Origin of the sequence: Streptomyces sp. SID5469, assembly GCF_009862865.1 — a bacterium.
GTDB classification, from domain to species: domain Bacteria; phylum Actinomycetota; class Actinomycetes; order Streptomycetales; family Streptomycetaceae; genus Streptomyces; species Streptomyces avermitilis.
Genome location: NZ_WWIN01000001.1, coordinates 459,913 through 517,583 on the forward strand (window position 1 = coordinate 459,913; position 57,671 = coordinate 517,583).

General features: G+C 72.0%; 31 protein-coding genes and 2 pseudogenes (2 of these 33 only partly in view). 20 read left to right on the forward strand and 13 right to left on the reverse strand.

Annotated features, from left to right (window positions below; all coding sequences use genetic code 11):
* The 13 genes in view from GTY58_RS02115 to GTY58_RS02175 are tightly spaced (at most 40 nt apart) and all read left to right on the forward strand, a layout consistent with a single transcriptional unit that may run on beyond the window.
* Positions 1-339 carry the 3' end of an ATP-binding protein gene (locus GTY58_RS02115; protein ID WP_237528699.1) on the forward strand. It extends 384 nt beyond the left edge of the window, so the window shows 339 of its 723 coding nt (coding positions 385-723); its start codon lies beyond the left edge, outside the window; its stop codon occupies positions 337-339.
* Positions 336-662 (forward strand): hypothetical protein, encoded by a 327-nt coding sequence (locus GTY58_RS02120; protein ID WP_037651895.1) that lies wholly within the window; start codon positions 336-338, stop codon positions 660-662. Before GTY58_RS02115 ends, GTY58_RS02120 begins: the two co-directional genes overlap by 4 nt.
* Entirely contained in the window at positions 659-1,339 is a 681-nt protein-coding gene (locus tag GTY58_RS02125; protein WP_010981824.1) for a hypothetical protein, read from the forward strand. Before GTY58_RS02120 ends, GTY58_RS02125 begins: the two co-directional genes overlap by 4 nt.
* The gene (locus GTY58_RS02130) at positions 1,339-1,656 is read left to right on the forward strand and encodes a hypothetical protein (RefSeq protein WP_010981825.1); all 318 of its coding nucleotides are present in this window, start codon (positions 1,339-1,341) and stop codon (positions 1,654-1,656) included. The genes GTY58_RS02125 and GTY58_RS02130 overlap by 1 nt, the downstream gene beginning before the upstream one ends.
* Positions 1,646-2,752 carry a hypothetical protein gene (locus GTY58_RS02135; RefSeq protein ID WP_010981826.1) on the forward strand — a complete coding sequence of 369 codons (1,107 nt, stop codon included), beginning with the start codon at positions 1,646-1,648 and terminating at the stop codon, positions 2,750-2,752. Before GTY58_RS02130 ends, GTY58_RS02135 begins: the two co-directional genes overlap by 11 nt.
* Before the next feature lie 40 nt (positions 2,753-2,792).
* Complete coding sequence (locus GTY58_RS02140) at positions 2,793-3,383, forward strand: phage baseplate assembly protein V (protein WP_010981827.1); 591 nt, start codon at positions 2,793-2,795, stop codon at positions 3,381-3,383.
* Between the two features lie 10 nt (positions 3,384-3,393).
* Positions 3,394-3,741 carry a hypothetical protein gene (locus GTY58_RS02145; protein WP_010981828.1) on the forward strand — a complete coding sequence of 116 codons (348 nt, stop codon included), beginning with the start codon at positions 3,394-3,396 and terminating at the stop codon, positions 3,739-3,741.
* On the forward strand, positions 3,738-4,127 hold the full coding sequence (locus GTY58_RS02150; RefSeq protein ID WP_010981829.1) for a GPW/gp25 family protein: 390 nt from the start codon (positions 3,738-3,740) through the stop codon (positions 4,125-4,127). Before GTY58_RS02145 ends, GTY58_RS02150 begins: the two co-directional genes overlap by 4 nt.
* Positions 4,124-6,943: a putative baseplate assembly protein gene (locus GTY58_RS02155; RefSeq protein WP_010981830.1), complete on the forward strand. Its 2,820-nt coding sequence runs from the start codon at positions 4,124-4,126 to the stop codon at positions 6,941-6,943. Before GTY58_RS02150 ends, GTY58_RS02155 begins: the two co-directional genes overlap by 4 nt.
* 6 nt (positions 6,944-6,949) lie before the next feature.
* Positions 6,950-9,553 (forward strand): putative baseplate assembly protein, encoded by a 2,604-nt coding sequence (locus tag GTY58_RS02160; protein ID WP_010981831.1) that lies wholly within the window; start codon positions 6,950-6,952, stop codon positions 9,551-9,553.
* Positions 9,550-11,649, forward strand: coding sequence for a hypothetical protein (locus GTY58_RS02165; RefSeq protein WP_010981832.1), 2,100 nt, complete (start codon positions 9,550-9,552; stop codon positions 11,647-11,649). Before GTY58_RS02160 ends, GTY58_RS02165 begins: the two co-directional genes overlap by 4 nt.
* A 9-nt stretch (positions 11,650-11,658) precedes the next feature.
* A complete protein-coding gene (locus GTY58_RS41480; RefSeq protein WP_010981833.1) occupies positions 11,659-12,951 on the forward strand; it encodes a DUF6519 domain-containing protein in 1,293 nt (430 codons plus the stop codon).
* 33 nt (positions 12,952-12,984) lie between these two features.
* Positions 12,985-14,877, forward strand: a complete 1,893-nt coding sequence (locus GTY58_RS02175; RefSeq protein ID WP_010981834.1) for a DUF4157 domain-containing protein — start codon at positions 12,985-12,987, stop codon at positions 14,875-14,877.
* Between the two features lie 34 nt (positions 14,878-14,911).
* Here the strand turns inward: GTY58_RS02175 and GTY58_RS02180 are convergent, their stop codons facing one another.
* Positions 14,912-15,133, reverse strand: coding sequence for a hypothetical protein (locus tag GTY58_RS02180; protein ID WP_010981835.1), 222 nt, complete (start codon positions 15,131-15,133; stop codon positions 14,912-14,914).
* 62 nt (positions 15,134-15,195) lie between these two features.
* Positions 15,196-15,912 carry a BTAD domain-containing putative transcriptional regulator gene (locus GTY58_RS02185; protein ID WP_010981836.1) on the reverse strand — a complete coding sequence of 239 codons (717 nt, stop codon included), beginning with the start codon at positions 15,910-15,912 and terminating at the stop codon, positions 15,196-15,198.
* Between the two features lie 200 nt (positions 15,913-16,112).
* On the opposite strand from GTY58_RS02185, the gene GTY58_RS02190 reads away from it, so the two are divergent.
* Both GTY58_RS02190 and GTY58_RS02195 read left to right on the forward strand, forming a co-directional pair.
* Positions 16,113-18,947 carry a LuxR family transcriptional regulator gene (locus GTY58_RS02190; RefSeq protein WP_010981837.1) on the forward strand — a complete coding sequence of 945 codons (2,835 nt, stop codon included), beginning with the start codon at positions 16,113-16,115 and terminating at the stop codon, positions 18,945-18,947.
* Between the two features lie 769 nt (positions 18,948-19,716).
* A complete protein-coding gene (locus GTY58_RS02195; protein WP_154696711.1) occupies positions 19,717-19,854 on the forward strand; it encodes a hypothetical protein in 138 nt (45 codons plus the stop codon).
* Positions 19,855-19,970: 116 nt separating this feature from the next.
* Here GTY58_RS02195 and pntB read toward each other — a convergent pair whose 3' ends face one another.
* Both pntB and GTY58_RS02205 read right to left on the reverse strand, forming a co-directional pair.
* Complete coding sequence (gene pntB / locus GTY58_RS02200; RefSeq protein WP_010981839.1) at positions 19,971-21,437, reverse strand: Re/Si-specific NAD(P)(+) transhydrogenase subunit beta; 1,467 nt, start codon at positions 21,435-21,437, stop codon at positions 19,971-19,973.
* Positions 21,438-21,443: 6 nt separating this feature from the next.
* Positions 21,444-23,000: a Re/Si-specific NAD(P)(+) transhydrogenase subunit alpha gene (locus GTY58_RS02205; protein ID WP_010981840.1), complete on the reverse strand. Its 1,557-nt coding sequence runs from the start codon at positions 22,998-23,000 to the stop codon at positions 21,444-21,446.
* A gap of 1,425 nt (positions 23,001-24,425) precedes the next feature.
* Here GTY58_RS02205 and GTY58_RS40175 point away from each other — a divergent pair.
* The 4 genes and pseudogenes from GTY58_RS40175 to GTY58_RS40185 all read left to right on the forward strand — a co-directional run.
* Positions 24,426-24,995 carry a GNAT family N-acetyltransferase gene (locus GTY58_RS40175; RefSeq protein WP_052295921.1) on the forward strand — a complete coding sequence of 190 codons (570 nt, stop codon included), beginning with the start codon at positions 24,426-24,428 and terminating at the stop codon, positions 24,993-24,995.
* A gap of 33 nt (positions 24,996-25,028) precedes the next feature.
* Positions 25,029-25,466, forward strand: coding sequence for an NUDIX hydrolase (locus GTY58_RS40180; protein ID WP_010981842.1), 438 nt, complete (start codon positions 25,029-25,031; stop codon positions 25,464-25,466).
* Positions 25,463-25,705: pseudogene (locus GTY58_RS02220) on the forward strand (dipeptidase); the annotation flags it as partial. The gene GTY58_RS40180 and the pseudogene GTY58_RS02220, both read left to right, overlap by 4 nt.
* Before the next feature lie 406 nt (positions 25,706-26,111).
* Positions 26,112-26,426 (forward strand): annotated as a pseudogene (locus tag GTY58_RS40185) (NUDIX domain-containing protein); the annotation flags it as partial.
* A 309-nt stretch (positions 26,427-26,735) separates the two neighbouring features.
* Here GTY58_RS40185 and GTY58_RS02235 read toward each other — a convergent pair.
* From GTY58_RS02235 to GTY58_RS02245, 3 genes are all read right to left on the reverse strand, one after another.
* Entirely contained in the window at positions 26,736-27,503 is a 768-nt protein-coding gene (locus GTY58_RS02235) for an alpha/beta fold hydrolase (RefSeq protein ID WP_010981844.1), read from the reverse strand.
* 96 nt (positions 27,504-27,599) lie between these two features.
* On the reverse strand, positions 27,600-29,210 hold the full coding sequence (locus GTY58_RS02240) for a GMC oxidoreductase (protein WP_037651890.1): 1,611 nt from the start codon (positions 29,208-29,210) through the stop codon (positions 27,600-27,602).
* A gap of 498 nt (positions 29,211-29,708) precedes the next feature.
* The gene (locus tag GTY58_RS02245) at positions 29,709-30,287 is read right to left on the reverse strand and encodes a LuxR C-terminal-related transcriptional regulator (RefSeq protein WP_037651888.1); all 579 of its coding nucleotides are present in this window, start codon (positions 30,285-30,287) and stop codon (positions 29,709-29,711) included.
* Between the two features lie 477 nt (positions 30,288-30,764).
* On the opposite strand from GTY58_RS02245, the gene GTY58_RS02250 reads away from it, so the two are divergent.
* Positions 30,765-34,280, forward strand: a complete 3,516-nt coding sequence (locus GTY58_RS02250) for a BTAD domain-containing putative transcriptional regulator (RefSeq protein ID WP_078958569.1) — start codon at positions 30,765-30,767, stop codon at positions 34,278-34,280.
* A 55-nt stretch (positions 34,281-34,335) separates the two neighbouring features.
* Here GTY58_RS02250 and GTY58_RS02255 read toward each other — a convergent pair whose 3' ends face one another.
* From GTY58_RS02255 to GTY58_RS02280, 6 genes are all read right to left on the reverse strand, one after another.
* A complete protein-coding gene (locus GTY58_RS02255) occupies positions 34,336-34,530 on the reverse strand; it encodes a ferredoxin (RefSeq protein ID WP_010981848.1) in 195 nt (64 codons plus the stop codon).
* A 44-nt stretch (positions 34,531-34,574) separates the two neighbouring features.
* Positions 34,575-35,789, reverse strand: a complete 1,215-nt coding sequence (locus GTY58_RS02260) for a cytochrome P450 (protein WP_042494178.1) — start codon at positions 35,787-35,789, stop codon at positions 34,575-34,577.
* Between the two features lie 581 nt (positions 35,790-36,370).
* A complete protein-coding gene (locus GTY58_RS02265) occupies positions 36,371-37,570 on the reverse strand; it encodes a cytochrome P450 (RefSeq protein ID WP_010981850.1) in 1,200 nt (399 codons plus the stop codon).
* A gap of 46 nt (positions 37,571-37,616) precedes the next feature.
* On the reverse strand, positions 37,617-38,873 hold the full coding sequence (ccrA, locus tag GTY58_RS02270; RefSeq protein ID WP_010981851.1) for a crotonyl-CoA carboxylase/reductase: 1,257 nt from the start codon (positions 38,871-38,873) through the stop codon (positions 37,617-37,619).
* A gap of 60 nt (positions 38,874-38,933) precedes the next feature.
* Entirely contained in the window at positions 38,934-48,992 is a 10,059-nt protein-coding gene (locus GTY58_RS02275) for a type I polyketide synthase (protein WP_010981852.1), read from the reverse strand.
* Positions 48,993-49,038: 46 nt separating this feature from the next.
* A protein-coding gene (locus tag GTY58_RS02280) for a type I polyketide synthase (protein ID WP_042492670.1) crosses the window boundary here: on the reverse strand, positions 49,039-57,671 show its 3' portion. 9,850 nt of this gene lie beyond the right edge of the window; only the last 8,633 of its 18,483 coding nucleotides appear in the window; its start codon lies beyond the right edge, outside the window — the gene reads right to left on this strand; its stop codon occupies positions 49,039-49,041.

Here is a 57,671-nt window from a genome sequence, read left to right on the forward strand (position 1 = left end):
GCCGTGCTGGCCACCAATCTGCGGGCGGCGTTGGATCCCGCGTTCCTGCGAAGGCTGCGGTTCGTCGTGGAGTTCCCGGTGCCCGGCGCGGAGGAACGGCGGCTGCTGTGGGCGGCGGCCTTCCCGGACTCGGTGCCGCTCGCCGACGACCTCGACCTCGGCCGGCTGGCCGACCTGCCGACGACCGGCGCGGCCATCCAGGCGATCGCGCTCGGCGCCGCCTTCCTCGCCGCGGCCTGCGGACGGCCCGTCGACACCGCGATGCTCCTGACGGCGGCTCACGCGGAGTTCCGGAAACTGGACCTGCCCCTGCCGGTGCTCGCCGGGGAGGCGCCATGACGGTACGGCGGATCGCGGTGCGCATCGACCGGGTGGTACTCGACGCGGGCGTGGCCGAGGGCCGTTCGGCGGCCGAGATCGCCGAGGTGCTGGGCGCGGCGCTGCGGCAGGGGCTCGTGGTACGGCAGGGTGGCGTGGCACCCAACAGCGCCCGCACCTCCCTCGAACGACTGCGGGTGACGACCGAGCACGGCGGGCTCGATGCCGTCGCCCGGGCGGCGTCGGAGGCGGTCGGGCGAGCGGTGGCGGACGCGGCGGGCTCCTGGCCCGCGGTTACAGGCGCTTCCGCCCACGGCACCGCGCGGGGCGGTGACCCGCGATGACCTCGTCCTTCCTCCCCGGCACCCCGGTCGTCCCCCGTGGCGCGATCGTGCTGCTGGACCCCGCCACCGGAGCCGTCCTGCGGGTGATCGCCCTGCAGTACAACCCCGACACGCTCACCCGCACCCTGCAGCCGCAGGGCGTCGGCGCGGAGGCCGGGGAGCGCAGTGAAGCCCTGCGGCTCAAGGGGCCCGCGCTCGAGACGGTGAAGGTGGATGTCGAGCTGAACGCCACCGACCAACTGGAGGACCCCTCCGGTGCGGACGCGGACTCCGTGGCGCGGCACGGTCTGCTGCCGGTGCTGGCCGCGCTGGACCTGCTGGTCAATCCGACGGCGCGGGCGCTGCTGGACCAGGACGCCGCGGCCCGCTCGGGGGCGTTCGAGATCGCGCCCGTGGAGGCGCCGCTGACGGTCTTCGTGTGGAGCCGGGACCGGGTGGTGCCGGTGCGGATCACGGAGTTCACGGTCACGGAGGAGGCGTTCGACTCCCAGCTGCACCCGATCCGGGCGAAGGTCTCCCTCGGCCTGCGCATCCTCACCGTCGACGACCTGGGCTTCGGCCACCGCGGCGGCGCCCTGTTCCTCGCCCATCAGCGGCGCCGCGAGCAGCTCGCGGCCCTGCACCGCTCGGCCCGCCCGGCCACGGCGGTCCTCGGCACGCCACCGGGAGGCGGCTGATGTTCACCCCCGCGAGCCGCTACCACGGCGTCGAGGTCGCCCGGTACGAGCCGCCGGACGGCGGCGACCCGATTCCGTACGTCCGCCGCAGGCTGCTGCCCGACCCCGCCGGCCTCACACCGGCCGGGTTCCACACCGTGTCCGAGGGCGACCGGCTGGACCGGATCGCCGCGGCCGCGTTCGGGGACCCGGAGCTGTTCTGGCGGATCGCGGACGCCAACCCCGTACTGGATCCGCCCGAGTTGACCGACCGCCCCGGCCGCCGGCTCCTGATCGCCCTGTCCGCCGCGGCCGCCGGGAGCACCCATGGCTTCTGAGATGCTGCTGGCCCTGCGGCTCGGCCCGGTGCTCGCCGAGCCCGTGCCGCGCGAGGTCGCCGACGCCCTGCTGTCGGTCCAGGTCACCGAGGGAGTCGGCCGCTCCGGCGGCTTCCAGCTGGAGTTCGCGACCGCCAAACGGTCCCTGCTGTTCGCCGAGTTGCTGCCGCAGGGCGCCCTGGACCCGCCCGCGCGGGCGCAGATCGTCCTGACCGTGCTCGGGAGGTCGACCGTGCTGATGGACGGTGTCGTCACCCGCCACGAGGTCGCCCCGTCCGCCGAACCGGGCCAGGCGAAGCTGACCCTCACCGGCGAGGACGTCTCCCGGATGATGGACGTGGTCGACTTCAGCGGCGTCAAGTACCCCGGCCTGCCCCCGGAGGAACGGGTCGCGGTGATCGTCGCCAAGTACACGGCGTACGGGCTGGTCCCGGCGATCGTGCCGAGTGTGTTCATGGTGGCGCCCAATCCGCTCCAGGCGGTGCCCAGTCACCAGGGCACCGACCTCGCCTACGTCAGACAGCTGGCCGCGCAGGCCGGTTACCAGTTCTTCGTGGCGCCCGGGCCCCTGCCGGGCGTGAACATCGCCCACTGGGAACCGCCCAACAAGCTGGGCCTGCCGCAGGAGCCGCTGCTGGTGAACTGCGACGCGGCGAGCAACGTCGAGAGCCTCTCGTTCTCCTTCGACGGCTTCTCCGCCACCCAGTACGTCGTGCTGATCCAGAACCCGGAGACCAAGTTCCCCGTCCCGGTGCCCGTCCCCGACGTCAGTCCGCTCTCCCCGCCCATGGGCCGTCGCCGTCCGCTGCCGCTGAAGGTGCAACCGATCCACGGCCTTGCCAAACTGACCCCGCCGCAGGCCGCGGGAGTGGCCCTCGCCCGGGCCGCGGACAGCTTCGAGGTCATCTCCGGGCAGGGCAGCCTCGACGTGCTGCGCTACGGGCAGCCGTTGCGCGCCCGGCGTCCGGTACCGGTACACGGCGCGGGCGCGGCGTACGACGGGACGTACTACGTCAGAAGCGTCACGCACTCCATCAAACGCGGCGCCTACACCCAGCAGTTCACCCTGACCCGCAACGCCTTCGGGCCGCTGTGAGCCGGACGACCGAGGACACCGCGCGAGGAGACCAGACGTCATGACGAACATGGACGACATCGGCTACGTGGAGTCGCCGGGCTTCTTCAGCCCCGCGCAGCGCGAGGACGCCGAGCCGCCGGGCGCGCGGCGCTTCTACGGCAAGTACCGGGGCTCGGTGGTCAACAACGTCGATCCGCTGGGCACGGGCCGACTGCTGGTGAGCGTGCCGGACGTGTTCGGGCTGTTCCCGACCAGCTGGGCGATGCCGTGCGTGCCACTCGGCGGGCTGCAGTCCGGGATGTTCGTGAGGCCGCCCCAACAGGCCGGGGTGTGGGTGGAGTTCGAGGGCGGTAACCCCGACCACCCGATCTGGACGGGCTTCTTCTGGGGCGGCCGCGCCGAGACCCCGGCCACGGCCGGCACGCTCGTCCCCGGCTCCCCGGTCTTCCTCGTGGAGACCTCGGGCAAGAGCAAGATCGCCGTCAGCGACTCGCCCGTCACGCCGATGAAGGGCGGCGGGGTACTGCTGCAGTCGCCGTCCGCGTCGATCACCGTGGACAGCGCGGGCGTGACCATCACGGCGGCCAACATCAGCCTGAACGGCCTGGTCGACATCAACAACGGCGCGCTCGTCGTGAAGACGGCGTGAGGAGTCCGCCATGCCGGGATTCGCCCTCACCACCGCCGCCGCGCTGACCTGCGCCCACCAGGGCCAACTCACCCTGACACCCGGTCAGCAGCAGGTGCTGGCCGGGGGCGCGCCGGTGGTGACGACGGCCGACGTGAACGTGGTCGCTCCTTCCTGTGTCCTGTCCTCGTCGACGCCGCCGACGCCCTGTGTGAAGGTCGACTTCTCCCTGGCCGCCTCGACCCGCGTCTTCGTGCAGGGCCGCCCCCTCGTGGTACAGCCCGCCGGACCGGGCACGGGGCTGGGGCTGTCCGCCGCCCAGGTGTCGCAGGGGCCACCCGTGGTGTCGACCGTCCAGCAGCGGGTGGTGGCCGCGTGAGCGCGCACCCGGACTACGCGAGGACGCATCTGGACTTCCCCTTCCACGTCGACGCGCGTGGCCGGTCGGCCGGCACGAGCGACGAGGGCCATGTCCGTGACCTGATCGAGCAGTTGCTATTCACCGTGCCGGGCGAGCGCGTGAACCGGCCGGACTTCGGTTCCGGGGTGCTGCAGTTGGTGTTCGCGCCGGGCGGCCAGGAGCTGGCCGGTGCGGTGGAGTACTCCCTCCAGGCCTCGCTGCAGCGCTGGTTGACCGATGTGATCCAGGTCGAGCGGGTCGAGGTGGAGGCCGAGGAGGCGGAGCTGCGGATCACCGTCGGCTATGTGCTGCTCGCGACGGGCGAGCCGGGCACGGCCGTGGTGGAACGGGGGACGGGACCATGACCGGCGTACCCGATACGCGCCCTTGTCTGCCGGGTGAGCGGGCGGACCGGACCCGGGAGAGCGGGCTCGGCGCGGTCGTCGCCGTGGATGTCGACGCGCCCGGCCGCACCCTGCGTGTGCTGCTCCTCGGCGCGGCGCCCGATCCAGTGCCCGGTGCCGAGTGCGTCCGGATCGAGGGGCCGGGACGCGCGGTGCGCGCCGTGTCCGTACGGGTGGAGGGCTCGCCGCCGCCGACCCGGCGGGCCACGCTGCTCGTCACCGTGGACCGTCTCGGCGACCGCTCCCCGTACACGCTCCGCCTGGTCGATCCAGACCGGCCCGGCGCCCCGTTCCCCGGCTTCGATCCGCGGCACAGCGGCGCGGAGTTCACCTTCACCGCCGACTGCGCCGAGGAGGCCGACTGTGCTGCTGTGGCCGACTCCCCGGTACCGGCCACGCCCGTGCCCGCCCTGGACTACCTGGTCAAGGACTACGCGAGCTTCCGCCGCCTGATCCTCGACCGGCTCTCCCTCGTCTCGCCCGCCTGGGCCGACCGGGAGGTCCCGGACCTCGGCATCACCCTCGTCGAGCTCCTCGCCTACGTCGGCGACCAGCTCTCCTACCGGCAGGACGCGGTCGCGACCGAGGCGTACCTGCACACCGCGCGCCTGCGCACCTCGGTCCGACGCCATCTGCGGCTGGTCGACCACCGTCTGCACGAGGGCTGCAACGCCCGTACCTGGGTGCATCTGGCGGCCGAGGAGCCCGCGGTGCTGCGCGCCGGGACGTACTGGTTCGCCACCGCGCTGCCCGGCGTCCGCCCGCTCGTCTCCGAGGCCCAACTGCGCGGCGCCACCACATACTTCGAGCGGTATGAGCCCGTGGTCGCCGCCGATCTGGTGCTGCGCCCGGCGCACAACGAGATCCGGCTGTGGACGTGGGACGGCGAGGAGTGCCGCCTGCCCGCCGGGACGACGTCCGCGACCCTGGTCGACCCGGGCACCGGCAAGGAGCGCGAGCTGGAGCTGGCGCCCGGCGACGTCCTGGTCCTGGAGGAGGTACGCGGCCCGGTCACCGGCGTTCCCGGCGACGCCGACCCGCGCCACCGGCAGGCGGTGCGGCTGACGGACGTGGAGGAGATCACGGACCCGGTGCGCGGGCAGCGGCTGCTGCGCGTGGTCTGGGCCGAGGAGGACGCGTTGGCCTTCCCGCTGTGCCTGGCCACCGTGGGCGGCGAGCGGTGCTGTCTGTTCGAGGACGTCAGTGTGGCCCGCGGCAACATCGTGCTGGTCGACCAGGGCAGCAGCGGCACGCCTCCCCTCCGTCTCACCGCGCCCACCACGGCCACGGGCCCGGCGTCCTGCGATGACCTGGGCCGACCTCGGCCGCGGACCGAGGCGCCCCTGCGATGGCTGCCCCGCCTGGACACCGGTCCGCTCACCCGGCGCTCGCCCCACCCCGACCCGGCGCGCACGGCGGCCGCGCAGGTGCGGGCGCTGGAGGGGATCCCCGCGCGGGCGGCGGAGGCCGTCGCGGACATGTACCGGCGGGCGAGCGCTCCGCCAACGGATGCCGACCTCGCCCTGGCCCGCACCCTGTGGGGTGCGCGGGCGGTGGCCGACGCCGGGCTGGAGACGGCGCGCGACGCCGCGCAGCGGAGGGCGGCGCTCACCCTGCTGCGCGCCCGATCGGCCGCCCTGCTGGCCCGACGCACCGCACGCCTGACCCGGCTCGCCGCACGCGCCCGCGCCGGCGTCCCCCTCGACACCGACACCGCCGCCGAAGTGGCCGCGGGCTGGGGCCCCGTCCTGGCCGCCGGGCTCGACCCGGGCGACCCACGCGTCGCGGGGCCGGCATCGGCCGCGCTCGTCCAGGATCCGCGGGCCGCGCTCCCCCAGTTGACGTTGACGTCGGCGGGCGAGCACTGGGAGGTGCGGGCCGACCTGCTCGACAGCGACAGCGACGACCCGCACGTCGTGGTCGAGGCCGAGGACGACGGCACGGCCCGACTGCGGTTCGGCGACGGGCAGTTGGGGCGGGCGGTGACCGGCGGGCAGGAGTTCCTGGCCGCCGTGCGCGTCGGCAACGGGCCTGCGGGCATCGCCGGTTCGGGCACGGTGGTGCATGTGGTGGTGAGCGCGCCGACCGACGCACGCGTCACCGCCGTACGCAATCCGCTGCCCGCCACGGGTGGTACGGCGCCCGAACCTGTCGCCGACGCACGGCTGTTCGGCCCTACGCAGTACCGGCACCGGCTGGAGCGGGCGGTCACCGCCGACGACTACAGCGCGCTGGCGGGCGAGCCGGCCGGGGTGCAGCGGGCGGCCACCGACCTTGCGTGGAACGGGAGTTGGTACGAGGCGGACGTGGCGGTCGACGCGCTGGGCCGTGTCGATCCCCCGGCGGCGCTGCTGGACGCCGTGCGCGACCGTCTCGAACGTGGTCGGCGGATCGGGCACGACCTGCGGGTGGACGCGCCGCGCACGGTCGCCGTGGAGGTACGGCTGCAGCTGTGCCTCGCGCCGGACGCGCGCCGGGCCGCCGTGGAGCGGGCGGTACGCGCCCGGCTCGGCAACGGAGTCGGGGGCCTGTTCCACCCCGACCGGCTGACCTTCGACAGCGACCTGTACCCGGGCCGGCTGGTCGCCGAGGCGATGGCGGTGCCGGGCGTGGTGGCGGCCGCGGTGGAGCGGCTGGGCCGCGCCGAGGCGCCTCTGCCGCTCGTGCCGGACGACGGGGTGCTGGCCTTCGGGCCGCTGGAGATCCCGGCGGGCGGCGCGGATCCCTCGGGCCCCGGCGCCGGGGTGTTGTGGATCGATCTGGCGGGAGGACGGTGAACGCCCATGTGCGCCACGGGTGAGGGCAGTTGCTGCTGCACGACCGGGGCCGGGACCCCGCTGCCGACGGACAACCCGCCCGGCGCCGCGCGGTTGCGCGCCCGGGCCGGCACCCACGCCACGTTCCTCGCGTCGATGACCAGGGCCCTGTCCGGCTCCGCGCACCCCGAACTGGCCGAGCTCAGCACCCGGGACCCCGCCGACCCCGCGCTGGCCCTGCTGGACGCGTGGGCCTGCGTCGGTGACGTCCTGACCTTCTATCAGGAGCGCATCGCCGACGAGGGCTACCTCGGGACCGCCACCGAACGCCGGTCGCTGGTGGAGCTGGGCCGCCTGGTCGGGTACCGGCCGCGGCCGGGCCTGGCGGCGGACGGGTGGCTCGCCTACACCCTGGATCCGGACCCGGCCGACGTGGAGGTCACGGTCCCCGCCGGGTCGCAGGTGCAGAGCGTGCCGGATCCGGGGGCACAGCCCGTGGTGTTCGAGACGGCGGAGGATCTGGTGGCGCGGCCTTCGTGGGGCGCGCTTCGGGTGCGGACTCGGCGGCCGATGCCGATGACACGCGAGTGCGCGCTGGGACTGCGGGTCGTGTACGTGGACGGGGTGAGCGCGGGGGTCGCCCCGAACGACCGGCTGCTGTTCCACTTCGACGACGGCAAGCTGCCCACGTTGCGGATCGTGGAGTCCGTTCACGCCGACGCCCTGGCGGGCACGACAGCCGTCGCTCTGGTGCGGATCTCCGACAAGTTCGAGAAGGCGTGCCGGGAGACCGTCGGGAGGACGGGGAGGGCCGCGTTCGTACGGCTCGACGTGCTGCGGGTCAGGGCGGCGCCGTTCGGTACCGCCGCGCCGCAGAAACTGAAGTCCACCGGCGAGGTGGGAGCCACCGCCGCGGCGGTCCCGGAGTTCGAGGAATGGCCGTTGGACCCCGCCCTCTACACAGTGGGGACGAAACCCGAGGAGGAAAGGCGCCGGCTCTGGCTGGACGGGGACCATCCGCGGATCCTGCGGGGCAGCTGGATCGTCATCGAGTCGGCTGACGGCTGGGGGACGCCGTTCCAGGCCACCGACGTCCGCAGCCGCGGCCTCGCGCACTACGGCATCACGGGCAAGGTCACCGTCCTCGACCTGCCGACGACGTGGTACGACAACCCGGCTGACGGCACCCCGTTGCTGAGCCTGCACAGGGGCCTCACCGTCCACGCCCAGGCCGAGCCCCTCACCCTCGCCGACGGCCCCTTCACCGACGGGCTCACGGGATCCGCCGTCGACCTGGACCGGGTGATCACCGCCCCGCCCCCGTCCCGCACCGTCCTCATCAGCGGCGCCCCCGTCGACGGCGGCGCGCCCGCCGGCGAGGTCGCCCACGTCCTGGCCACCCACACGGTCACCGACCCCAACCGGCCGGGGGCGACCCCGTACACCGTCCTCGAACTGGCCGCCGGGCTGCGCCACACCTACCGCCGCGACACGGTCACCGTGTGGGGCAACGCCGTACGCGCCACCCACGGCGAGACCAGGGAGGAGCCGGCGCTCGGCAGCGGCGACGCGTCCCGGCCGGGCCAGACCTTTACCCTGGCCGCGCATCCGCTCACCCACGTGGCGGCCCCCGCTGCCGACGGAGGACAGGCCGAACTCACCGTCAGGGTCGGCGAGTCGGCGTGGTCCGAGACGGACGAGATCGCCCACGCCGCCCCCGCCGAGCACGCCTACGAACTCCGTGCGGACGACACCGGCACCGCCACCGTCACCTTCGGGGACGGCCGTCGCGGGTCCCGGCTGCCCACCGGCACGGCCAACATCGCCGCCCGCTACCGGGTCGGCCTCGGGCGCGCGGGCAACCTGCGGGCCGGGCAGTTGAGCCAGTTGCGCGCCAAGCCCCTCGGGATCGACGCCGTCGTCAATCCGCTGTCCACCGGCGGCGGCACCGACGCCGACACCGACGCCGCGCTGCGCGGCCGGGCGCCGCTGCCGACGCTGGCCATGGACCGCCTCGTCGGCCTGCGTGACTACGCCGACTTCACGCTGGCCCGGGCCGGTATCGGCCGGGCGGCCGCCGCCCGGCTGACCGTCGGCGGCCGCGAACTCGTGCACGTCACCGTGGCCGGTGTCGACGACGCCGAACTCGACCCGGACACGGCCGTCGTCACCTCCCTGCTGGCCGCGTTCCGCCGCTACGGCGACCCGGGCGTGCCGGCCGCCGTCGCGCCCCGCACCCGTTGGAACCTCGTCCTCCAGGCCCGGATCGGCATCGCCCCCGACCGTTCCGCCGTCCTGCTGGAGCCGCGCGTCCGGGCGGAGTTCGAGCGTGTCTTCGCCTTCGGCGCACGGGAGTTGGGCCGGAGCGCGTACGTGGCGGAGGCCGTGGCCGCGCTTCAGGGGGTGCCGGGGGTGGTCTTCGTGGACGTACGGCGTTTCGGTGCGACTCTCGGGACGACACCCGCCGACGCGGCCGAGGTCACGGGGGTCGCGCAGCGTGTCCTGGCGCGGCCGGCCCGCGTCGAGTTCGGAGCAGCGCCGCCGACGGAGGTCGTCCGTCCCGCGGATCTCGTCGTCGCCGCACCGGGCCTCCCTGGCTTCGTCGTACTGAACCTGGAGGTGGCCCGATGAGCAGCCCGCCCCCCGACCGCCTCTACGACCTGCTGCCCGCGGTCCACCGCGGCCGCGACGAGGAACAGGGCTTCCCGCTGCGGGCGTTGCTGCGGATCGTCGAGGAGCAGGTCCGGGTGATCGAGGAGGACCTGGACACCTGGTACGCCAACTGGTTCGTGGAGACGTGCGAGGACTGGGTGGTGCCGTACATCGGCGCCCTGGTCGGCACCCGCCCCCCGCCGCCGGGCAGTTCACCCGGAGCGGTCCGCGCGCTGTCGCCGCGCCAGGACGTGGCGGACGCGGTGGCGAACCGGCGTCGCAAGGGCGGTGCGGCGGCGCTGGAGGCGGTCGCCCTGGACAGTTCCGGCTGGCCCGCCCGGGCCGTCGAGCTGTACCGGCACCTGGTGCGCGCCCAGCACGCACGGCATGTGCGGCTCGACCGCCCCGCCACCTTCGCCGTGCGCGACCCGCTGGCCTGCGCCCGGCTCGGCGGCCCCTTCGACGACGCGCCGCACCTGGTCGACGTACGGCGGCCGAACAGCACGCAGACCCGTGGGCTGCACGGCATCCCGAGTCTGGCCCTGTTCGTCTGGCGGCTGCGGGCCTTCCCGGTGACCCGGGCGCCGGCGTTCTGCATCGACCAGCGCTACAGCCGCTATCTCGTCAACGTCCTCGGTATCGACACCCGGTTGTTCGCCCCGGCACCGCAAGGCCCGGCGCCCGCACGGGTGTCGGGCCCCGGCGACGTACCGCATCCGCTGGGGCGGGAGGAGTTCGAGGCCGCCGTCACCGAGTACTACGGCCCAGGCAGAAGCCTGGAGATCTGGCGGGACTCCCCCGACAACCCGGTACCGGCGGAACAGATCATCGTCGCCGACCTCACCGACTGGCGCTATCGGCCGCGGCCGGGGCAGGTCGTGGTCGACCCGGTGCTCGGCCGGATCGCCTTCCCGGCGGACGAGGCGCCGGAGGACGGGGTGTGGGTGAGCTGGCACTACGGTTTCGCCGACGCGATGGGCGGTGGCGCGTACCGACGCCCGCAGACCCCGGTCGGCGAACGCAAGCTGTACGCGGTGGGCGGCGAGGACGACTTGGGCTCGATCACGGCCGCGCTGCGGCAGTGGCGGGCGGACAAGGCAGCGGATCCGTCCCTTCATGACGCGCTGATCGAGATCCGCGACTCGGCCGACTACACGGAGGCCCTGCGGATCGACCTGGACGAGGACGACCGGCTCGAGATACGCGCCGCACGTGGTGAACGCCCGGTCGTCCGCCTGCTCAACCAGAAGGCCAACCGCTTCGACGCGCTCACCGTACGGGCCACCGCGAAGAAGCCGCCGCCCGGCACGGTCGCCGACTGCCCGCCGCCGGCCACCCGCCGCCCGCAACTGGTCCTGGACGGTCTGGTGGTGAGCGGCCGCAGCCTTGACGTGGTCGGCCAGATCGGCGAAGTGCTGGTCCGCCACTGCACGTTGGTCCCCGGCTGGGAGTTGGACCACGATTGCCGCCCCCGCTGGGGCGAGGAACCGTCCGTCGAACTGCGCCGCACCACAGCCCGCCTACGCGTGGAGCATTCAATAGTCGGCACGATCGTGGTGGACCAGGACGAGACGAAGGGCAACCCGCTGACCGTCGAGATCCTGGACTCGATCGTCGACGCCACGTCCCACGACCTGCCCGCCGTGACAGCCCCCGAGGACCGTTTCGCCCACGCCGAGTTGACCCTGCGCCGCTGCACGGTCCTGGGCGACGTGCGCGTCCACGCCCTCCCCCTCGGCGAGAACAGCATCGTCACGGGCTGCCTGCACACCCTCCGCCGCGACACGGGCTGTCTGCGCTACTCGTACGCCCCGGTCTCGCACCCTGGCCCGCCCCGCTACCGCTGCGCCACGGACCCCGCCCGTCCGCACTTCACCAGCACCCGCTACGGCCACCCCGGCTACTGCCAACTCCACACCGCCTGCGACCCGTTGATCTCCACGGGCGCCGAGGACGGCGCCGAGCTGGGCGCCTTCCACGACCTGTACCAGCCCCAAAGCCTGAGCAACCTCGTCGGCCATCTCGCCGAGTACGTGCCGCTCGGCGTCGAGGCAGCCGTCATCACCGCCACCTAGGGGGACGCCGTGCACGGTGACTTCTCGAACATCACGTTCTCGCCCGACCGTAGCTATTCGACCGTGTTCGACCTCCAGGGACGGGTGGGGCTGGACGCCAACCGGAACGAACAGACAGCCATCCTGCTGCACTACCTACGGACGGCGATGGCCGACCTGGTCGGGCCCTACGCCGGCCCCGCCACCAGCCTGGGCTTCGAGATCTCCGACATCGGCACCGGCGGATTCTCCATCGGGGCGGGCCGCTACTACGTGGACGGCATCCTCGTCGAGAACCCCGCCAAGGTGACCTACGCCGAGCAGCCGCACGCCTACATCGACCTCGACGACGCCGACCGACTGCCGTCGGGCAGTTACGTCGTCTACCTCAAGGTCTGGGAACGCCACGTCACCGAGGTCGAGGACCCCTCGCTCCACGAACCCGCGCTCGGCCTGCACCAGCCCGACTCGGCGAGCCGCGCCCAGGTGGTGTGGCAGGTCCGGGCACTGCCGCTCAAGAGCCGGCAGAACCCCGTGCACCGGATCGCCGCCGAGCACGCACCGGACCGGGGCACGGGCGTCCTCGACGTCCGCACCTCCCGCGACGACAGCTCGGCCGACGATCCCTGCACGGCGTCGCCTGACGCGTCGTACACCGGCGAGAACCAGCTCTACCGGGTGGAGATCCGGCGCGGCGGTACGGCGGCCGACGGCGCGACGTTCGCGTGGTCCCGGGACAACGGCTCGGTGATCCACCCCGTCCGCCCTCTCGGCGGCACCAAGATGCGGCTGACGTCACCGGCCCGGGACCGGCACACCGCTCTGGAGCCCGGCCACTGGGTCGAGGTGGTCGACGACGCGATCTCGCTCCGCCGCGACCTCGGCCTGCCCGCCGGGGCACCCCCGCTCCACCGGATCGACGACATCGACCCCGACACCCTGACGGTCATCCTCGCCACCACCCCCGACCCACCCGTCTCCCCCGACCGCCACCCCTACCTCCGCCGCTGGGACCACACCCCCCTCGACACCGACTCGGGCGGCGCGATCCCGATCACGGAAGGCCCCTGGATCCCCCTGGAACACGGCATCGAAATCCACTTCCAGCCCTCCGCGGCACGGGAGCCGGCCCACGAGTACCGCTGCGGCGACCACTGGACCTTCGCCGCCCGCCGGACTCTCGGCACGGCCATCTGGCCGTATCCGGGTGGGAGTGGGCCGCATGGGGTGCGGTATCACTTGGCGCCGCTGGCGGTGGTGGCGGGGAGCAAGGTGAGTCCGCTGCGGACGTCGTTCGCGGTGCCGTTGACGTCGGGCGTGTAAGTGCCCCTATGTCCTCTGAAGGAAGGCCCTTCGATGATTCGCGCGCTGATCGACAGAGGCCGGACGGGCCATGATGCGGCTGCTGTTCTCCACAGCCGAGGCCACCCCCTTGATGCCGGGATCAGGCAGACCATGGAGATGGCCTTCGGTCATGACTTCAGCCAGGTGCGTGTGCACTCCGATCCGCAGGCTCACGCCCTGACCCGGCGGATGAACGCCAGGGCTCTCACCCTGGGCGACCACATCGCGCTGGGCCAGGACTGGTACAGCCCCGATTCAGCGGACGAGCTCCGGGCTCTGGCGCACGAACTCGCGCACGTCGTTCAGCAACGATCCGGCTGTGCGGAACCGCCAGCCCCTTCTCCCCATACGGAAACCGAGCATGAGGCTGTCGCGGCCGCCGACACCGTGATGGGCGGCGGAGCCGCCCGGGTACGCGGGCGCACCGGGATCGGTGTCGCCCGGCAGGCCGTCGAGTCCGACCCTTCCGACCTGTCCGACACGCAACTCGAACAGGAGTGGCTCCTGGCCGCGGCATGGCTGGTCGACCACTCCATGCTCGAGAGTGACTACTTCACGGTGGCGAAGTATGTGAAATCCCTCGAGGACGCGATGCGGGGACGCGCGGGAGGCGCACACCGGGCTCAGTCCGAGGGGACGCTGCCGTTGGAGCCGCTGCGGCCCAGCATCCTTCAGGTCCCTCTCCGGTCGCCCGTCGGTGCGGCAGGCTCCAGCGGAGCCGTTCCCGCCGCCCCGCGACCGGTAGTCGCCACGCCCCTCGACATACCGGCTGAGGGGGTCGACATGCCCTGGGTCGGCCGCGGGAAAGGCATCTCGTCCAGCGAGCTCGGTTACCTGCGAGACTCGAAGTACTTCTGGCCCCGGTTCCAGCAGAGCTACGGTTCCGCCATCAGCCTGGCCAACGCACAGCTCATCGCGTCGGGCCAGGCTCCCCGCGTCGATGCCACCTGGATCGAGCATTTCCCGGGCCATGCCGCCTATGTGAACGACACTCTGGAACACCATCACGTCGGCCAGGGGTCTCGTGCCGTTCCGCTGCCGAGCCGTCTGCACGACGCCTACACGGTGTTTCACCCGCAGCGCCGTGTGGTGAGCACACCGCAGGGAGGCCTGCGACCGATACCCCCACCACGCTCTCACGCCGACGCCCAGACCAATCTGAACAGCCATGTGGAGGCCGGTCGTATCAGCGGCCCGGGGATCGACCCGACGAAGCCGCCCACTGTTCCGGCCGTCCCACCGGCCTCAGAAGTAGCCGGACAACGAGCCACACCGCCGGCGGCCGTCCCCCGGATGTTCGGAGGGGGCCGGATACGGGGGCTCGTCGGCGGAACGATACTGGGCGGCCTCCAGCTGCTCGCCGGATATCTGTCCGCCAAGCTCCAAGACCACTTCGACCAGCAGCGCTGGGAACGGGAACGGGAGACCATTCAGGCACAGGTCGAACGAGAGCTCGACGGGATGTCCTTGGAGATCACCGACCGCTACCTGGACGCTCCTGGCAGGGAGGTATTCGCCGTCGTCGCGATCACCTCCACGGCACTCCGCACGGTGCAGGTCTACGCTACGGGCATACAAAGTGAAGTCGTGGACCAGACCGTGTACTTGGGCAGCAAGCTCGCGTCTGTGGAACTCGGCTCCGCGGCCCGGAGTGAGCGGCATGAAGAGGTACGGCAGATAGCGGCCCCGCTCAATCTGGGTTTCCCGACCACGACGTACACCACCACGACCTTGTACTCATTCGCAGTGCCGAGCCCGGACCTCATCGCCTTGCGTTGGCGGGCCTTGGAACGACTTCGCGACCTCGATCTGCAGGCACCCGCGTCACAGACTGCTCAGGCCGCTGCCGCGGTCCAGGAGGAACGAACCCGCCTGTCCGCCTGGCTGCGCCCCTCCGCCGACTAGCGCCCGGGACGGCGGCAGTGAACGGCCGACAGCATCACGTCGCGCCTGACGGCGGATTCGGACGGTCGTGGGCACAGGCGTCCAACCACTCGTGTACGACCCCCAGGACCGCGTCGCGCCCGACCAGCACCATGGTTTCACCTGGGGTATGCACGTCGACTGCCTGGATGACGCGGGCGCGCAGCGTGGGCGAAGCGGGCTCGAACCACACAGTGATCAGCAGCACGGCGGTGGGAGTCTCCGGTGTTTCGCTCATGCCGGTCCGCTCGTCGGAGGATGCGCATGGGCCGACACTGGCACGGTCCTGTCACACGCCCGTCAGTCACGGATCAACGCGCAGGCCGGAAGCATCGAAGTGAAGCCCAGAGAAGGGGCGATACCGAGTTCGATGCGGAGAAGGTCCTTGAACGCCCGGTAATGCCGAATCGCCTCCAGCACATTGTGCTCGGCCAGGTGTACCGCGACCACAGCTCGGTGGGCGCTCTCCCGCAAGGGTTCGATCCTGACGCTCTCCAATGCGGCCTCCAGAGCGAGGGCGTGGTGCCCCTCCGCCAAGAGTCGGTGGGCCAGGGAGTCCAGCGCATGCAAACGGAGCTGACGAAGACGTTCGCGTTCGAAGAGCACCCAGTCCTCGTCCCAGCCGGGGAGGAGGTCGCCAGCGAAGAGCAGGTCCCGGGGCGGTGCGGGTGCCGGGGGTGATGTGCCGACCACGTGCAGGGCCGAGTTCATCAGGGTCCGGGCGTCCACGGTGACCGACTCGGCCAGTGCGAGGGTGTCGCCCTCGCTGCACACCAGCGGCTCCCTCCCCCGGTGCAGCCGCCAGAGCGCCGTACGCAAGCTCCCGTGCGCCCGTTCCTCCGGCACGTCCGGCCACAGTGTCCCCGCGACCACCGTGCGGGTGCCGTGGTGGCGCATGCCGAGGTAGGCGAGGAGGCGTTGGGCCGCGGTGCCGACGTCGAGCGTGGTGGGGCCGTAGGTCAGGGTGAAGCGGCCCAGTAGGCACAGTCTGGGCGCGAACGTGTCGGCAGTGCTCATGGCGCCTCCCCCGACGCATCCCACGAGTCCGATCGATGCAACTGCACAAGAGGGTTCCGGCGCATCGGGGAACTCCCTATGTTCGTAAGGTTTTTCACGAAACGCCAAAGCCGGACAAGGATGCGCAATCGCCCACGTCGATCACCCCGACGGGAGCACTCTGGTGACGCGGCCCACGGCCGCGGGCGTACGGGGGCGTCATGGACGAGACGACGGTCGTGACCGGCGGCGTACCGGGGGCCGGGACGGGGCCGGCCGGGGACACCGAGTTCCCGCCGGTCGGACGAGAGTGTGAACGGGCCCTGCTCGACGGGCTGTTGGATGCCCTGACGGAGCGGGGTGGCGCCCTGCTGCTCAGCGGTGACCCGGGGACCGGGAAGAGCATGCTGCTGGGGTACACGGCCGGCCGCTGCCGTACGACCGTGTTGCGGGCCCGCGGGGTGGAGTCGGAGGCGGTGCTGCCCTATACCGTCCTCGCCGACCTGTTGCTTCCGCTCCGGCCGTACTTCACCGAGCTGCCCCCGGGGCAGAGACGGGCGCTGGAGGGCTGTCTGGCGCTGGCGGACGTGGCGGGGCCCAATCCCTATGCGGTGTGCGCCGGTGCGCTCGGTGTGCTAGCGGCGGCCGGTGAGGTGCGGCCGCTGCTGGTGGTCGTGGACGATCTGCACTGGGTGGATCCCTCGTCACGGCAGGTCCTGCAGTTCGTGGCACGCAGGCTGACCACGGAGCGGGTGGCGCTGGTGATGGCCGTGCAGCCCGGGGCCGAAGAGGACGGCCCGTGGGCGAGCGTGCCGCGGGTGGCGCTGGGGCCGCTGGCCGAGGACGACTGCTGGACGCTGCTGCGACGGCACGGACTGGACCGAACGGATCCGGCGGCGGATCGGCTGGTCCGGCTGTCGCTGGGCAATCCGCTGGTGCTCGTCGAGTACGCGGGCATGCTCGCCCGGATGCGCGCGACGGGAGCCACGCAGTGGGACGAGATGTGGGAGGCGCCCGGGCCGCTGGTGGAGCGGGCCTGGCGGGGACAGCTGCGCGCGCTGCCGCATCGCACCCGGGAGGCACTGGTGTACGTCGCCGCCTGCCGCACACCCGACCTCGCCCTGCTGACCAAGGCGTTGGCGGCGGACGGCACGGACCTGGACGCGCTGGACGCGGCCGAGCGGACCGGACTGGTGCGGATCCGGGACGGCGTGTGCGAGCTCCGGCATCCCGTGCTGCGGCCGGTGGTGCTGGGCCAGTGCACCACGGCCCGCCGGCTCCAGGTGTATCGGCGGCTTGCGGCGCTGTCATCGGACGAGCTGCGGACCTGGTATCTGGCCGCCGCCGCGCCCGGCCCGGACGAGGCGGTCGCCGGCCGGCTGGCCGCCGACGCCGAACAGGCTCGTAGGCGCAATGCGTTGGCGGCCGCGGCATGCGCCTGGCACCGTGCCGCCGAGCTGTCCCCGGACCCCGCTGACGCCGCGCGTCGGCTGCTCGAAGCGGCCCGTGACGCCTTCTGTGGCGGCACCGCACGCGACGCCGCCCGCTGGTGCGAACAGGCCCTCGTGCACAGCCGTGACCCGCGGCTCACCGCCGACATCGGGCTGCTGCGCGGACAGGCCTGCACCTGGCTCGGCGACCCGGCCCGCGCCCACCGGCTCCTCGTCGACGCCGCCCGTGCGGTGGAACCCGTGGACCGGCCCCGGGCCTGCCTCCTGTACGGCGCCGCGGTGGCGCCCGCGATGATGGACGGTCGGCTGCGGCACGCCTCCGACATCGCGGCACGCTGCCAGGAACTCGCCGACGACGGACGGGACACCCAGCGCCGGCACGCCGCCGTGATGCGGGCCAAGGCCCAGGCCCTGGGCGGCGACGTGCCGACAGGACGCGCGGCCCTGCTCGCGCTCCTGGACGAGAGCCACAGCCCTGTGGCCATGGACATCGCCCGCGGCCCCGAGGAACGCCAGATCGCCATGGACATCGCGCAGGGCCTCTCCTGGACGGACGACGGCGAGGCCGCCCGGCCGGTGCTGGACGCAGTGATCGAGTGCACACGGCGCGACAGTTCACCGACGCTCTTGTCGTACGCGCTGCTGGGCCGGTGCGAGGTGGAGATGTGGAGCCATTGGCAGCAGGCACGTGCGGACGCTGCGGAAGCACTGCGCTGGGCCGAGGAGTTCGGGCTTCTGGCGATGTCGGGCTACGCACTGATCCAGCTGGCCCGGCTGGATGGCCTGCGGGGCGACACTGCGGCCTGCGAGGAGCGGATCGCCCGGTACGAGCACTGGTGCGGCGGCCGGCTGCGCGGTCTGGACATGTTCGCGCGGGGCACGCTGGGGGCGGCCGCGCTGACCGCCGGGGATCCGGACACCTGCCGTACGCACCTGGAGGCGGCCTTCCGGATGGCCGACGGGATGGGGCTGGTCAACCCCAGCCTCATGCCGTGGGTGGCGGATCTGGCGGAGGCGTCTCTGCGTACCGGCGCACGGGAGCGAGCCGTCGCGGTCGCGGACTGGCTCGCCGAGCGCGCCGAGGCGACCGCGCTGGCGTGGCCCGCGGCCGCGTACGCCCGCTGCCGGGTGATGCTGGCGCGGACGGCGCAGGAGGCCGCCGACTGGCTCGCCACCGCCGAACTCGCCCACAGCAAACGGGAGATGCCTTTCGAACGGGCACGCACCCGGCTCGTCGCCGGAGAGGTGCTACGACGGTTCCGGCGGCCGTCGGCGGCGCAGGAACCCCTGCTCGCCGCGCAGCGCACGTTCACCGCGTTGGGGGCGGCGCCGTGGGCGGCCCGAGCCCGGGCGGAGGTCGCGGCGGCCGGGCACCGCACCGCCGTCCGCCAGACCGAGCCGTCCTTGACGGAGCTGCTCACGCCCCAGGAGTTCCAGGTGGCACGGGCCATCGGCGAGGGTCTGAGCAACGTCGAGGCCGCGGCCGCCCTGTTCCTGTCCCGCAAGACGATCGAGGCCCATCTCACCCGCGTCTACCGCAAGCTGGGCATCCGCTCGCGCTCGGACCTGGCACGCTGCATGGCACACGCCGGCGCCGTTGGATAACGCCTCATCAACTGCATCCCACACCTCGCGGTCGAACCGGTCCTCAAGCTCGACCGCGGTGAACTCCCGCCCGGAACGGCTGGTGTTCTTCAAGCCACCAAAGCGCCCCGCACCGTGAGGGTCCGACAGCGGCGTCCGGAAATCTCAGCCCGGCTTTGTCGGGGCTGCTTCCCGCCGTCCCCGACACCTCCCGGTTCAGGCTGCCTAGTACTTTCTTCACGCCTGGGCGCCGCGACGCCGCCGACGGCCTGGCGGTGCGCGCCGGACGGGACGCGGCAGTCGGCGCCGCGGTCTTGGCGGGGTGGGACTGGGTGCCTTTTTCAGTCGTGACCGCTGCCTCGGACGCCGGACCTGTGGACACAGTCCGCGCCTCCACCGGGGCGGCGACGTCGGTGAACGCCTCGGGCACCACCGTGTCCTGAACGGTAGGGCGGCGAAAGAGCCGCCCACGGGGCCTCGGACGGCCTGGTCGATGAGTTCCTTGACCCAGTCGGCGGGCGTTGGCTCGCCCGGGATTTCCCGGAACCAGAGCCGTGCCTCCTCCTTGGTGATTCTCTGGGAGCGCTCTCCGAGGTAGGGCCAGACATAGACGAGTGTGCCCGGCTCGCAGTGCCAGGCGTTGGCGAGTGCGCCGATGTCGACGGCGTCGTAGCCCAGGACGTCGAGAAGCCGGACGACCTCGGCCTTGGCGGCCGGGTCATCACCGGCCACGGGGGGCACTGCGGTCCGGTGCGCCAACGCCTCGATCTGCGTCAGCATCCACGACCGCATGAGCCCGCTTCAGCGGGCGGAGCTGCTGCGACTGCTGGCGGAGCACAGCAGTGACGGCACGACGCTGTTCAACCCTGAAGAAGCGCGGGGTACTGGCGCCGGTGATCAGCGCCCGCCGCGCCCCGGCCCGGCGTGAGGGCTCACTTCTAGTCGACCAGGTGGCCGACGCCCGCCCGACCATGCGCAAAGTGTGGGTGGACGTCGGCTACCGCAAGCATCGCGTCGGGCACGCCGCCAGCGGAAAACGACCTATCAGTGGCTGGCCACCGTCGCCTGGCGTGCGGCCGGGGCCGCGTCGTGTCGGCTGTCGGTGCTGAGCGCGTGCAGGATCTCCTCCACGCTCTGTTTGGCGTCGCCGAAGAGCATGCTGCTGTTCTCGCGGAAGAAGAGCGGGTTCTGCACGCCCGCATAGCCGGAGGCCATGGAGCGTTTGAAGACGATGACCTGCTCGGCTTCCCATACCCGCAGCACCGGCATGCCGGCGATCGGGCTGCCCGGGTCCTCGGTCGCGGCGGGGTTGACGGTGTCATTCGCACCGATGACCAGAACGACCGAGGTGTCGGCGAAGTCGTCGTTGATCTCGTCCATTTCCAGGACGATGTCGTAGGGCACCTTCGCCTCGGCCAGCAGCACGTTCATGTGCCCGGGCAGGCGCCCGGCGACAGGATGAACGCCGAAGCGGACCTCGATACCCCGCTCGCACAGTTGCCGCGTCAGCTCCGCGACCGGATGCTGGGCCTGAGCGACAGCCATGCCGTATCCGGGCGTAATGATCACTGAGCGGGCCTGAGCCAGCATCTCGGCCGCCTCCGCGGCCCGCACCTCGCGGTGCTCGCCCTGCTCCTCCTCGCCGCCGGACGGCGCCGCGATGCCGAAACCACCCGCTATGACGGAGAGGAACGACCGGTTCATCGCCTTGCACATGATGTACGACAGGTAGGCACCGGAGGAGCCCACCAGCGCGCCGGTGACGATGAGCAGGTTGTTGTCGAGCAGGAAGCCGGCCGCGGCCGCTGCCCAGCCCGAGTAGCTGTTCAGCATGGAGACGACGACCGGCATGTCGCCACCGCCGATCGAGGCAACCAGGTGCCAGCCCAGGGCCAGCGCCAGCGCGGTCACCGCGATCATCAGGGGTAGGTTCGGGCTGATCGCGAACCAGATGGTCAGCACGACGAACGCCGCGAGCGCGCCGAGGTTCAGCGCGTTCTTGCCCGGCAGCATCAAGGGACGGGACTTGATGCGCGCCGAGAGCTTCAGGAACGCGACGATCGAGCCGGTGAATGTGACCGCGCCGATGAAGATCCCGATGAACACCTCGGCGTGGTGGATGCCCAGCAGGTTGGCGCCGATCCGGGTCTGCGCCGAGCCGTGGGAATCCACCTCCAGGTAGCTGTTCCAGCCCACCAGCACCGCAGCGAGGCCGACGAAGCTGTGCAGGACAGCGATCAGTTCGGGCATCTGCGTCATCTCGACGCGGCGGGCCCGCCACAGGCCCATCGCCGCGCCGAGCGCCATCGCCAGCACGATCAGCGCGACCGCTCCGGCGGTGATGCTCCGCGCCGCCACAACCACGGTAGCGACCAGGGCAAGGGCCATGCCAGCAATGCCGTAGACGACGCCGGCGCGGGAGGTGCGATGCTGGGACAGGCCGGCCAGGCTGAGGATGAACAACAGGGCGGCGACCAGGTCGGCAGCGTGTGAAGCCTTCAGGGAGGTCATCTCGGCTCAGCCTTTCGAGAACATGGACAGCATGCGGCGGGTGACGGCGAAACCTCCGAAAATGTTGACGCTCGTCAGCAGGATCGCCACGAAGGACAGCGTGGTGACGATCCAGCTCTCGTGCCCGATCTGCAGCAAGGCCCCGATCACGACGATCCCGGAGATCGCGTTGGTCACCGACATCAGCGGGGTGTGCAGCGCATGGTGCACCTTGCCGATGACGTAATAGCCGATCACCACCGCCAGCGCGAACACGGTGAAGTTGCCCGCGAGTTGCGTGGGAGCGAAGGCCACCAGCAAAAACATCGCGAGCATCCCGAGCCCGATCAGGCCGAAGCGCCACGCAGGCGTCAGGTTCGACTGCTTCGGTTCGGGCGCTACGGGTGCGGCCGCAGGCTGCGCGGCGGGCGCGGCCGAGACCGCGACGGGCGGCGGCGGCCAGGTGACGTCACCGTCGCGCACCACGGTCACCGCCCGCTGCACAACGTCGTCGAAGTCGACCGTCAGCTGCCCGTCCTTGCCGGGAGTGAGCAGTTTCAGCAGGTTCAGCAGGTTGGTGCCGAACAGCTGCGAGGCCTGGGCCGGGAGCCGGGAGGCCAAGTCGGTGTAGCCGATGATGGTGACGCCGTTGTCGGTCACCACCGTCCGCCCCGGCACGGTGCCCTCGACGTTGCCGCCCATCGCGGCAGCCATGTCGACGATGACGCTGCCCGATTTCATGACGGCCACGTCCTCGGCCGTCAGCAGGCGCGGCGCCGGCCGGCCCGGGATCAGCGCGGTGGTGATCACCATGTCCACGTCCTCGGCCTGCTCGTGGTAGAGCTGGGCGGCGGCGCGGTCGTAGTCGGCGGACGTCGCCTTGGCATAGCCGTCGGTGCTCGACTCCTGAACGGCTTCCACCGGCAGGTACTCGCCGCCCAGCGACTTCACCTGGTCCGCGACCTCCGGCCGCGGGTCGGTGGCGCGCACGATCGCGCCGAGGCTGGAAGCGGCACCGATCGCCGCGAGACCGGCCACACCCGCGCCAGCCACCAGCACCTTCGCCGGCGGCACCTTACCCGCCGCAGTGACCTGGCCGGTGAAAAACCGTCCGAAGGCGTGCGCGGCCTCGATGACCGCGCGGTAACCAGCGATGTTCGCCATCGAGGACAGCACGTCCATCGACTGCGCCCGCGAAATGCGCGGCACCGCGTCCAGCGCCAGGGCGGTCACCCCGGCGTCGGCGAGCGCCTGAAGCAGCTCGGGCTTTTGCGCCGGGGTCAGCAGGGCGACCACGGTCGCGCCCTTTCGCAACCGGCAGATTTCCGCGTCGGAGGGGGCGTTCACCTTCAGCACGACATCCGCGTCCCAGGCCTCGCCAATCCCCGCGCCGGCATCGGCGTACGCCTGGTCACCGAAGCCGGAGGCCTCACCGGCCCCGGACTCGACGACGACCTCGTAGCCGAGGCCCAGCAGCAGTCGTACCGTCGCCGGGGTCGCCGCGACCCGCGTCTCCCCGGAGACAGACTCGGCCACTACGCCGATGCGCCGGGGAGGATGGTGTGAGGGTTTTTGAGCAGACATATCCTGTATCTCTCGTCAGAGGAGGGTGCGAAAGGGAAATCTGCGCTCGGGGAAGTTACGACGTCCTCCCCACGTGATCGCTGGAACCTAACCCGTCAGACGGGTGCGGGCCAACGCGATCGGACGGTGATGTGCTTCACCTTGCAGTACCGGCCGATAATGATCGGTCCGCGCGGGACCAAAACCAGCGGGCCTCGAGCAGTCGGGGCCACTCCGCCCCGCCGCGGCCCCCGATTTGACTGCGCGTCCGTCGGCTCGGGAGTGTCAGGAACGCTCACAGAGCACGTGAGGGGCGGGCGGTTCATCGGGCGCGGCCATGCGCTGGACGCCCGTGTGGACGGTCCAGGCCGGCCTGACGGGCGCAGGGTTGGCACTCGATGGCGACACCGACGTCAACCAGTGCGATTACCGGCAGCCTTGGGAGCGTCAGGTCGCAGGGCTCCGCCCCGGGCAAGGACGTACGCCGACAGTACTTCGCCGTCAAGTTTGGGACCCAACTCTGCGGTCTGCGGACACGACGAGCACGTGGAGACGCTGTGCAGAGTCGGGCACGCACATCACCGCAACATCAGCGACTTTGGTGTGCCCGCCAGGAGGTCCTCGTTGGTCAGCCTTCTTTGTGTAGGACAACGCATCGCCTGTGGTCATCGACACTTCCCCATCATACCTACTGGTCGGTATGCTGCGGCGAGCCGTAACGACAGGAGGCGCGATGTCCGTGACCAACCGCCAGATCCGTCTGGCCGCTCGCCCGGTGGGCGAAGTTCGACCCGAGGAGTGGGAGCACTTTCCGGGCCCGTCGAGGAGCCCGGCTAAAGAAAGCATTCGAGGACGCCGACAGCACCTACGGCTACCGGAGCGTGCATGCCCAGCGGCAAGGGGCTGTTGATGCGCACGGTGCGCCGACGGTGGTCTACGGCTGCGTATCGGCGTGGTGGCGGGTCAGTGCCTGCCAGCGCCGCTCGAAATCCTCGGACTCTTCAGCGATGTAGGCGGGGTGACGGGCTTGTTGTACTGGGCGGTGATGCCCCAGTCTGCGGACGCATGCGCAATGTCCGACTGCGCAGCAACTTCGGTGCGCACTCGCTGCTCGGCCCAGACGTTGTACACGCGCCGGCGCACGAAGAGCAGGCGCAAGCTGCTCGGGCTGACGGGCTTGCCGCCGCGACCGAGCAGTCGCTTCTCTGCGCGGTAGGCCGACAGCTGCTCGTCGCTGGGTCGCTCCCCTTCTGGTCCCGGTACTCCATCCACGCACGGTAGTAGCGGTCGGAAGCAGTGAGGTCGCCTCCCCGTCGCCGGCTGTCGCGCCTCGTCTATGGCACCATCCACGCGGGGGCCGCGCGGCTCCTTCACCGCCTGCGGTGGAGCACCGACAGGCGCCGACTGCGGCTCTTGCGCCTCCGGGAACGGCTCGTCGGGTTGCCCGTGAACGCCGCCTCAGCACCCACTGCCGCGGCCGAGCCGCGCGACGCCGCCGGACGGCCGCCGGTCCGCGCGGCAACCCCCGCTGACGCCGAAGGCATCACCCGGATGCGCTCCGCATACGTCCTGTCCGCACCGTTCACCGAGGACTGGGTCCGGCAGTGCACGGACGAGCTGGCGCCACGGCTCACGCCGGAAGGAGCCGCCCGGGCCTTCGTCGTCGACGCCCCGGACGGCACGATGGCCGCCTGCGCCCTCGGCCTGATCCACCCCGTGCTCCCGGCCCCGGCCTACCCCCGGGGCCGGGCCGCCCGCGTACAGATCGTCGCCACCCAGCCCGAGTTCCGCCGCCGCGGTTACGCCCGGGCGGTCCTATCCGCACTCCTCGACCACCTCGGCGACGTCGAGGACGTCACCCTGTTCGAACTGCACACCAGCCCGGAGGCTGCGCCCCTGTACCGGGAGCTCGGCTTCAGCGGCAGCCCGGCACTGATGTGGATGACCCGCCACCGTGAACGTGCCGGTGCTGTGGCCGGTGCGCAGCCGGACTCGACGTGGATGCCACCGCAGTAGTACGCCGACGCACTGCCCCGGGCGGCCGCGTACGTGTGCCTCTACGTCACCGACGAGGACGACCGGCCGCTGCAGCTGCACTCCGTCTACTCCCCCGGCCACCCCTGGCACATGATCGGCGGCGCGATGGATCTGGGCGAGCGGCCCTGGGACGCGGTGGTGCGCGAGGGCCGGGAAGAGACCGGCATGACCGCCGTGGGCCCGGCCCGGCTGCTGGCCACCGTGTTCGGGCTGCCCCGGGAGGGACGTTCGTACAGCACTCTGCAGCTGATCTTCGACGGCGGTCGTCTGACCGCGGAACAGATCCGGGGCATCACCCTCAATTCGCGCGAGCACGACGAGGCCCGCGTCCTGCCCTTGGCCGAGTGGGAGGCCTTGATGCCGGCCCGCGATTTCGTGCGGCTGCGCGCCGTGGAGGAGGCCCGCCGCACCGGCGTGGCCGCATACGTCGACACCTGGGGGCACGCATGAGCGCCAGCAGCATCGTCTTGATGTCCGACCGGCGGGTCGCCGCGATCCCTGTCCAGGAGCGCGGCGAGGTCCTCCTCGACGCCCGCGTGCGCGGCCTGGTGGTCGACGACCGTAAGCAGGACGCTGCGGGCGCCTGGGCCCTCGTCCGCCGGGGCGTGCTCACGCGGCTCCAGCAGGCGCAATCGCTGCTCCCCGGCGGTGTGCAGTTGCTGTTCATCGAGGGCTACCGGCCCCCGTCTACTGCGCCACGCACCCCGAGTCCGGTGTCGGCGAGCTCGGGCCGCTCCTCGAGGCCGTCGGCAAGACCGTGCTCGCGGTGCCGGACGCGTACGCCACCACCAGCGTCGACGTCACCACCTGGCGAGCAGAAGTGGGCAGCCATCGTCGCGCACCGCGGAGAGGTCGCCCGCGCACGGTCGCTGCCCGGCATCCTCGCCCGCCTGCCCGAAGAGACCCGGCGCGCCATCATCGCGACCGAGTAATAACCCGGATCGCGACCGGGCCCCGCCCCGGACGGCCCCCACCGGCTCACCGCCTGACGGCGGCCAACCACCTCCTCTTCTTTCCCCGGGCCCGACCAGCCCCGTCCCTGATCGGAGAGCCATGACGACCGCATCCGTCCCCGGCGAGCTGCCCGGCACCCGAATGAGCGACGAGGCGTACGGCGCCTTGCGCGCCTCGGCCGCATTGTGGGCCGGGACGTCCGTGCTGATCACCAACCGGCATGGGCAGATCCTGGTCCAGCACGTCGACTACCGCGACACGTGCCTCCTGCCGGGCGGTGCCATCGACAAGGGCGAGTCCCCCGCCGACTCGGCTGCCCGTGAGCTCATGGAGGAAGTCGGGGTCTCCGCCCCCGTCGACCGGTGCCTGGCCGTCGACTGGGTCTCCCCCGACAGCGTCAGCGTCCCTGCCGCCATGCGATTTCCCGGCGAGATCCCGCACGTCTTCGACGGCGGCACCTGGGACGACGCCCAGGTCGGCGAAATCCGGCTGCCCCCGAGCGAGATCACCGCGATCGACTTCGTACGAACCCGCATGACTCCCCGGCCTGCTCTCCCCGCCCGATGCGCGACGCGCCCTGTCCGCCCTACGGGCCCGAATCAACTCCACTGGCACGGCGCTCCTGGAGAACGGCCAACACATCGCCCCCGGGGTCTTGGACCGCCTCGGCGTTCTACGGACCGCCCGCCCGGCCTACCGCTACCCCTGTGCGGCTGCCGGATCGCCACGCTGTGCGAGGCCACGGTGCGAGAGGCAGGCCGGTCCTCATGGCCGGTCGAGCACCTCCAACTGGGTGGCCATGAGGCGGACGATTTCCGTCTGGTGCCGGGCCAGGAAGAAGTGGCCGCCGGGGAAGACCCTCAGCATGAACGGGCCGTCGGTGTGCCCGGACCAGGCGGCGGCCTCCTCCACGGTGACCTTCGGGTCGTCGTCGCCGACGAGGCAGGTCACGGGGCAAGTCAGGGGTGGCCCCGGTTCCCAGGTGTAGGTTTCGGCTGCGCGGTAGTCCGCCCGGATGGCCGGGAGGATCATGCGCAGGACGTCCTCGTCGCCCAGCAGTTGGGGGTCGGTGCCGCTGAGGCCGCGCATCTCGGCGACGAGGCCGTCGTCGTCGCGCAGGTGGACGGTCTCGTCGCGGTGCGTGGACGGGGCGCGGCGGCCGGAGGCGATGAGGGTGGCGGGCGTGATGCCCCGCTCCTGCTCCAGCCGTCGGGCGATCTCGTAGGCGAGGGAGGCGCCCATACTGTGGCCGAACAGGGCGATGGGCCGGTCGGTCCAGGGCAGGAGGGCCTCGTAGACCTTGTCGGCGAGCGCCGGTACGGAGTCCAGGAGAGGTTCGGTGCGGCGGTCCTGGCGGCCGGGGTACTGCACGCACAGCACGTCGACGCTTTCGGGCATGGACCGGGACACGGGGAAGTAGAAGCTGGCGGAGCCGCCCGCGTGGGGCAGGCAGACCAGCCGGACGTGGCTGTCGGGGCGCGGGTGGAACCTGCGAATCCAGAGGCTGTTGTGCTCGGTGAGCGGGGAGTTCACGGAGTCGTTCCTTTACGGTTTCGGTTCGACCGCCCACCGTGGCGGGGCGTTCGCCGGGAGGAGCAGGGGGCGCGGGCGGGCCGCGCCTACCGCTCGTCAGGAATCCGCGATGTCCTGCTTGATGACGCGCTCGATGTTCCGCTCTGCCAGCGCCGCGATGGTCACGAACGGGTTGACGCCGATGCTTCCGGGGATGAGTGAACCGTCGGTCACGTAGAGGTTCTTGTATCCGGTGACGCGGCCGTAGTCGTCAGTGGCCTTGCCGAGGACGCAGCCGCCGAGCGGGTGGTAGCAGAAGTCGTCGGCGAAGGCCTTGATCTGCTTGCCGAAGAGGTCGTACCGGTAGATGGTGGCGTTGGCCTTGTTGATGCGGTCGAAGAGCGACTTCGCGGCTGCGATCGCAGGCGCGTTCTGGTCCCGGGTCCAGCGCAGGTCCGCCCGGTCCTTGGCCGCGTCGTAGACGAAGGTGCCGCGCTCCGGGTTCTTGGTGATGGCCAGGTAGAGGCTGACCCAGGTCTCGACACCCGCCGGCAGGGGGGCGATCTCGGCGAAGACGGGGGTGTCCGGGTTGTCCCAGTCGTCGATACCGAGGGCGGGGATCGACGACTGCTTGGTGCCCGTGGGGTTCCACATGTGGTTGGCGCGGGCGGTCATGATGTTGCCGTTGGGGCCCCAGCCCCCGCCGACCTCAGGGCTGAGGCCCGGGAGAGTGCCGGTCTCGCGGGCACGCAGGAGTAGTTCGGTCGAGCCGAGGCTGCCGGCACCGAGGAAGAGGTGGCGGCACGAAACCTCCTTGGTCCCGAGCAGCTTGCCGCCGGTGTCCCTCTGCTCGACGGTGAGCAGGTACGTGCCGTCGTTCTGCTGACGGATCGTCTTGACCTGGTGCAAGGTCTCGATGGTGACTTTGCCGGTGCCCAGAGCGGCCGCCAGGTAGCTCTTGTCGAGTGAGACCTTGCCGTGGTTGTTGCCGTAGATCACCTCGGCGGCCAGCGCGGACTTGGGCACCGCGCCGTCCGCCTCACGGCGCATGTAGTCCCAGTCGTAGACGTTGGGCACGAAGGTGGTGCTCAGGCCCGCGTTCGAGGCCTGCCGGCGCGAGACACGCGCGAACGAGTACCAGTCGGTCTGCTCGAACCAGCTCTTGTCGATGTTGTTGACCCGGAGGGTGGAGTTCGCGCGGGGGAAGTACTTGGTGTACATCTCCTCGGCGTCGACCTGGGGCAGCACCTCCTCGAAGTACGAGCGCCGGGGCGTGACCGCCATGCCACCGTTGACGAGGGAACCGCCACCGACACCGCGTCCCAGGTACACGGACATCTGGTCGAAGTTGACCCGGTCCAGTACACCCGCGTAGGGCTCGATGTCCCGGTTGGCGAGGTCGAGCCACAGGAATGAGCCGAGCGGGGCCTCGGTGCGGGTCTTGAACCAGCTCGAGCGCTTGTCGGGCTTGAGCATCCCGCTGAATACGTTGCCGTCCGGACCGGGCTGGTTCCACAGCCGGCCCATCTCCAGCATCAGGGTGGGGACCCCTGCCTCGCCGAGGCGCAAGGCGGAGACGGCGGCGCCGTAACCGGTGCCGACCACGACGGCGGGGACGAACGTGCCGCCGGAACCACTGGTTGCGGTGGCAGCGGCCGCCCGGGGGGCGGCGGTGATCGTAGTCTGCCCCGCGAGTGCGGCGGCACCCAAGGCCGCCACGCCTAGCATGCGGCGCCGCGACAGAGGCTGGTGTGCAATCACGCTGTGGCTCCTGAGCTCGGGAGAGATGAAAGATGAATCGGAGGGTCGGCCGGAGTGACACGGTCCGGGGCAGAACGGACCGCATGGAGACCGCGCACAGGCCATCGACGAAATCCGGATCGGGCGGGCTGACCCTGTGGAGGCCGGCCCGGGGGTTCGGTCACCCGGGTACGGAAGCGGGCGTTGCGGTGCGGCCCGCTCCTGGGCGCGGGAAGCGCTCAAGCGTGCGGTCATGCGTCCGCCGGGCCGGGCAGGGGAAGACGCGGCCGGTTCGGACCGTCCTGCGACCCGGAGCTTGTGGTACGCGCTGATGAGGTGCTTCTCCCGTGCGCGCGGACTCGAGCCGTTCCGCCAGGTGCTTGCCGGGCACTGCGTGAGCGGCGAGTCCGGCGATCCTGTGCTCGACCCGGGTGAACGCGGCCACAGCACCCGCGCGAGCGGGCGCCGGGAGGGCCCGATGCCCGCTCACTTCACGAAGTCGTCCACGACCTCGGGCGGCCAGGTGCCGACCTTGAACACGCCCAGGGAGTAGGCGCGGGAGACCAGCGCGGCGCGGTTGGACACTTTCAGCTTCCGCAGCAGGCAGGTCACGTGGTACTCGACACCCTGCCGACTGAGGTAGAGGCTCGCGGCCAAGGGGACGGTGGAGACGCCGGCGGCGATGCCTTCGAGGATGCGCGCGTCCATCGTGGAGAGGATCTTCTTGCGTTTGGGCACCACACGCGTCTGCTCGGCGTCCCCGGCCGTGGGCATCATGACCAGGATCGCGGTCGTGTCGGGCAGGCCACCGCGCACCGCGACCGCGGTGAGGGGAACGGTGAAGGCGGACTCCTCGCCGGGCCCCACGGCGATGACGGGCGTGACGAAACGGTGGTTCTTCCCTTCAAGTAAATTGGAGAATTGACGCACCAGCGGCTGCTGCACGCTCGGGTGCACCACGTCACGGAAATTGCGACCGCATATGTCCTCGGACGAGCCGTTGAACTGCCTGAAGAACTCCTGGTTCGCCTGCTGGATGGTCAGGGTTTTATCGAGACTCGCCATACACAGGCCCGGAGTTGCAGGTGCCGGAATCAGCAAGAGAGTGCCCCCCGTCAGGAAACTTGGGCGAAATAAATTCGGAGGCCGGTGAGCGGCCGTGAAGGCCGTCAACAGGGGCGTCATCGGCCCTGGGACCAGCGGTATCGCCAGATGTTGAACATCGTGCGTCACCGCCCTTGCGGGGTCCTGGTCGAGCCGCTGGCGACCCCTTGCCGTCGCCCGCCATCGTTTTCCGGACTCCTGTCGAAATCCTTGCCGAACACCTGCCGCTTTCTTGCCAATCGATGGATCTCCAGCTTGGAAGGCGCCGTTCGCCATGCCAGGATCCCTAGAGGACGGTGTGAGACCAGCCACTTCAAAACCGTCGGTCAGCCATATCCGCAAGCACGATGGGGACCGTTCATGCCTTTACCTCCGACCGCGAACGCGTCAGCCACGACGACCGGTCAGGCTGAGCTCCAACTGAGCGTCCTGGGGCCCATGTCGGCGCGACTGAACGGGCATGACCTGCCGCTCGGCCCGCCACGCCGGCGAACACTGCTGGCCCTGCTGCTCATCCGCCTCGGCCGCGTGGTGCCCACCGAACTACTTGTCGAGGAACTGTGGGGTGACGGAGCGCCCCGTCACGCCGTCGCCACACTCCAGAGCTATGTCTCTCATCTGCGCCGGTCCCTGCACACAAAGGCGGGAACAGGCCAAATTTCGGTGCTACGTCATCGGACGCCCGGTTACGTCCTCGATCTCGATCCCGAACAGGTCGACGCCTGGCGCTTCGAGCGTCTGGTCACCGACGGACGGCGGCTGCTGGAGCAGCGCGATCCGCGCACCGCGCACGCCCGGCTCACCGAGGCCTTGGGGCTGTGGCACGGCTCGCCGTACGCGGAGTTCGACAGCCATCCCCCGCTCAGCGACGAGTGCACCCGACTCGAACAGATCCGGCTCACCGCCGTCGAGTCCCGCGCGGAGGCGCGGCTGGCCCTCGGCGCGGCCGAAGAGGTCGCCGCCGATCTGGACGGGGAGGCGCGCCGTCATCCCACGCGGGAGCGGCTGGTCGGCCACCTCATGACGGCACTGTCCCGGCTCGGGCGGCAGGCCGAGGCGCTTGAGGTGTACGAGCGGACGCGTAGTCATCTGGTCGAGGAGTTCGGCGTGGACACCGCAGCCGAACTACGCCGGGTCAGAAACGCGATCCTGCGCCCGGGGCCGGGAGCGAGCGCCCCCTCGAAGAAGCTGTCACCCACACCACTTGAGTCCACCAGAGCGTCACCTGTCCCGCTCGCGATGAACGAGAGCGGTGACGACGGAGTACAGAACTCCGAGGGCTTCGTGGGCTCCTGGGACGGTAGGACTGCCGTCACGCCCCGGAGGCACGGCACGACGGTGGAAACCAACGACGCCAACGGGACGGACGACGCCGACGCGGCCGTCGAACGCGAGGGGATCACGGGGACCGGCGCGCGCCCGGAGGCGCGAACCGATGTGCCGCCGGGCACGCGGGCGGATGCCGCCGGCACGCAAGCCGGGACAGCCCAGTGGCGGCCTGCACCCGGGCCGGAACACGAGCTCGCAGCCACCCCGGAAGCCGGGAAATCCCCGGAGTCCGAGTCGGGGTGGACGGCTGCCCCTTCGCCGTTCACCGGCCGCAGCCAGGAGCTCGACCGCTTGACGACCGCCGCCGCGAGCGCGGTCGTGGGCCACGGCCATGTAGCCGGCGTCCTCGGCCCCCCAGGAGTCGGAAAGACCCGCCTGCTGCTCGAACTTGCGGCACGTCTGGAGAGCATGGAGGCGCCCGAGAAGGGCTCCAGGTTGGAGGTGGTCTGGAGTCACTGCTTCCCCGGCGAAGGCGTCCCCGCCTACTGGCTGTGGACTCAGATCCTGCGGCGGCTGTCCGCCACCCGGCCGGATGCCTTTCGCGACGCGACGGAACCGTTCGGCGCCCTGCTCGCCCCACTGATGCCCGAGCGGTCGGCGGCCCGGACCGAAGGCCCCAAAGGGGCCTCCGACTGGTTCCAGGCCCGCTTCCTCGCCCACGACGCGGTCTGTGAGGTGTTGCTCGCCCTCGCCGGGCAACACCCGCTCGTGCTGTTCCTCGAAGATCTGCAATGGGCGGACACCGCCTCCCTTGACCTGCTCAGGCTACTGAGCACCCGTTGCCAGGGCCATCCGCTCAGCATCGTGCTCACGACGCGGAAGTTCGAGGCCGAGTCGGACGCAACGCTGCGCCGGATGGTCTCCGACGTGTTGCGCGGCCCCAGGACCGAGACGCTGCAGCTCTGTGGGCTTTCCCTGCAGGCCGTCGGCGCCCTCGTCGAGGCACACGCAGGCTCTGGTGTGGACCCGAAGGTTGTCGAGGTGCTGCACCGGCGCAGCGGAGGCAACCCGTACTTGGTGATGCAGCTTCTCTCTCTCGTGGGCGATGCGCGTAAACTCCGTCGCCCGGATGCGGTCGACGCGCTCCTGGCCCACATTCCCACCGGCGTACGCGAGGCGCTGCGCCAGCGGTTCGCCGGGCTGCCCGAGCCGGTCCTGCGGGTGCTTCGACTGTGCGCCGTCATCGGCGCCGAGGTGGACACCGACCTGTTGCACCGCACCGCCACGCGGGACGAGCCGGTCATCGCGGGTCTTGAGTCGGCCATCCGTGCCGGCCTGCTCGGGGAGGACCCGCACCACCCGGGGCGACTGCACTTCGCTCACGCCCTGGTCCAGGAGACGCTCGTCGACGAGCTCCCCCGTGAGGACCGCCACCGCCTGCACGCCAGGGTCGCCGACGCGCTGAGCGCACGCAGGCGAGGGCAAGTGCAGGACGAGGAGATCGAGCGGGTGGCACATCACAGCTGGCACGCCAGGAGTGCACTGCCCGCGGCCGAGGTGTTGCCTCGGCTGCTGCTCGCCGCGGAACACGCCGAGCAGTCCATGGCGTACGAGCAGGTGGAGATCTGGCTGCGCCGCGCCGTGCACCTGGTCGGCTTCCTACCGCCGGACGATCCCGCCACAGGGAGGTTGGAACAGGACCTGCACATCCAACTCGGCCAGGTGCTCGCCACCACTCGCGGCTACGGCCACCCCGAGGCCGAGACGGCACTGACGCGCGGTCGCGCCCTCAGCACGGCCGCGCATGCCCCCGAGGACCCGTCGGTACTCTGGGCGCTGTGCACCGCGTACCTGGTCACCGGGCGCTACGACGCCTCGCGGCAGTTCTCCGGCCTACTGCGGGACATCTCGCGGCAGACCTGGGAGCCCGTGGCGGCGCTCGGTGCGACGTACGGCGAAGGCATCGTGCTGCATGTGCGCGGAATGCTCCCGCAGGCACTCGCCGAACTGGAGCGCGGCGTCGGCATAGCGGATCGTTTCGCCAACAAGGATCACGGGCTGTCGCGAACCTTCCAGCACGACCCGCGCGTCTCCTGCCGCTCCTACAACACCTTCACCCACTGGCTCCTGGGACACCGGCAGACCGCCGGCGCGCGCCGACGTGAGTTGTTGAGCCTCACTCGGTACGAAAGCAGGCCGTCCGACCGCTCCTTCGCGCTGTACGTGGACGGGGTCGTGGCGGCTTGGGAGGGTGACACCCGCACCGCACTCGCCTCGAGCGACGAAGGCGCTCGCGTTGCGGGCGAACATGGACTTGTCTACTGGAAGGCGATGCTGGGCGTCGTCAAAGGGTGGGGCCTGGCGCACGCAGGAGATCACGAAGATGGCCTCGCCCTCATGCACACCTCGCTGGCCGAATTGGGCCAGTCCAAGACGCACATACGCCACCCGCTCCACCTGGGCCTGTTGGGCCAGGCGCAACATCACGGCGGGCGGATCGAGGAGGCGAGGACCACCTTCCGGAAGCTGCTGGCCGCCGTCGAACAACGCCGCGAGCGCGTGTACCTCCACCCGGCACTGCCCGCGACCCCGCTGCTCCACGAACTGCTGGGCCACGGTGCCGACGAGGCGCTCACGGACCGGGGCCCAGGACGGGACGGGCCCAACTCCGGCCGACGAGCGTGATGGATCCGTGCTCTGCCTCGTCAGTTGCGGACCCACGCCTTACGGCCGATGCCGCTCAGTCCTCGAAGATCGCGACCGCCTGCACGGGACAGGCCATGGGGACGTCGTGCACTCGCGGGTCCCCCGCCCCGTCCTCATGTCCCGGGACCAGGGCGACCAGCGCGTCGTCGTCCTGAGTGAAAACGCCGGGTGCGGTCATGGCGCACTGGCCGGAGCCGATGCACCGGTCGCGGTCGATGGTGATGCGCATGGCGTGGCCCGCCTCCCTTCCTTCCGTTCCTTCCGCCCGGATCCTCACCAGACGACGGGGAGCTCGATCGGGCCCTGAGCGTCGTGTCCGGCCTTGATGGGCACCTCGTCCAGGGGGACCGCCAGCCGCAGGCCGGGGATGCGGGCGAAGAGCCCGCCGAGGGCGATCTCGAGCTCGGCGCGGGCGAGATTCTGCCCCAGGCACTGATGGATGCCGTGGCCGAAGCCGACGTGGTGACGTGCGTTGCGCCGGGCGTCGAAGATGTCGGGGTTCTCGTACGCCTTGGCGTCGCGGTTCATCAGCGTGATGGAGACCAGCACCGCGTCTCCGGCCTTGATCGTCGCGCCGCCGACCTCGATGTCCTCCTTGGCCATCCGGACGATGTGGTCGGAGACGGAGGTGAACCGCAGCAGTTCTTCCACCACTCCTGAGACCGCACCGGGGTCGCGCAGCAGCACGTCGATCTGCTCGGGGTGCTGGATGAGCGTGAGGGCTCCGAGGGCGATGGCGTTGACGGTGGTCTCGTGGCCGGCCACCAGCAGAACCAGCGCGATCATGACCACCTCGTCGTGGTCCAGGTCGCCCTCCTCCAACTGGCGTGCGATCAGCTCGTCCAGCAGACCGTCCTCGGGCTCGGCCTGCTTCCTGCCGACCAGGCCGTGAAGATACGTGTACAGCTCGCCGAAAGCCGCGTCGGCCTCCGCCGACGTCGCGGCGCCCACGAAGTTGCGGGAGCACTCCTCGAAGAAGTCGTGGTCGCCGTACGGGACGCCGAGGAGCTCACAGATCGCCACGGAGGGCACCGGCAGGGCGAAGGCCGACACCAGGTCTGCGCCCGGCCCTTTCGCCAGCATGTCGTCCAAGAGCCGGTCGACGAGGCTCTGAAGCCTGGGGCGGATGGCGTTCATGCGCTTGACGCCGAAGCTGGGGATCAGCATGCGCCGCTGCCGGGCGTGCACGGGGTCGTCGACACCGATCAGGGGGAAGGCGAGCCCGCCGCGGTCCTCGGTGCGCCGGACGACGACAGGGAAGTCCGGGTGACCCCAGTCGGAGGACAGCCGAGGATCGACGAGCAGTGCCCGTCCCTCGGCATGCCCGGTGATCAGCCACGCCGGTCGGCCGTCGAACAGCGTGACCTGCGTCAGCGGGCTCTCGCCCCGCCGTTCCTCGTAGGCCTTCGGCGGCTGGTACGGGCAGGTCCGGTCCTGAGGGAAGGACGGCGCCGGTGACCCGGTGAGGCGGATTTCGGTCTCAGTCATGTCGTGCCTTTCGAACATCGGCAGTGCGGCGTTCATCGGTGCGTGATGGGCTACGGGAAACAGGTTTCGGTCCGTCAGCAAGGCCGTGCGCGGTCCGGTCGGCACCCGGCCGTCCGGCCCCGGCCCCTTGGTCGGGCAAGTGGGCCGCTGTCGCGGGCTCCTCGGGGCCCCGCGGTCGACCGGTAAGCCATCGGAGTACTCGGTGACCGACCGGACGCCGGACGCGTGCCGGGCCACGGAATACGAACCGTCGCCGCGCTCGGTGACGGCGGCCTCGGTGAAGGGGACCGCGCGCCGGCCGTCCGGGGACACGAGCGCCGTTGCGTCGGGCCGTGGCGTGCGGCAAGCGGCTTCGGGGGCAGTCGGTGCGAGGGTCGCGGCAGCGGCGGGAGGGCCACGGCGGCAAGAAGACCGACGTGCTGCGGAATCTCGATGTCCGGCGGCTGTGCGCCCCGAAGCACGTCAGGCGCTGGTGTCGGCGGCCGTGGCCGCCCCCGACGCGAGGCGGCGACGGAAGGCGTGATCAGCGCACGTGGTCCGCGGGCGCTGATCTCCTGCGGGAGTGGGCCGTGGTGCGGAGGTCACCAGGTGACGGGCAGCTCGTGCACGCCGTAGAAGACCATGTCGTGGCGGAAGCGCAGTTCCTCGACGGGCTTGGCCAAGCGCAGACCCGGGAGGCGGCGGAACAGGGTCTCGAAGACGATCTGCAGCTCGATCCGGGCGAGTTGCTGCCCGATGCACTGGTGTGCGCCGAAGCCGAAGGCCAGATGCGGGGCGGGGCGTCGAGTGATGTCGAAACGTTCCGGCTCCTCCACGAAGGCGGGGTCGAAGTCGGCGGCGAGGACGTGCGCGACGACCTGCTCGCCCTTGGCGATGCGCACCCCACCGAGCTCCACGTCCCGGGTGGCGACGCGCTCGCCGCCGAACTGGCCGATGGTGAGGTAGCGCAGCAGCTCCTCGACGGCGTTGCCGACCAGCGACGGGTCCTCGCGCAGCAGGGCCAGCTGGTCGGGGCTGTCGAGGAGCAGCGCCGTACCGAGGCCGATCATGCAGGCGGTGGTGTCGTGGGCCGCTATCAGCAGGGTGCCGGCCGCGTTCATGAGAAACATGTCGTCGACCACACCATCGGGGTCCTCGGTGGTGATCAGCGCCGAGATCAGGTCGTCACCGGGGTTGGCCCGGCGCTCCTGGACAAGCTGGTAGAGCAGCCCGCCCAGGCGCATGCCGGCGGCCTCGGTGGCGGCGGCGTCCTGGTCGACCCGCATCATCGCCTCGGCGATGTCCTGGAACTCCGCCCGGCGCTCGACCGGGACACCGAACAGGTCGGAAATCACCATGGACGGCACCGCGTTGGCGAAGGTCTTCACCAGGTCGACCGGGCCGCCCCGCGCCTCGATGGCATCGAGGTGCTCGTCGACGATGCGCTGGATGTTCGGCCGCAGCGCCTGCATGCGCCGTACGGTGAACTCCTTGGCGAGCAGCTTGCGGTCCGAGGTGTGCTCCGGCTCGTCCTGCCACAACAGGCTGCCGCGGCCGGGCTTCTGGGTGACGACGCCGTCCTGGGTGTGCAGTGCGTGGGGCACCTGGACGCTGAACGAGGAGTCGCGCAGCAGGGCGCGCACCTCCTCGTAACCGGTCACCAGCCACGCCTCGTGGCCGCTGGTGAAGGTGGCCCGGGTCACCGGGGCGGCGGCCCGGATGTCGGCGATACCGTCCGGCGGCAGGAACGGGCAGCTGCGGGCCTTGGGGACGGTGGGCGCGTCGGCGGTGGGCTCGGGCATGACTCTCCTTGCGCTTGTGGGAGGTGGGTTCGTACGACGGGGACGGTCAGGCGGCGGCGAGTTCGAGCGCGATCTCGCCGCGCCGAGGCGCGTTCACGAGGACGGCCATGTTCCCGGGGGGGTGCACGTTGTCGTGCATCATCTGGTGCATGCGCCCGATGTCCTGGAAGCCGTCGCAGACGGACAGACAGGGGTCGAGCATGCCGGCGCCGACGAGGTTGATGACCTCGCGGCACTGGCGAGTGTCGGCGTAGTGCGAGCCCTGGAGGCGCTTGGAGCGCATCCACAGGTGGCGCAGGTCGACGTCTCCGTTGTAGCCGGAGGTGCCACCGCAGATCACCACCATGCCGGCGTTGTCGCACAGGTACATCGAGGTCGGCAGGCTGTCCTGGCCGCTGTGCTCCAGCACGATCCGCGGGGACTTGCGCTCACCGAGGATCTCCCAGACCTTCTTGCCGACCCCGCGAGCGCCGCGCAGGAACCGCGCCGACGCCTCGGCGTCCCCGGCATCGGGCAGTCGGCCCCAATGATCGAAGTCGCGACGGTTGACGGTGCCCGCCGCCCCGAGACGGCGGCAGTACTCGGAGCGGTCCTCGCTGGAGACCACGGCGATCGGAATGCCGCCGGCCAGCCTGACGAGCTGGATGGCCATCGAGCCGAGGCCGCCCGCACCACCCCAGATCAGGACGGGGTCGCCGGGGCGGACCGTGTTGCCCTGCCAGCCGAACAGCTGCCGGTAGGCGGTGGGCCCGGTGAGCAGGAAGGCCGCCGACTCCTCCCATGACAGATGGGCGGGCTTGGGGTGGCACTGGTATTCGTCGACACGGCAGAACTGCGCGAAGGAACCGTAGTTGGTCTCGTACCCCCAGGCCTTGATGCTCTCCGAGACCAGTGGATCCGTGCCCATCCGGATGTCCGCGGCGGCCTCGTCCCACTGGCCGCTGGTGAGCAGCACGTGGTCCCCCACCGTGACGCTGCGGACGCCCTCGCCGACGGCCCACACCACGCCGGAGGCCTCCGAGCCTCCGATGTGGAAGTCCTCGGGCTGGCCCTGGCGCTGCCGCATCCCGATGACGTCGACCGGCTCGCCCAGCGAGGACCACACGTTGTTGTAGTTGATGCCGGCGGCCATCACGTAGACCAGCACCTGGCCCCGACCCACCGCGGGGGTGTCGACGACCTCGGTGCGGAACGCCTGCTTCGGCTCTCCGAAGCGGTTCTGGCGGATCACCGAGGCATACATCTGCCGCGGGACCTCACCGAGCGGCGGTGTCTCGCCTATCTCGTAGAGAGCTTTCGTCATGATTCCTCTCCCACATCTGCTCTGTCCGGGTCTGGGGTACTCGCGGTGGACGCGGGCCGGTCATGCGGTCGTTGCGTCCGCAGGTGCTACGGGGCCGGACGCATCGGTGACGGCGTCCGCCAGCCAGGAATCCACCGCCGCCGCGGTGGTGCCGGCGTGGTCCTCCAACATCGAGTAGTGGTTTCCGGTCACTTCGACGATCGTGTCCACGTGCTCGGGCGGTGCCGCGCGCCCGTCACCGTCACCGGCGCCGGCCAGCATGGGCTCGCTCGCCCGTACGAGCAGGGTCGGCGCGGCGATCTGCGGCGCGGCCCAGTCGTCGAACAGGCGCATATAGCGGCCCATCGCGGTGAGCTGTTCGCCGCCGGACCTCATGAAGTCCAGGCGCTGCGAGTGCGCCTGGGCCATCGCGTTGAGCACCTGGTGGTCGAAGGGGACCTCGCGGCTGAAGCTGTCGACCATCACCACGGCCGCCGGCCGCTCCCCCATGGCTTCCAGGTGTGCCGCCACGCCGTGGGCGATCCAGCCGCCCGAGGAGTAGCCGAGCAGGACGGCCGGCTTTCCGCCGGCACACTCCCGTACGGTCTGCGCGTGCAGCCGGAACACGACGTCCGGGTCGGACGGGACCGGCTCGCCCTTCTCGTAGCCGGGGTGGACCAGCGCCCACACGTCCAGCCGGTCGCGGAAGGGTGCGGCGAACCGCGCGTACTGGTGCGCCCCGGCCGGTACGACGTACGGCGAGAAGCACATCAGCGCGAGGGGATGGTCGCCTTGCGACAACCGCACCGGGGCGGGCCGCCGGTCCAGTTCCTCGGGCCGCTCGAACGACGGCCGGAAGCGGGCCGCCTCCATCAGCATCCCCATGGCCTCGGCGGCCGTCCCGTTCTCGCTCGCGTGCCGGTAGAGCTGGACCAGCATGTCGGCGGGCCGTTCCTCCGCCGCGGCGCTGCCGGTGCTCTGGAGCCGCGTCAACAGGTGCTTGGCGAGCCTGGCGGGCGTGGGATGGTCGAAGGCCAGTCCGGAGGGCAGGCGCAGACCGGTCGCCGCCGACAGTCGCCGACGCAGGTCGATCGCGGTGAGCGAGTCGAAGCCGAGCTCCAGGAAGTGCGCGGTGGGCAGCACGTCCTCGGCCGACGCGTGCCCGAGGACCACGGCGCTCTGGGCGCGGACGTGTTCCAGCAGCCGCTCCTCCTGCTCGACCGGGGCGAGAGCGGCGAGCTCGGTCGCCAGCGCCGCTCCGGCGCTGGTCCCCTCGCCGACGGCCTGCTCGGCCTCCAGGAGCCGCTGTACGTCGGGCAGGTCGGCCAGCAGCGGGCTGGGCCGTCCCACGGTGAAGGCGGGCAGGAACTTCTCCCAGTCGATCGGGGCGACGGTGAGGGCCGCCTCGTCGTGCTCGACGGCCTCGCGCAGCGCGGAGATCGCGAGCTCGGGGGCCATGACGCCCAGGCCCCGCCGCTCGCCGCGCTCCTGGACCGCGTCGTCGACCATGCCGCCGCCCGCCCAGCCGCCCCAGGCGACCGAGGTCGCGGTCAAGCCGCGGGCCCGCCGCCGCAGTGCCAGGGCGTCGAGGAAGGCGTTGGCGGAGGCGTAGGAGGCCTGCCCACCGCTGCCCCAGACGCCGGCACCGGAGGCGAAGAGGACGAAGGCGTCCAGCTCACGGCCGTCGAGCAACTCGTCGAGGTGGATGGCGCCGGTGACCTTGGAGGCCGCGGCTTCGGCGAACTCGTCGAGACCGGCGTCGGCCAGCATGGACGACCGTGCCGTGCCGGCGGCGTGCAGCACCGCGGTGAGCGGGTGCCGGGACTCGATGCCGGCGAGTAGCCGCGCGACCGCAGCGCGGTCGGCCATGTCGCAGGCGGCGATGGTCACTTCGGCGCCCAGGGCGGTCAGCTCCGCGTGCAGTTCCTGCGCACCGGGGGCGTCAGGCCCGCTCCTGCTGGTGAGCACCAAGTGTTGCGCGCCCGCGCCGGCCAGCCAACGGGCCAGGTGCCGGCCCACGCCGCCGGTTCCGCCGGTAATCAGGACGGTGCCGCGAGGCTTCCACGGTGTCGCGGACTCCTCGTCGGCGGGCCGCGCCCGGACCATGCGCCGGCCGTACACGCCGTCGACACGCACGGCGAGTTGATCCTCGTCGTGCTGGGCCAGCACTCCGGCCAGGCGGCGCAGCGCGTGCTCGTCCAGCTCCTCGGGCAGGTCGACGAGACCGCCCCAACGCCGGGGCAGTTCCAGTGCGGCGACGACGCCCAGGCCCCAGAGCTGTGCCTGGCCGGCGTCGCGCAGTGGGTCGGTGACTCCGGTGGACACGGCTCCGCGGGTCGCACACCACAGCGGTGCCTGGACGTCCACGTCGCCCAGCGCCTGCAGCAGGGTGACGGTCGTGGCGAGGCTCGCGGACAACGTGGGGTGGGCCGGGTGGCAGCCGGGGGCGAGGCCGAGCATCGACAAGACACCGGCGGGCTGTTCGCCGCGGAGTTCCTCGGCGAGCCGCTTCGCGGCCTGCGATCGGTCGCAGTCGACAGGGAGTTCGACGACCCGCACCTTGGCGCCATGGGCGGCGAGCACGCCGACGACGCAGGGCGCCCACTGCTCGTCCGCCAGTCCGGCGGGGAGGACAGCGAGCCACAGACCGTTCAGGCCGGGGGCCGCGTGGTCGGTCAGTCGCCGGAAGGAGACGCGGTAGCGCCAGCCGTCCACCGTGGACTTCTCGCGGCTGCGCCGACGCCACGCGGACAGTACCGGCAGCGCCGGGCCGACGAGGGCGGCGTCGTCCGCCCCGAGTTCATCGGCGAGCCCGGAGAGGTCCGTGTTCTCCACGAGCTCCCAGAATCCGGCCTCGACCGGATCGGTGCCCGCAGGCACCGGGTCGGCGCTCTCCAGCCAGTACCGCTGTGGCTGGAACGCGTACGTCGGCAAGTCCACGCGCCGTACCGGACGCCCGGCAAAGGGGGCCGTCAGGTCCACGTGCACGCCACTCACGTGCAGTTCGGACACGGAGCGCAGGAAGCGGTCCATGCCGCCCTGGCCCCTGCGCAGCGAGGAGCCGGTCACGGCGTCGGCACCGGTCTCCTCCGCGATCTCCTGCACCGCGTCGGCCAGCAGCGGGTGCGGGCTGCACTCGACGAACACCCCGTGCCCGTCCGCCAGCAGCGTCCGTACGGTCCATTCGAACTCCACCGTGTGCCTGGCGTTGCGGTACCAGTACTCGGCGTCGAGGGTGGTGGTGTCCAGCACCGTGCCGGTCACCGTGGAGTAGTACGGGACCTCCGCCGCGCCCGGCGCGACCGGGGCCAACAGGTGGAGCAGTTCGGGGCGCAGGCTCTCGACCTGGGTGGAGTGCCCGGCGCCGGTGGCGCCGCGGACCTTGCGCACGCGCACGCCCTCGGCTTCGAGTTCCGCCAGGAGTTCGTCGACCGCGTCGGGCTCTCCGGAGACGGTCAGGGCCGCGGGCCCGTTCACGGCGGCGACCGACAGCCGGTCCCCGTACTTCTCCAGCCTCGCTCGGACCCGTTCGGCCGGCATGGCGATCGCGAGCATCGCGCCCTTGCCGATGAGCTTGGTCAGCGAGCGGCTGCGCAGGGCCACGATCCGCGCCGCGTCGTCCAGCGTCAGCGCGCCCGCGACGTACGCGGCGGCGACCTCGCCCTGCGAGTGGCCGACGACGGCGGCAGGCGTCACACCGTAGGAGCGCCACAGGGCGGCCAGCGACACCATCACCGTGAACAGCGCGGGTTGGGCGACCTCCACGTCGGCCACGTCCGGCGCATCGGGCTCGGCGCGCAGGACGTCGAGCAACGGCCAGTCGAGGTAGGGGGCGAACGCCTCGGCGCAGGCCTTGGCCTGCTCGGCGAAGACCGGGGAAGTGTCCAGCAGTTCACGCGCCATCTCGGTCCACTGCGAGCCGTGACCGGGGAAGACGAAGGCGACCTTGCCGGAGGCCGAGGCGGTGCCCTGGACCACGGTGTCCGCGGGTTTGCCGTCGGCGAGCGCCGCGAGCCCGGCCCGCAGCTCGTGCCGGTCCTGGCCGACGACCACGGCCCGCTGCTCCAGTTGCGTCCGCGTGGTGACGAGGGCGCGGCCGACGTCGGGCAGGGTGAGCCCTTCGGTGCGGTCGAGGTGGTTCAGCAGCCGGCGCGCCTGTTCGCGCAGGGACCGGTCGGTCTTCGCGGACAGCGCCCACGGGAACACGTCCAGGGGCTGGGCGGCGGTCGCGTCCTGCGCTGCGGGGGGCTGCTCGACCTCGGCGGCGGTCGCGGTCTGCGGGGCCTGCTCGATGATGGTGTGCACGTTGGTGCCGCTCATCCCGAACGAGGAGACGGCCGCACGCCGTGGCCTGTCCTGGTCGGGCCAGGCGGTCTGCTCGGTGAGCAGGCGCACGTTTCCTCCGGCCCAGTCGACGTGCGGGGTCGGCTCATCGACGTGCAGCGTCTGCGGCAGGATGCCGTTGCGGATGGCCATCACCATCTTGATGACGCCGCCGACGCCGGCGGCCGCCTGCGTGTGGCCGATGTTGGACTTCAGCGAGCCGAGCCACAGCGGACGGCCCTCGGAACGCTCCTTGCCGTACGTCGCCAGCAGGGCCTGTGCCTCGATCGGGTCGCCGAGCCGGGTTCCGGTGCCGTGGGCCTCGACGGCGTCCACTTCGTCCGGGGCGAGCCGGGCATTGGCCAGCGCCTGCCGGATGACCTGCTGCTGGGCCTTGCCGCTGGGCGCGGTCAGGCCGTTGGACGCGCCGTCCTGGTTGACCGCGCTGCCCCGCACGACGGCCAGGACCTCGTGCCCGTTGCGGCGGGCGTCGGACAGCCGCTCCAGCAGCACCAGGCCCACGCCTTCGGCGAAGCCGGTGCCGTCGGCGGACGAGGAGAACGCCTTGCAGCGGCCGTCGGCGGACAGCGCGCGCTGTCGGCTCGACATCGTGAACGCGGACGGTCCGGCCATCACCATCACGCCGCCGGCCAGTGCCATGGAGCACTCGCCGCCCCGCAGCGCCTGCATGGCGAGGTGGAGGGCGGTCAGCGAGGACGAGCACGCGGTGTCGACGGTGACCGACGGGCCCTGCAGGCCGAAGGTGTAGGAGAGCCGGCCGGAGATCACGCTGGCCGCGTTGCCGCTGGGGATGTAGCCCTCGACGCCGTCGGGCACCTTGAGCGGGCGGCCGGTGTAGTCCTGGTAGCCGGAGCCGACGAAGACGCCCGTGGTGGTGGAGCGCATCGCGTGGGGGGCGATCCGGGCGCGCTCGAAGGCCTCCCAGGTGGTGTCCAGCAGCAGGCGCTGCTGGGGGTCCATGGCGACGGCCTCGCGCGGGCTGATTCCGAAGACCGCGGGGTCGAACTCGTCCGCGTCGTGCAGGAATCCGCCCTGGGTGGTGTACGTGGTGCCGGGGTGGTCGGGGTCCGGGTGGTAGAGCGCCTCGACGTCCCAGCCACGGTTGCCGGGGAAGCGGGAGATCGCGTCGCGGCCGGAGGCGACCAGCTCCCACAGGTCCTCGGGCGAGCGCACGCCGCCGGGGTAGCGGCAGGCCATCCCGATGATGGCGATCGGCTCGTCCAGCACCGCTGCGGTCGCGGCCGCCGCGACCGCCTCGTGTTGGCCACCGGTGAGTTCGGCGAGCAGGTGGGCGGCGAGGTCCGCGGCCGTGGGGTGGTCGAAGATCAGCGTCGCGGGCAGGGAGAGGCCGGTGGCCTTGTTGATCCGGTTGCGGAGTTCCACCGCGGTCAGGGAGTCGAAGCCGATGTCCCGGAAGGGCCGGTCGGCCTCGACGGCGCCCGCCCCGCGGTGGCCGAGGACGGCGGCGGCGTGCGTGCGCACGAGGTCCACGAGGGCGCGTGCGCGGTCTTGGTGCGACAGCGCGGCCAGGCTCTCGGCGAGCGCACCGGAGCCGTGGCCCGCCGCGGGGGTGTCCACCGCGAGCGCCGCGCGCACCTCGGGGAGGTCGCCGAGCAGCGGGCTGGGTCGGCCGAGGGTGAACGGCACGATGAAGCGCGACCAGTCCACGTCGGCCACGGTCAGCAGGGTCTCGTCGCGGTCCAGCGCGCGCTGCAGGGAGGTGATCGCCGATGCGGGGGTCATCGCGCGGAGGCCGCGGCGGCGCAGCCGCTCCTCGTCGTCGCCGTCCGCGACCATGCCGCCGTCGGCCCAGGGGCCCCAGGAGACCGCGGTCGCGGTGAGGCCGCGGTCCCGGCGCTGCCGGGCGAGACCGTCGAGGAAGGCGTTGCCGGCGGCGTAGGCGGCCTGGCCGCCGCTGCCCCAGACACCGGAGATGGAGGAGAAGAGGACGAAGGCGTCGAGCTCCTGATCGCCCAGCAGCTCGTCCAGGTGGGCCGCGCCGCCGACCTTGGCGGCGAGCGCGGCGGCGAAGGCAGCGGGGGTGGTGGCGTCCACCGTGCCGGCGTCGGCGACCCCGGCGGCGTGTACGACGGCGGTGAAGACGTGCTGGGCGAGCAGGGCCGCTACGGCGTCGCGGTCGGCCACGTCGCAGGCGGCGAACGTGACGCGGGCGCCGAGGACCTCCAGCTCGTCCCGCAGAGCGGCGGCGCCCGGGGCGTCCGCGCCCCGGCGGCTGGTGAGGACGAGGTGTTCGGCGCCGCCGCGCGCCAGCCAGCGGGCGACGTGGCCGCCCAGCGCGCCCGTACCACCGGTGATGAGGACGGTGCCGCGAGGCTGCCAGCGGCGGGTGGCCGCCCGTGCCGGTGCGTGGGCGAGCCGCCGGGCGAAGACACCGGAGGCGCGGACAGCGAGCTGGTCCTCCTCCCACCGGCCCGTCAGCGCCTGTTCCAGCACGTCGGCCAGGCGTACGGCGGCCTGGTCGTCGACGGACTCCGGCAGGTCGATCAGGCCGCCCCAGCGCCGGGGAAGCTCCAGGGCGACGGTGCGGCCCAGGCCCCAGACCTGGGCGTGCCGGGCGTCGCGTACGGCGTCGGAGCCGCTCACGGCCACCGCGCCCGAGGTGAGGCACCACAGCGGGGCGTCGACGCCCGCGTCGCCCAGGGCCTGGACGAGCAGCAGGGTGGGCAGCACGGGGTCGCCGTTGACGAGCAGGGACAGCACGCCGTCGACCGGCCCGATTCCGGCAAGCTCCCCGGCGAGACCGGCGCGGTGGCTCGCCGCGTCGACGACCAGCGTCTTCAGAGTGGCGCCGCGGGCGGTGAGCGCGGTGCGGACCGCGGCGGTCTGCTCGTTCTCCTCCGCCGGCACGGCCAACAGCCAGGTGCCGCCGATGCCGGCCGGACCGAGCTCGCCCAGGCGCTTCCACGACTCGCGGTAGCGCCGGTCGTCGACGGTGGACTGCTCCTTGCGCTGCCGCCGCCACGACGACAGCCTCGGCAGCACGTCACCGAACGTGTCCCCTGCGCCGATGTCCAGGGTCTCGGCGAGGGCCTGCAGGTCCCCGCGCTCCACGGTCTCCCAGAACTCCGCGTCCACCGGGTCCGCTTCGGCGGCGGCGGATTCCGGGGCGTCGACCCAGTACCACTCGCGCTGGAAGGCGTAGGTCGGCAGGTCGGTCCTGCGCGCGCCGGCGAAGAACGAGTGCCAGTCCACGGACACGCCGTGCGTGTGCAGATGGGCCAGCGCGGTCACGACGGCCTGCCGCTCGGGGCGGTCGGCCCGGAGTACGGGGACGGTGACGATGTCGTCCGCACAGCCCTGTGCCATGCCGCTCAGCACACCGCCCGGACCGATCTCGATGAAGGTCTTCACGCCCAGGTCGTGCAGGGTGCGGACGCTGTCGGCGAAGCGGACGGTCTCGCGCACGTGCCGGACCCAGTACTCGGGGGTGTAAGCCTCGACAGGCTGACCCGTGAGGTTGGAGACGACGGGGAGCTGCGGCTGCTCGAAGGCCAGGCCACGGACGACCTCGGCGAACTCCGCCAGCATCGGGTCCATCAGCGGCGAGTGGAACGCGTGACTGACCTTCAGCCGGGACGTCTTACGGCCCTGCTCGGCGAAGCCCGCGGCAATCGCCAGGGCCGCCGTCTCGTCACCCGAAACCACCACCGACGACGGGCCGTTGACCGCGGCAATGCTCACCCCGTCGGTGAGGTGGGGCAGGACTTCCTCTTCGGTGGCCTGCACGGCGACCATCGCGCCGCCCGCGGGCAGGGCCTGCATCAGCGCGGCCCGCGCGGACACCAGCTTCGCCGCGTCGTCGAGGGACAACGCACCGGCCACGTGCGCGGCGGCGATCTCGCCCACGGAGTGGCCCACGACGAAGTCGGGCCGTACGCCTAAGGATTCGAGGAGCCGGAACAGGGCCACCTCGACCGCGAAGAGCGCGGGCTGGGTGCCCCCGGTCCGGTGAAGCGTTTCGGCATCGACGTCGACCGGGGCATCCAGGTGCGCGCACACCTCGTCGTAGGCCGCGGCGAAGACGGGGTACGCCGCGTACAGCTCGCGCCCCATGCCGATGCGCTGCGAGCCCTGCCCGGAGAAGAGGAAGCCGGTCTTGCCGCCGGCCGGGCGCCCCAGCAGCACACGGGACGAAGGGGTCCCGGTGGCCAGGTCCTCGAGCCCGCTGAGGAGTTCCTCCCGGTTGTCCCCCACGACCGCGGCCCGGTGACGCATGGCGGCGCGGGTCGTGGCCAGCGACAGCCCGATGTCCTGCGGCCGGACCTCGCCCCGTGCCGAAGGCCGCAGCCGGGCCGCCTGGGCCCGCAGCGCCGCGTCGCTCCTGGCGGAGAGCACCCACGCCAGGGGGCCGTCGACGAGAGCCCCTGCGGGCCCCTCGTCCTGGGCCGGCGGGGCCTGTTCGATGATGGTGTGGGCGTTGGTGCCGCTGACGCCGAAGGACGACACGGCGGCCCGACGCGGGTGATGGGTCTCCGGCCACTCCACGGCCTCGGTCAGCAGCCGCACCGCGCCCGCCGACCAGTCCACGTGCGGCGTCGGCTCGTCCACATGCAGGGTCTGCGGGAGCACTCCGTGGCGCATGGCCATGACCATCTTGATGATGCCGCCGACACCCGCGGCCGCCTGCGAGTGACCGATGTTGGACTTCAGCGAGCCCAACCACAGCGGCCGGTCCTCCGTCCGCTCCCGGCCGTAGGTGGCGAGGAGCGCCTGCGCCTCGATCGGGTCGCCCAGCGTCGTGCCCGTGCCGTGCGCCTCGACGACGTCGATCTGGGCGGGAGACAGGCCGGCCGATGCCAGGGCCTGGCGGATGACCCGTTGCTGCGCGGGGCCGTTCGGCGCGGTCAGACCGTTGGACGCACCGTCCTGGTTCACGGCGCTCCCCCGTACCACCGCAAGGACCTCGTGGCCGTTGCGCACGGCGTCGGACAGCCGCTCGACCAGGAGCATGCCGACGCCCTCGGCCCAGCCGGTGCCGTCGGCGCCGGCACCGAACGCCTTGCACCGCCCGTCAGGGGCCAGCCCGCGCTGGCGACTGAACTCCACGAACGCGGTAGGCGTGGTCATCACCTGCACGCCGCCGGCCAACGCCATGGAACACTCGCCGTTACGGAGGGCCTGGATCGCCCAGTGCAGGGCCACGAGCGACGACGAGCACGCCGTGTCCACGGTGACGGCCGGGCCCTCCAGGCCGAAGGTGTAGGCGATACGACCGGACATCACACTGGCGGAGTTGCCGGTCCCGAGATGACCGTCGGACTCGCCACCCACCCCGACCAGGAGGTTGACGTAGTCCTGGTAGCCGGAGCCGACGAAGACTCCGGTACGGCTGCCGCGCACCGACTCCGCGTCGATGCCGGCCCGCTCGAACGTCTCCCACGTGGTCTCCAGCAGCAGGCGCTGCTGCGGATCCATCGCCACGGCCTCCCGCGGGCTGATCCCGAAGAACCCCGGGTCGAACTCCCCCGCCTCGTACAGGAATCCACCGCGACGCGCGTACGTCTTCCCCCTCGCATCCGGGTCCGGGTCGTAGATGCCCTCAACGTCCCAACCCCGATCCGCCGGGAAGTCCCCGACCGCGTCACCACCGGCGGCCACCAGGTGCCACAGGTCCTCCGGCGAACGCACCCCGCCCGGATACCGGCACGCCATACCGACGATCGCGATGGGGTCGTCGTCCTTCTCCTCGACCTCACGAAGGCGCTCACGCACCTGACGAAGGTCCCCGGTGACGCGCTTGAGATACTCGAGAAGCCTGTCTTCTTTGCTGCTCATCCGCCTCATCCGTCCTCGGCTGTCGTTAAAGGTAGAGCGCCAAGAACTAGGAAATTTCTAGATCTTGATCGATCAGATCGAAAATGTCGTCGATCGTCGCGTCCTGGAGCTGTCGCTGCGCATCGGCGGATTCCGCGCCTTGCTCTCCGGCGGAGTTCACCAGGGACAGCAGTTCCTGCAGCCGCCTCCGCACCCCCGACCGGACCGTCTGCTCGGCCGAGGCGGCCGTCGAGATCACCGACTCCAGCCGGTCGAGCTCGCTGAAGACCGACACCTCCTCCGGGCCCGTCTCGTCGGCGAGTTCGCTCCGCAGGTAGCGGGCGATCGCCTCGGGCGTCGGGTGGTCGAAGACCAGCGTCGCGGGCAGGGTCAGGCCGGTGTCGGCACTGAGCAGGTTGCGCAGCTCCACCGCGGTCAGGGAGTCGAAGCCGAGGTCCCGGAACGCCAGGTCCGGATCCACCGCCGCGGAGCCGCTGTGGCCGAGCACGGCCGCCGCGTGCGCGCACACCGTGTCCACGAGCAGGCGTTGCCGTTCGCCTTCGGACAGTGTGGACAGCTTCGCCTTGAGCGCGGACGGCTCCGCGGCTCGCTCGGTGCGCTTCTCCGCGAGGGCGTCCCCGACCTCGGGCAGGTCGCTCAGCAGCGCGCTCGGCCTGCCGATGGTGAACGGGACGACGAACCGCTCCCAGTCCACGTCGGCCACGGTGACCGTGCCGTCGCCGCCGCTCAGCGCACCGTGCAGCGCGGAGATCGCCCGGTCCGGCCGCAGCACGCTCAGACCTCGCTGCCGCAGCCGCTCCTCGTCCCCGGCGTCGGCGACCATGCCGCCCTCGCCCCACGGGCCCCAGGCGATCGCGGTCGCCGCGAGGCCGCGGGCCCGCCGGTGCTGCGCCAGGCCGTCGAGGAAGGCGTTCGCGGCCGAGTACGCGGCCTGCCCGCCGCCTCCCCACACGCCGGAGATGGAGGAGAAGAGGACGAACGCGTCCAGCTCCTGATCGCCGAGCAGTTCGTGGAGGTGCACGGCCCCGAGGGCCTTCGCGGCGACCGTCGCCGCGAAGTCGCCGAGGCTCGTCTCGGCGAGCATGCCCGCCTCGGCGGTGCCGGCCGTGTGGACGACGGCGTTCACCGGGTGCTCGGCGAGCAGCACGGCCAGCGCCTCACGGTCGGCCACGTCGCACGCGGCGACGGTCACGCGTACGCCCGCCTCCTCCAGCTCGGCCTTGAGGCCGGCGGCGCCGGGCGCCGCGGGGCCGCGGCGGCTGGTGAGCACCAGGTGCTCCGCACCCGCACCGGCGAGCCAGCGGGCGACGTGCCCGCCCAGCGCACCCGTACCACCGGTGATCAGGACGGTGCCGCGCGGCGACCACGAACGCTCGCTCAGGGCTGCGGGCAGACGCGACAGGCGCCGCACGAACAGCCCGCGGTCGCGGATCGCGACCTGGTCCTCGGCCGACTGGCCGAGCACCGCGGCGAGTCGGCCGGCGATCCGGTCGTCGACCGTGTCCGGGAGGTCGATCAGACCGCCCCAGCGCGGCGCGTGCTCCAGCGCCGCCACCCGGCCCAGACCCCAGACCTGGGACTGGTACGGGTCCGTCGCCTCGTCGGCGGTGCTCACGCCCACCGCGTTCCGGGTCACGCACCACAGCGGGGCTCCGATGCCCGCGTCGCCGAGGGCCTGGACGAGCAGGACGGACAGCGCGACGCCGACGGTCAGTGCGGCGGCTGCCGGGGCGGCCCCGCAGTCGACGGCGAGCAGCGACAGGACGCCCGCCACGGTTTCGTCACCGGCCGCTCGGGTGAGCTGCGCGGCCAGGTCCTCACGGCCGGTGGCCGGCTCGACCGGGACCGGCAGCGGGGCCAGGCCACGCTCGGTCAGCCCGCGGAGGCAGGCGGTGACCCAATCGTCGCCGAGTTGCGCAGCGCTGACCGGAACCAGCCATAGACCGATCCGGGCAGGGCCCTCCGGGACGCGGTCGGGTATCCCTTTCCACGACTCGCCGTAGCGCCAGGTGTCCACGGTGGATTGCTCCTTGCGCTGCCGCCGCCACGACGACAGCCTCGGCAGTACGTCACCGAACTTGTCCCCTGCACCGACGCCGAGGGTCTCGGCGAGGGCCTGCAGGTCCCCGCGCTCCACGGTCTCCCAGAACTCCGCGTCCACCGGTTCCGCTTCGGCGGCGGCAGCGATTTGCGGGGCGTCGACCCAGTACGGCTCGTGCTGGAAGGCGTAGGTCGGCAGGTCGGCCTTCCGCGCACCGGCGAAGAACACGTTCCAGTCCACGGACATGCCGTGCGTGTGCAGATGGGCCAGGGCCGTCACGACGGCCTGCTGCTCGGGGCGGTCACCGCGCAGGACGGGCACGGTGACGGCCTCGTCCACGCAGTCCTGCACCATGCCGCTGAGGACGCCGCCGGGGCCGATCTCCACGAACGTGGTCACGCCCAGCTCGCCGAGGGTCTCGATGCCGTCGGCGAAGCGCACCGCTTCGCGCACGTGCCGGACCCAGTACTCCGGGGAGTACGGCTCGGCCAGGCGCCCAGTGAGGTTGGAGACCACCGGGACCTGCGGCTGATGGAACGTCAGACCGCGGACGACCTCCGCGAACTCCTCCAGCATCGGGTCCATCAGCGGCGAGTGGAACGCGTGACTGACCTTCAACCGGGAGGTCTTGCGGCCCTGTCGGGTGAAGACCTCGGCGATCTCCAGCACGGCATCCTCGGCTCCGGAGACCACGACGGACCGCGGACCGTTGATGGCCGCCATGCCAACGCCATCGGTCAGGTGCGGCAACACCTCGTCCTCAGTGGCCTGGACCGCGACCATCGCACCGCCCGCGGGCAGGGCCTGCATCAACGCGGCCCGCGCGGACACCAGCTTCACCGCGTCGTCCAGCGACAGCACCCCGGCCACATGAACAGCCGCGATCTCACCGACCGAGTGACCGGCCACGTAATCCGGCCGCACACCCCACGATTCGAGCAGCCGGAACAGCGCCACCTCGACCGCGAAGAGCGCGGGCTGGGCGCACCCGGTCCGATGCAGGGTCTCGGCGTCGACGTCGACCGGCGCCTCCAGACGCGCACACACCTCGTCGTACGCATCGGCGAAGACCGGGAACGCCTCATACAACTCACGCCCCATACCGATCCGCTGCGAACCCTGACCCGAGAACAGAAAACCGACCTTGCCTCCCGGCCGGCCCTGGACGACTCCGGGCGAGGGCATTCCGGCGGCCAGGGATCCCAGTCCGCGGCGGAAGCCGTCACCGCTCTCGCCGATCACTGCCGCCCTGTGGCGCAGGGCGCTCCGGGTGGTGGCCAGCGAGAAGCCGACATCGGCCAGTGACATGCCGTCCTCCACGAAGGCCAGCAGTCGTCGTGCCTGATCCCGCAGCGCAGCGCTGCTCTTGGCGGAGAGCACCCACGGCAGGAGGGCCGGGGCCGGAGTGACGGTGGCCTCTTCGGCCGGGACCGGCGGGGCCTGTTCGATGATCGTGTGGGCGTTCGTGCCGCTGACGCCGAAGGACGACACGGCAGCACGGCGCGGGCGCTCCGACTCGGGCCATGCGACGGCCTCCGTCAGCAGCCGCACGTCACCGGCCGACCAGTCCACATGCGGCGTGGGTTCATCGACGTGCAAAGTCTGCGGGAGCACTCCGTGACGCATGGCCATGACCATCTTGATCACACCTGCCACACCCGCCGCGGCCTGCGTGTGGCCGATGTTGGACTTCAGCGACCCCAGCCACAGCGGCTGTCCTGCGGGCCGCTCCTGGCCGTACGTGGCGAGCAGCGCCTGCGCCTCGATCGGGTCACCCAGCCTCGTCCCCGTACCGTGCGCCTCCACCGCGTCGATGTCGGCGGCGGTGAGGCCCGCGGAAGTGAGCGCCTGGCGGATGACCCGCTGCTGCGCCGGACCGTTCGGCGCGGTCAGACCGTTGGACGCACCGTCCTGGTTCACGGCGCTGCCGCGGACGACGGCCAACACCTGGTGCCCGTTGCGGCGGGCGTCGGACAGCCGCTCGACCAGGAGCATGCCGACGCCCTCGGCCCAGCCGGTGCCGTCCGCGTCCGCGCCGAACGCCTTGCACCGCCCGTCAGGGGCCAGCCCGCGCTGGCGGCTGAACTCCACGAAGGCACGCGGGGTGGACATGACCATCACGCCGCCGGCCAGCGCCATGGAGCACTCGCCGTTACGGAGGGCCTGGATCGCCCAGTGCAGGGCCACGAGCGACGACGAGCACGCCGTGTCCACGGTGACGGCCGGGCCCTCCAGGCCGAAGGTGTAGGCGATACGGCCAGACATGATGCTCGCCGAGTTGCCCGTGCCGAAGAAGCCCTCGGAATCGTCTATCGCGTTGAAGGCCCGGGCGGCGTAGTCCTGGTAGCCGGAGCCGACGAAGACTCCGGTACGGCTGCCGCGCACCGACTCCGCGTCGATGCCGGCCCGCTCGAACGTCTCCCACGTGGTCTCCAGCAGCAGGCGCTGCTGCGGATCCATCGCCACGGCCTCCCGCGGGCTGATCCCGAAGAACCCCGGGTCGAACTCCCCCGCCTCGTACAGGAATCCACCGCGACGCGCGTACGTCTTCCCCCTCGCATCCGGGTCCGGGTCGTAGATGTCCTCCACGTCCCAGCCGCGGTCCGCCGGGAAGTCGCCGACCGCGTCACCACCGGCCGCCACCAGGTGCCACAGGTCCTCCGGTGAACGCACCCCGCCCGGATACCGGCACGCCATACCGACAATCGCGATGGGCTCCTCGTCCTCGGCGGGCGCGGCGGCCGCTTCCGGAGCGGCCGCGATGGTGAGGCCGGTGAGCTCGGTGCGCAGCTGCCGGGCGAGTGCCTGGGCGTTGGGGTGGTCGAAGACCAGCGTGGGGGGCAGTGCGAGGCCGGTCTCGGCTTTGAGCTTGTTGCGCAGTTCTACGGCGGTCAGGGAGTCGAAGCCCAAGTCCTTGAAGGCTCGGTCGGCCTCGACCTCGCCGGCGTTGTTGTGGCCGAGGACGGCCGCCGCGTGTGTGCGGACGAGATCGACCAGCAGCGCGTGCTGCTCGGTCTCGGGCATCCTGGCGAGGCGGTCGGCCAGGGGCGAGGCGGCGGCCGTGCCGGGCCCGCCGGCGGTGCTGTCCGCGGTGAGGATCCGCTCGGCCTCCGGGAGGTCCCCGAGCAGGGCGCTCGGGCGGCCCACGGTGAACGGGGGCAGGAACCGCTCCCAGTCGACGTCGGCCACTGTTGCGGTCGCCTCGCCGGAGTCCAGCGCCCGCCGGAGCCCGGCCACGGCGAGCGCGGCGGGCATCGGGATCAGGCCGCGGCGGCGCAGTCGTTCGTCCGCGCCGTCGGCCTCGGCCATGCCGCCGCCGGCCCACGGGCCCCAGGCCACGGCGGTCGCCGGCAGGCCTTGGGCCCGGCGGCGTTCGGCGAGTCCGTCGAGCAGGGCGTTGGCCGCCGCGTAGGCGGCCTGGTGGCCGCTGCCCCACACGCCGGCGATGGAGGAGAAGAGGACGAAGGCGTCGAGTTCCTGGCCGGCGAGGAGCGCGTCGAGGTGCAGGGCGCCGGCAGCCTTGGCGGACAGCACATCGGCGCAGGCGCCCGGCGTCATGGCCTCCAGCGGCTCCATGTGGTCCACGCCCGCCGTGTGGACGACTGCGTTCACCGGGTGCTCGGCGAGCAGCGCGGCGAGCGCCTCACGGTCGGCGACGTCGCACGCGGCGACGGTGACACGGACACCCGTCGCCTCCAGCTCTGCGACGAGACCCGCCGCGCCCGGCGCGTCGGGGCCGCGGCGGCTGGTGAGCACCAGGTGTTCGGCACCGGCACCGGCGAGCCAGCGGGCGACGTGCCCGCCCAGCGCACCCGTACCGCCGGTGATCAGCACGGTGCCGCGCGGCGACCACCCCTGGGCGGCCCGGGTGTTCCGGCGGGCGGCGGTGTGGGACAGCCTGCGACCGAACACGCCGCGGTCGCGGATCGCGACCTGGTCCTCGGCCGACTGGGCGAGCACCGCGGCCAGTCGGCCGGCGATCCGGTCGTCAACCGTGTCCGGGAGGTCGATCAGACCGCCCCAGCGCGGCGCGTGCTCCAGCGCCGCCACCCGGCCCAGACCCCAGACGGCGTTCTGGGCGGCGCTCGGCACCGCGTCCGCCCGGCCGGTGGACATGGCGGACCTGGTCAGCGCCCACAGCGGGGCGTCGATGCCCGCGTCGCCCAGGGCCTGGACGAGCGCGAGGGTCAGCACGGTGCCGACGGACAGAGCCGGGTGTCCGGCGTGGTGCCTCTCGTCGATGCCGAGCAGGGAGATCACACCGTCGAGCGGGCTCTCCCGGACGGCCTCGCCGAGCTGCCGCAGCAGTGCGCCGCGGTCGGCGGCCGGGTCGACCGTCACCCGGACCAGCCGGGCCCCACGGGCGGCGAGCCCGTCGGCGACGGCGGCGGTCCACTCGAAGGCCTCGAAGGCCTCGGTGTCCTCGGTGACCAGGAACAGCCAGTTGCCCCGCAGTTCGTGCGCCCGGAGGCCGCTGAGCGGCTTCCAGCCCGTGCGGTAGGACCAGCCTTCCACGGCGGACTCCCGGCGCTGCTGCCGGCGCCACGCGGACAGCCGGGGCAGCACCGCGTCCAGTTGCTCGACGGGCAGTTCGAGGGTGGCGGCGAGGGACTGGGCGTCCTCGCGCTCCACGGTCTCCCAGAACCCGGTCTCCACGGCGTCGGTCCCCGCGGCGGCCGTGGGCGCGGTGGTCTCCAGCCAGTACCGCTGGTGCTGGAAGGCGTAGGTGGGCAGGTCGGCGCGCCGGGCGCCGCGGCCGGCGAAGAACGCCCGCCAGTCGACGGGGACGCCGTGCACGTGGAGCTGCGCGAGAGCGCCGGTGATCGCCTCGGGCTCGGGGCTGCCGGACCGGGCGGATGCAACGGCGACCGCGCCGTCCAGGCAGCCCTGGGCCATGGCACTCAGCACCGCGCCGGGGCCGGTCTCCACGAACGTGGTCACGCCCAGCTCGCCCAGGGTCCGGATGCCGTCGGCGAAGCGGACGGCCTCGCGGACGTGCCGGACCCAATAGTCCGCCGTGTACGCGTCGATGAGCTCACCGGTGAGGTTCGAGACGACCGGTGTCCGGGGCGTCTCGAAGCGCAGACCGCCGACGACGCGGGCGAAGTCCTCCAGCACGGGGTCCATGAGCGGCGAGTGGAACGCGTGGCTCACGGTGAGCCGGGAAATCTTGCGGCCCTCCCGGGCGAAGAAGTCCGCGACGGCGGCTACGGCGTCCTCGGTTCCGGAGACCACGACGGACTGCGGGCCGTTGATCGCCGCGATGCCGGCGTCGTCGGTGAGGTGCGGCAGCACCTCGTCCTCGGTGGCCTGGACGGCGATCATCGCCCCGCCGGCGGGCAGGGCCTGCATCAGCGCGGCACGAGCCGTCACCAGTGCGGCCGCGTCCTCCAGCGCCAGGGCCCCGGCCACGTGTGCGGCCGCGATCTCGCCCACGGAGTGCCCGGCCAGGTAGTCCGGCCGCACGCCCCACGACTCCAGCAGGCGGTGGACGGCGACCTCGTGCGCGAACAGCGCGGGCTGCGTGAAGGCGGTGCGGTTCAGCTCCTCGCCGTCCTCGTGACCATTCTCGCCGAAGGCCACGTCCCGCAGTGGCCGGTCGAGGTGCCGGTCGAGGTGTGCACACACCTCGTCGTACGCCTCCGCGAAGACCGGGAACGCCTCGTACAGTTGCCGCCCCATGCCGATGCGCTGCGAGCCCTGCCCGGAGAACAGGAATCCGACCTGGCCGGCGTCGGCGCGGCCGAGGACGGCGCCGGGAGCGGGCGCCCCCGAGGCCAGGGCCCGCAGGCCCTCGGCGATCCGGCCGTGGTCGGCACCGACCACGGCGGCGCGGTGCTCCAGGGCGGCCCGGGTGGTGGCCAGCGAGAAGCCGACGTCGGTGAGGGACGGTTCGGCGCCGTCGGCGGTGAGGGTCAGCAGGCGCTCGGCCTGGGCGCGCAGTGCGGCCTCGGACTTGCCGGACAGGACCCACGGCACGGTCGCCGAGGAGACCTCGACCGGTGCGACGGCGGCCGGTTCGGCCACCGGGGCCTGCTCGATGATCGTGTGGGCGTTGGTGCCGCTGACGCCGAAGGACGAGATCGCGGCGCGGCGCGGGCGGTTCGTATCCGGCCAGCCGACGGCCTCCGTCAGCAGCCGCACCGCGCCCGCCGACCAGTCCACGTGCGGCGTCGGCTCATCAGCGTGCAGCGTCCGCGGAAGGACGCCGTGGCGCATCGCCATCACCATCTTGATCACACCGGCCACGCCGGACGCCGCCTGGGCGTGACCGATGTTGGACTTCAGCGAGCCCAGCCACAGCGGCCGGTCCTCCGGGCGCTCCTGCCCGTAGGTGGCGAGGAGCGCCTGCGCCTCGATAGGGTCACCCAGAGCGGTGCCCGTGCCGTGCGCCTCCACCGCGTCGACGTCGGCCTCGGTGAGCCCGGCGGAGGCCAGGGCCTGCCGGATGACCCGCTGCTGCGCCGGGCCGTTCGGGGCGGTCAGACCGTTGGACGCGCCGTCCTGGTTGACCGCACTGCCCCGCACGACCGCGAGGATCTCGTGGCCGTTGCGCACGGCGTCGCTGAGGCGCTCCACGAGCACCACGCCCACGCCCTCCGCCCACCCGGTGCCGTCGGCGCCGGCGCCGAACGCTT

What these genes read in the sequence shown, in the direction of transcription:
- GTY58_RS02185 (WP_010981836.1), bottom strand. Translation starts at nt 15,912, where the DNA reads ATGAGCACTGCCGACACGTTCGCGCCCAGACTGTGCCTACTGGGCCGC.
- GTY58_RS02155 (WP_010981830.1), top strand. Translation starts at nt 4,124, where the DNA reads ATGACCGGCGTACCCGATACGCGCCCTTGTCTGCCGGGTGAGCGGGCG.
- GTY58_RS02125 (WP_010981824.1), top strand. Translation starts at nt 659, where the DNA reads ATGACCTCGTCCTTCCTCCCCGGCACCCCGGTCGTCCCCCGTGGCGCG.
- GTY58_RS02130 (WP_010981825.1), top strand. Translation starts at nt 1,339, where the DNA reads ATGTTCACCCCCGCGAGCCGCTACCACGGCGTCGAGGTCGCCCGGTAC.
- GTY58_RS02120 (WP_037651895.1), top strand. Translation starts at nt 336, where the DNA reads ATGACGGTACGGCGGATCGCGGTGCGCATCGACCGGGTGGTACTCGAC.
- GTY58_RS02195 (WP_154696711.1), top strand. Translation starts at nt 19,717, where the DNA reads ATGAGCCCGCTTCAGCGGGCGGAGCTGCTGCGACTGCTGGCGGAGCAC.
- GTY58_RS02190 (WP_010981837.1), top strand. Translation starts at nt 16,113, where the DNA reads ATGGACGAGACGACGGTCGTGACCGGCGGCGTACCGGGGGCCGGGACG.
- pntB (WP_010981839.1), bottom strand. Translation starts at nt 21,437, where the DNA reads ATGACCTCCCTGAAGGCTTCACACGCTGCCGACCTGGTCGCCGCCCTG.
- GTY58_RS02165 (WP_010981832.1), top strand. Translation starts at nt 9,550, where the DNA reads ATGAGCAGCCCGCCCCCCGACCGCCTCTACGACCTGCTGCCCGCGGTC.
- GTY58_RS02245 (WP_037651888.1), bottom strand. Translation starts at nt 30,287, where the DNA reads ATGGCGAGTCTCGATAAAACCCTGACCATCCAGCAGGCGAACCAGGAG.
- GTY58_RS02250 (WP_078958569.1), top strand. Translation starts at nt 30,765, where the DNA reads ATGTCGGCGCGACTGAACGGGCATGACCTGCCGCTCGGCCCGCCACGC.
- GTY58_RS02145 (WP_010981828.1), top strand. Translation starts at nt 3,394, where the DNA reads ATGCCGGGATTCGCCCTCACCACCGCCGCCGCGCTGACCTGCGCCCAC.
- GTY58_RS02240 (WP_037651890.1), bottom strand. Translation starts at nt 29,210, where the DNA reads ATGCTAGGCGTGGCGGCCTTGGGTGCCGCCGCACTCGCGGGGCAGACT.
- GTY58_RS02180 (WP_010981835.1), bottom strand. Translation starts at nt 15,133, where the DNA reads ATGAGCGAAACACCGGAGACTCCCACCGCCGTGCTGCTGATCACTGTG.
- GTY58_RS02160 (WP_010981831.1), top strand. Translation starts at nt 6,950, where the DNA reads ATGTGCGCCACGGGTGAGGGCAGTTGCTGCTGCACGACCGGGGCCGGG.
- GTY58_RS02140 (WP_010981827.1), top strand. Translation starts at nt 2,793, where the DNA reads ATGACGAACATGGACGACATCGGCTACGTGGAGTCGCCGGGCTTCTTC.
- GTY58_RS02265 (WP_010981850.1), bottom strand. Translation starts at nt 37,570, where the DNA reads ATGCCCGAGCCCACCGCCGACGCGCCCACCGTCCCCAAGGCCCGCAGC.
- GTY58_RS02275 (WP_010981852.1), bottom strand. Translation starts at nt 48,992, where the DNA reads ATGAGCAGCAAAGAAGACAGGCTTCTCGAGTATCTCAAGCGCGTCACC.
- GTY58_RS02135 (WP_010981826.1), top strand. Translation starts at nt 1,646, where the DNA reads ATGGCTTCTGAGATGCTGCTGGCCCTGCGGCTCGGCCCGGTGCTCGCC.
- ccrA (WP_010981851.1), bottom strand. Translation starts at nt 38,873, where the DNA reads ATGACGAAAGCTCTCTACGAGATAGGCGAGACACCGCCGCTCGGTGAG.
- GTY58_RS02205 (WP_010981840.1), bottom strand. Translation starts at nt 23,000, where the DNA reads ATGTCTGCTCAAAAACCCTCACACCATCCTCCCCGGCGCATCGGCGTA.
- GTY58_RS02255 (WP_010981848.1), bottom strand. Translation starts at nt 34,530, where the DNA reads ATGCGCATCACCATCGACCGCGACCGGTGCATCGGCTCCGGCCAGTGC.
- GTY58_RS02175 (WP_010981834.1), top strand. Translation starts at nt 12,985, where the DNA reads ATGATTCGCGCGCTGATCGACAGAGGCCGGACGGGCCATGATGCGGCT.
- GTY58_RS02260 (WP_042494178.1), bottom strand. Translation starts at nt 35,789, where the DNA reads ATGACTGAGACCGAAATCCGCCTCACCGGGTCACCGGCGCCGTCCTTC.